55 protein-coding genes (2 of these 55 running past the window's edge) are annotated in these 55,707 nt (G+C 66.1%); 37 read left to right on the top strand and 18 right to left on the bottom strand.

Annotated features, from left to right (window positions below; translation table 11 throughout):
• Positions 1-258: the end of a hypothetical protein gene (locus WDM86_16115; protein ID MEI9991556.1), read on the top strand. Its footprint begins 288 nt before the window's first position; 258 of the gene's 546 nt are visible here — the last part of the coding sequence; the start codon falls outside the window, past its left edge; the stop codon is at positions 256-258.
• 66 nt (positions 259-324) lie between these two features.
• On the opposite strand, the gene WDM86_16110 is transcribed toward WDM86_16115, so the two are convergent.
• The 4 genes from WDM86_16110 to lptF all read right to left on the bottom strand — a co-directional run bounded on the left by WDM86_16110 (position 325) and on the right by lptF (position 6,219).
• A complete protein-coding gene (locus WDM86_16110; protein MEI9991555.1) occupies positions 325-1,746 on the bottom strand; it encodes a peptidylprolyl isomerase in 1,422 nt (473 codons plus the stop codon).
• A gap of 83 nt (positions 1,747-1,829) precedes the next feature.
• Positions 1,830-4,007: an LPS assembly protein LptD gene (gene lptD / locus WDM86_16105; protein ID MEI9991554.1), complete on the bottom strand. Its 2,178-nt coding sequence runs from the start codon at positions 4,005-4,007 to the stop codon at positions 1,830-1,832.
• Entirely contained in the window at positions 4,004-5,095 is a 1,092-nt protein-coding gene (lptG, locus tag WDM86_16100) for an LPS export ABC transporter permease LptG (GenBank protein ID MEI9991553.1), read from the bottom strand. The genes lptD and lptG overlap by 4 nt, the downstream gene beginning before the upstream one ends.
• The gene (lptF, locus tag WDM86_16095; GenBank protein ID MEI9991552.1) at positions 5,092-6,219 is read right to left on the bottom strand and encodes an LPS export ABC transporter permease LptF; all 1,128 of its coding nucleotides are present in this window, start codon (positions 6,217-6,219) and stop codon (positions 5,092-5,094) included. The genes lptG and lptF overlap by 4 nt, the downstream gene beginning before the upstream one ends.
• Positions 6,220-6,395: 176 nt before the next feature.
• On the opposite strand from lptF, the gene WDM86_16090 reads away from it, so the two are divergent.
• Complete coding sequence (locus WDM86_16090; GenBank protein ID MEI9991551.1) at positions 6,396-7,898, top strand: leucyl aminopeptidase; 1,503 nt, start codon at positions 6,396-6,398, stop codon at positions 7,896-7,898.
• Between the two features lie 345 nt (positions 7,899-8,243).
• Here WDM86_16090 and WDM86_16085 read toward each other — a convergent pair whose 3' ends face one another.
• On the bottom strand, positions 8,244-9,431 hold the full coding sequence (locus WDM86_16085) for a transposase (GenBank protein MEI9991550.1): 1,188 nt from the start codon (positions 9,429-9,431) through the stop codon (positions 8,244-8,246).
• A gap of 774 nt (positions 9,432-10,205) precedes the next feature.
• Between WDM86_16085 and WDM86_16080 the strand changes: the two genes are divergently transcribed.
• The 5 genes from WDM86_16080 (at position 10,206) to WDM86_16060 (ending at position 13,231) form a co-directional block, all read left to right on the top strand.
• The gene (locus tag WDM86_16080; protein ID MEI9991549.1) at positions 10,206-10,676 is read left to right on the top strand and encodes a hypothetical protein; all 471 of its coding nucleotides are present in this window, start codon (positions 10,206-10,208) and stop codon (positions 10,674-10,676) included.
• Positions 10,677-10,696: 20 nt separating this feature from the next.
• Complete coding sequence (locus tag WDM86_16075; protein ID MEI9991548.1) at positions 10,697-10,945, top strand: hypothetical protein; 249 nt, start codon at positions 10,697-10,699, stop codon at positions 10,943-10,945.
• Between the two features lie 233 nt (positions 10,946-11,178).
• Entirely contained in the window at positions 11,179-11,469 is a 291-nt protein-coding gene (locus tag WDM86_16070; GenBank protein ID MEI9991547.1) for a hypothetical protein, read from the top strand.
• 74 nt (positions 11,470-11,543) lie between these two features.
• Entirely contained in the window at positions 11,544-12,506 is a 963-nt protein-coding gene (locus tag WDM86_16065) for a GIY-YIG nuclease family protein (protein MEI9991546.1), read from the top strand.
• A gap of 266 nt (positions 12,507-12,772) precedes the next feature.
• A complete protein-coding gene (locus tag WDM86_16060; protein ID MEI9991545.1) occupies positions 12,773-13,231 on the top strand; it encodes a DNA polymerase III subunit chi in 459 nt (152 codons plus the stop codon).
• A gap of 273 nt (positions 13,232-13,504) precedes the next feature.
• On the opposite strand, the gene lpxD (WDM86_16055) is transcribed toward WDM86_16060, so the two are convergent.
• Complete coding sequence (lpxD, locus tag WDM86_16055) at positions 13,505-14,530, bottom strand: UDP-3-O-(3-hydroxymyristoyl)glucosamine N-acyltransferase (GenBank protein MEI9991544.1); 1,026 nt, start codon at positions 14,528-14,530, stop codon at positions 13,505-13,507.
• Positions 14,531-14,653: 123 nt separating this feature from the next.
• Positions 14,654-15,676 (bottom strand): UDP-3-O-(3-hydroxymyristoyl)glucosamine N-acyltransferase, encoded by a 1,023-nt coding sequence (lpxD, locus tag WDM86_16050; protein MEI9991543.1) that lies wholly within the window; start codon positions 15,674-15,676, stop codon positions 14,654-14,656.
• Between the two features lie 139 nt (positions 15,677-15,815).
• Between lpxD (WDM86_16050) and WDM86_16045 the strand changes: the two genes are divergently transcribed.
• Positions 15,816-16,577: a tetratricopeptide repeat protein gene (locus WDM86_16045; protein MEI9991542.1), complete on the top strand. Its 762-nt coding sequence runs from the start codon at positions 15,816-15,818 to the stop codon at positions 16,575-16,577.
• Positions 16,578-16,585: 8 nt separating this feature from the next.
• On the opposite strand, the gene WDM86_16040 is transcribed toward WDM86_16045, so the two are convergent.
• A complete protein-coding gene (locus WDM86_16040) occupies positions 16,586-18,538 on the bottom strand; it encodes an ABC-F family ATP-binding cassette domain-containing protein (protein ID MEI9991541.1) in 1,953 nt (650 codons plus the stop codon).
• 13 nt (positions 18,539-18,551) lie between these two features.
• Between WDM86_16040 and ndk the strand changes: the two genes are divergently transcribed.
• From ndk to WDM86_16025, 3 genes are read left to right on the top strand one after another with little or no spacing between them, the layout of a single operon-like run.
• On the top strand, positions 18,552-18,974 hold the full coding sequence (gene ndk, locus WDM86_16035; protein ID MEI9991540.1) for a nucleoside-diphosphate kinase: 423 nt from the start codon (positions 18,552-18,554) through the stop codon (positions 18,972-18,974).
• A 57-nt stretch (positions 18,975-19,031) separates the two neighbouring features.
• Positions 19,032-19,199, top strand: coding sequence for a hypothetical protein (locus WDM86_16030; GenBank protein MEI9991539.1), 168 nt, complete (start codon positions 19,032-19,034; stop codon positions 19,197-19,199).
• Between the two features lie 60 nt (positions 19,200-19,259).
• Positions 19,260-20,099, top strand: a complete 840-nt coding sequence (locus WDM86_16025) for an SDR family oxidoreductase (GenBank protein ID MEI9991538.1) — start codon at positions 19,260-19,262, stop codon at positions 20,097-20,099.
• Between the two features lie 153 nt (positions 20,100-20,252).
• On the opposite strand, the gene purN is transcribed toward WDM86_16025, so the two are convergent.
• Together purN and purM are read right to left on the bottom strand one after the other, a co-directional pair.
• A complete protein-coding gene (gene purN / locus WDM86_16020; protein MEI9991537.1) occupies positions 20,253-20,864 on the bottom strand; it encodes a phosphoribosylglycinamide formyltransferase in 612 nt (203 codons plus the stop codon).
• Positions 20,861-21,928: a phosphoribosylformylglycinamidine cyclo-ligase gene (gene purM, locus WDM86_16015; GenBank protein ID MEI9991536.1), complete on the bottom strand. Its 1,068-nt coding sequence runs from the start codon at positions 21,926-21,928 to the stop codon at positions 20,861-20,863. Before purM ends, purN begins: the two co-directional genes overlap by 4 nt.
• A gap of 156 nt (positions 21,929-22,084) precedes the next feature.
• Between purM and WDM86_16010 the strand changes: the two genes are divergently transcribed.
• The 15 genes from WDM86_16010 to WDM86_15940 all read left to right on the top strand — a co-directional run bounded on the left by WDM86_16010 (position 22,085) and on the right by WDM86_15940 (position 35,650).
• Complete coding sequence (locus WDM86_16010) at positions 22,085-23,215, top strand: hypothetical protein (protein MEI9991535.1); 1,131 nt, start codon at positions 22,085-22,087, stop codon at positions 23,213-23,215.
• Positions 23,212-23,772 (top strand): CDP-alcohol phosphatidyltransferase family protein, encoded by a 561-nt coding sequence (locus WDM86_16005; protein MEI9991534.1) that lies wholly within the window; start codon positions 23,212-23,214, stop codon positions 23,770-23,772. The genes WDM86_16010 and WDM86_16005 overlap by 4 nt, the downstream gene beginning before the upstream one ends.
• 300 nt (positions 23,773-24,072) lie before the next feature.
• Positions 24,073-25,023, top strand: coding sequence for an IS110 family transposase (locus WDM86_16000; GenBank protein ID MEI9991533.1), 951 nt, complete (start codon positions 24,073-24,075; stop codon positions 25,021-25,023).
• A 51-nt stretch (positions 25,024-25,074) separates the two neighbouring features.
• A complete protein-coding gene (locus WDM86_15995) occupies positions 25,075-25,731 on the top strand; it encodes a hypothetical protein (GenBank protein MEI9991532.1) in 657 nt (218 codons plus the stop codon).
• 49 nt (positions 25,732-25,780) lie between these two features.
• On the top strand, positions 25,781-27,964 hold the full coding sequence (locus tag WDM86_15990; GenBank protein ID MEI9991531.1) for an RNA degradosome polyphosphate kinase: 2,184 nt from the start codon (positions 25,781-25,783) through the stop codon (positions 27,962-27,964).
• Positions 27,964-29,493, top strand: coding sequence for a Ppx/GppA family phosphatase (locus WDM86_15985; protein ID MEI9991530.1), 1,530 nt, complete (start codon positions 27,964-27,966; stop codon positions 29,491-29,493). The genes WDM86_15990 and WDM86_15985 overlap by 1 nt, the downstream gene beginning before the upstream one ends.
• Before the next feature lie 232 nt (positions 29,494-29,725).
• Complete coding sequence (locus tag WDM86_15980; GenBank protein MEI9991529.1) at positions 29,726-29,950, top strand: twin-arginine translocase TatA/TatE family subunit; 225 nt, start codon at positions 29,726-29,728, stop codon at positions 29,948-29,950.
• A 3-nt stretch (positions 29,951-29,953) separates the two neighbouring features.
• Positions 29,954-30,406, top strand: coding sequence for a Sec-independent protein translocase protein TatB (gene tatB, locus WDM86_15975; protein ID MEI9991528.1), 453 nt, complete (start codon positions 29,954-29,956; stop codon positions 30,404-30,406).
• Positions 30,403-31,212, top strand: a complete 810-nt coding sequence (gene tatC / locus WDM86_15970; protein MEI9991527.1) for a twin-arginine translocase subunit TatC — start codon at positions 30,403-30,405, stop codon at positions 31,210-31,212. Before tatB ends, tatC begins: the two co-directional genes overlap by 4 nt.
• Positions 31,213-31,267: 55 nt before the next feature.
• Complete coding sequence (locus WDM86_15965) at positions 31,268-31,576, top strand: hypothetical protein (GenBank protein ID MEI9991526.1); 309 nt, start codon at positions 31,268-31,270, stop codon at positions 31,574-31,576.
• Between the two features lie 60 nt (positions 31,577-31,636).
• A complete protein-coding gene (gene serS, locus WDM86_15960) occupies positions 31,637-33,100 on the top strand; it encodes a serine--tRNA ligase (GenBank protein MEI9991525.1) in 1,464 nt (487 codons plus the stop codon).
• Positions 33,097-33,441, top strand: coding sequence for a gamma-glutamylcyclotransferase family protein (locus tag WDM86_15955; protein MEI9991524.1), 345 nt, complete (start codon positions 33,097-33,099; stop codon positions 33,439-33,441). The genes serS and WDM86_15955 overlap by 4 nt, the downstream gene beginning before the upstream one ends.
• 15 nt (positions 33,442-33,456) lie before the next feature.
• The gene (surE, locus tag WDM86_15950; protein MEI9991523.1) at positions 33,457-34,233 is read left to right on the top strand and encodes a 5'/3'-nucleotidase SurE; all 777 of its coding nucleotides are present in this window, start codon (positions 33,457-33,459) and stop codon (positions 34,231-34,233) included.
• A 16-nt stretch (positions 34,234-34,249) separates the two neighbouring features.
• Positions 34,250-34,909, top strand: a complete 660-nt coding sequence (locus WDM86_15945; GenBank protein MEI9991522.1) for a protein-L-isoaspartate(D-aspartate) O-methyltransferase — start codon at positions 34,250-34,252, stop codon at positions 34,907-34,909.
• A gap of 15 nt (positions 34,910-34,924) precedes the next feature.
• Positions 34,925-35,650, top strand: a complete 726-nt coding sequence (locus WDM86_15940; GenBank protein MEI9991521.1) for a peptidoglycan DD-metalloendopeptidase family protein — start codon at positions 34,925-34,927, stop codon at positions 35,648-35,650.
• On the opposite strand, the gene WDM86_15935 is transcribed toward WDM86_15940, so the two are convergent.
• The gene (locus WDM86_15935) at positions 35,647-36,528 is read right to left on the bottom strand and encodes an ATP-binding protein (protein MEI9991520.1); all 882 of its coding nucleotides are present in this window, start codon (positions 36,526-36,528) and stop codon (positions 35,647-35,649) included. The two genes, WDM86_15940 and WDM86_15935, sit on opposite strands and share 4 nt — an antisense overlap.
• Positions 36,529-36,631: 103 nt before the next feature.
• Between WDM86_15935 and yajC the strand changes: the two genes are divergently transcribed.
• The 4 genes from yajC to WDM86_15915 all read left to right on the top strand — a co-directional run bounded on the left by yajC (position 36,632) and on the right by WDM86_15915 (position 40,167).
• Positions 36,632-36,940 (top strand): preprotein translocase subunit YajC, encoded by a 309-nt coding sequence (gene yajC / locus WDM86_15930; protein ID MEI9991519.1) that lies wholly within the window; start codon positions 36,632-36,634, stop codon positions 36,938-36,940.
• 6 nt (positions 36,941-36,946) lie between these two features.
• Positions 36,947-38,581 (top strand): protein translocase subunit SecD, encoded by a 1,635-nt coding sequence (gene secD / locus WDM86_15925; protein ID MEI9991518.1) that lies wholly within the window; start codon positions 36,947-36,949, stop codon positions 38,579-38,581.
• Between the two features lie 65 nt (positions 38,582-38,646).
• Positions 38,647-39,276, top strand: a complete 630-nt coding sequence (locus WDM86_15920) for a urate hydroxylase PuuD (protein MEI9991517.1) — start codon at positions 38,647-38,649, stop codon at positions 39,274-39,276.
• 69 nt (positions 39,277-39,345) lie between these two features.
• On the top strand, positions 39,346-40,167 hold the full coding sequence (locus tag WDM86_15915) for a phytoene/squalene synthase family protein (GenBank protein ID MEI9991516.1): 822 nt from the start codon (positions 39,346-39,348) through the stop codon (positions 40,165-40,167).
• Here the strand turns inward: WDM86_15915 and trmFO are convergent, their stop codons facing one another.
• Positions 40,168-41,505, bottom strand: coding sequence for a methylenetetrahydrofolate--tRNA-(uracil(54)-C(5))-methyltransferase (FADH(2)-oxidizing) TrmFO (trmFO, locus tag WDM86_15910; GenBank protein ID MEI9991515.1), 1,338 nt, complete (start codon positions 41,503-41,505; stop codon positions 40,168-40,170). It abuts the gene before it with no gap.
• A 107-nt stretch (positions 41,506-41,612) separates the two neighbouring features.
• On the opposite strand from trmFO, the gene WDM86_15905 reads away from it, so the two are divergent.
• Complete coding sequence (locus WDM86_15905; GenBank protein MEI9991514.1) at positions 41,613-41,903, top strand: hypothetical protein; 291 nt, start codon at positions 41,613-41,615, stop codon at positions 41,901-41,903.
• On the top strand, positions 41,900-42,331 hold the full coding sequence (locus tag WDM86_15900; GenBank protein ID MEI9991513.1) for a TA system VapC family ribonuclease toxin: 432 nt from the start codon (positions 41,900-41,902) through the stop codon (positions 42,329-42,331). The genes WDM86_15905 and WDM86_15900 overlap by 4 nt, the downstream gene beginning before the upstream one ends.
• On the opposite strand, the gene WDM86_15895 is transcribed toward WDM86_15900, so the two are convergent.
• Complete coding sequence (locus tag WDM86_15895; GenBank protein MEI9991512.1) at positions 42,328-43,761, bottom strand: amidase family protein; 1,434 nt, start codon at positions 43,759-43,761, stop codon at positions 42,328-42,330. The genes WDM86_15900 and WDM86_15895 overlap by 4 nt on opposite strands.
• Before the next feature lie 2 nt (positions 43,762-43,763).
• Positions 43,764-45,194, bottom strand: coding sequence for an amidase family protein (locus WDM86_15890; protein MEI9991511.1), 1,431 nt, complete (start codon positions 45,192-45,194; stop codon positions 43,764-43,766).
• Positions 45,195-45,340: 146 nt separating this feature from the next.
• On the opposite strand from WDM86_15890, the gene WDM86_15885 reads away from it, so the two are divergent.
• From WDM86_15885 to WDM86_15870, 4 genes are all read left to right on the top strand, one after another.
• Entirely contained in the window at positions 45,341-46,264 is a 924-nt protein-coding gene (locus WDM86_15885; protein ID MEI9991510.1) for a hypothetical protein, read from the top strand.
• Positions 46,261-47,139, top strand: a complete 879-nt coding sequence (locus WDM86_15880) for a hypothetical protein (GenBank protein ID MEI9991509.1) — start codon at positions 46,261-46,263, stop codon at positions 47,137-47,139. Before WDM86_15885 ends, WDM86_15880 begins: the two co-directional genes overlap by 4 nt.
• Before the next feature lie 458 nt (positions 47,140-47,597).
• Positions 47,598-49,007 (top strand): hypothetical protein, encoded by a 1,410-nt coding sequence (locus WDM86_15875; GenBank protein MEI9991508.1) that lies wholly within the window; start codon positions 47,598-47,600, stop codon positions 49,005-49,007.
• Between the two features lie 148 nt (positions 49,008-49,155).
• Complete coding sequence (locus WDM86_15870) at positions 49,156-50,010, top strand: sulfotransferase domain-containing protein (protein ID MEI9991507.1); 855 nt, start codon at positions 49,156-49,158, stop codon at positions 50,008-50,010.
• A 6-nt stretch (positions 50,011-50,016) separates the two neighbouring features.
• Here WDM86_15870 and WDM86_15865 read toward each other — a convergent pair whose 3' ends face one another.
• The 4 genes from WDM86_15865 to WDM86_15850 form a co-directional block, all read right to left on the bottom strand.
• The gene (locus WDM86_15865) at positions 50,017-50,223 is read right to left on the bottom strand and encodes a hypothetical protein (GenBank protein MEI9991506.1); all 207 of its coding nucleotides are present in this window, start codon (positions 50,221-50,223) and stop codon (positions 50,017-50,019) included.
• Entirely contained in the window at positions 50,220-50,537 is a 318-nt protein-coding gene (locus WDM86_15860; protein MEI9991505.1) for a DUF4258 domain-containing protein, read from the bottom strand. Before WDM86_15860 ends, WDM86_15865 begins: the two co-directional genes overlap by 4 nt.
• 31 nt (positions 50,538-50,568) lie before the next feature.
• Complete coding sequence (gene uvrA, locus WDM86_15855) at positions 50,569-53,460, bottom strand: excinuclease ABC subunit UvrA (GenBank protein MEI9991504.1); 2,892 nt, start codon at positions 53,458-53,460, stop codon at positions 50,569-50,571.
• Positions 53,461-53,703: 243 nt separating this feature from the next.
• A complete protein-coding gene (locus tag WDM86_15850) occupies positions 53,704-55,125 on the bottom strand; it encodes an FAD-binding oxidoreductase (protein ID MEI9991503.1) in 1,422 nt (473 codons plus the stop codon).
• Positions 55,126-55,284: 159 nt separating this feature from the next.
• Here WDM86_15850 and ssb point away from each other — a divergent pair, with 159 nt between their 5' ends.
• A protein-coding gene (gene ssb, locus WDM86_15845) for a single-stranded DNA-binding protein (GenBank protein MEI9991502.1) crosses the window boundary here: on the top strand, positions 55,285-55,707 show its 5' portion. The gene runs 27 nt beyond the window's last position; only the first 423 of its 450 coding nucleotides appear in the window; the start codon lies at positions 55,285-55,287; its stop codon lies beyond the right edge, outside the window.

The following is a 55,707-nucleotide window of genomic DNA, read 5'->3' as shown; positions in this document are numbered from 1 at the left end:
CCGGCCGCGGCCAACACCGCCTTGTTGATCGGCGCCGTGACGATGGCGGCGGCGTCGCCGGCCATCGCCAGCGCCACCGCCGTCTCGATGGCTTCGACGATAGCGGCCGCGTTCGCCGCATCCGGCTGGCCGGGAATGCGATGGGCGCGCGCCTTGGTGGCGAGCGCCTCGCCGCCAAAGCCGCAGGCGGAGAACACCTCGGGATCGCCGATCAGCTTGAGCGGATGGCTGCCGACCTTGCCGTTCAGCGCCTTGTAAGCGGCGACCGCGATTTCCGGCCCGATGCCGGCGGGTTCGCCCATCGTGATCAGGATCGGCGCGGCGTTACTTGGTCTCGACATTGGCGTTGCGGCGCAGATCGCGGATATAGCGCCGCGACAGCATCGTGATCTGTTCGTCGAACAGGTTTTCCTCGACCTGCTGGCGGTTCGGCAGGTTGAATTTGTGCTGCTCGGGCGCGCGCTTGTCGCAGCGGACCATCATCTCGATGCCGGCCGGCGAGCTGAAGGGCGGCGTCGCCTCGCCCGGCCCGGCCTTGGCGATCGCCGCCTGGATGTCGGCGCTGAGATCGGTGATCTTCAGGCCCATCTTCTGGATGTCCTGATAGACGAGGCCGCGCACCTGCTCGGCCATCTTCGGCAGCATGTCGCAGCCATTGACGTGGTCGTGGATCTGCACCGCCAGCTTCAGGGCGTTTTCCTGATATGGCTTGGGCGAGTTGGGCGGCAGCGGCAGGAGCACGCGCGCCACGGTGAGCGGGCCGACCGGCTTCAGCGTCGCCGGATCGGGCAGCACGACATTGGCGCCCAGCGCCCGGTCGCGCAGGCCCATGATGTAGTAGCCGCCGACCGAGCGGATCGGCTCGCTGACCTGGCCGACTTCCATCTTCTGCAATTGCGCGTCGAGCTCGGCGGGAAGCTGGCCCTGATAGACCCAGCCGAGATCGCCGCCGGCCGCCGCCGTCGGGCTCTGGCTGAACTGGCGCGCCACGGTGCCGAAATTGGCGCCGGAGACGAGCTGGGCGTGGATGTCCTGCGCGTCCTTCAGCACCTTGGCGTCGACGTCGGGATTTTCGACGCCGAGGAAGATGGAGGAGACGAGGTAATGCGTCTTGTTGGCGCCTTCGGTGAGGCGCGCCATCTCCGCGTCGATGTCCTGCGGCGTGATGTTCACGCGGTCCTGGAACTCGTCGGACACCGCCTTCTGCCAGGCGATCTGCACCGCGATCTGGGCGCGCAGCGTCGACATCTGGACGCCGCCCTTGCCGAGCAGCTCGGCGAGCTGGTCCTTGGTCATGTGGTTGTCGCCGACGATGCGCTCGATCGACTTGTCGACGTCGGTCGGCGACACGGTGATGTTCTTGCGCCGCGCCTCCTGAATCTGGAGCTGCTCGGTCTCGAGCTGCGCCAGGATCTGCGGCCGCAGCTTGGCGATGACCTCGGGCGTCGGCTGCTGGCCGGAGGTCGAGACGTAGAGCAGGATGCGCTGGTGCAGGTCGTATTCGGTGATGATCGAATCGTTGACCACGGCGGCGACGCCGTCGCTCGGTCCCATATCGGGCTGGAGCACCGCGCCGGGCGGCGGGTTGGGCGGCGTGGCCGTCGCGGACGGCGGATTGGAGGGCGTTGCCGCGGCCGGCGGCGGGGTTCCGCCGGGCGGTCCGGAGAGGTTTTGCGCCGGCGTCGGGCCCGCGAGGAGCGCGACGAACGCCCCGATCACGACAAGGTAAGCGGATTTCCTGAGCAAAGTTCGGACCTTCGGCAGCAATCTCAATGGTTTACGCGCCCGCCCCCGAACCGGCCGGGAGCATAAGGGAAAAAGTTTTTGTTTCAAGGATGCGAGAACACGTCTTGTGGGAACAAGCTAAACGGCTCGATGGCCTGGTCGCCGGTCTTGAGGTTGAAGCGCAGGACGATCGAGGTCGAAGGCGGCAGGTCGCGGTCGGTGGTGAACTTGCGCCGATAAGCGACGGAGATGCCCAGGCACTCGTCCTCATAGCCGAGGCCGAGTTCGGTATCCAGCATCTGGCCGTTCAAGAGGTCGCGGCGCAGCGCGCCGAAGGCCTGCCAATTGGCGTAGAAATTGACGTCGGCCTGGGCGTTGATTTCCTCGCGCTGGTCGAGCCCCAGGGTGGCGACTTCCGCCGGAAGCTGGACATAGCTGACCTGGACCGAGGTGCGGCCGAAGATGCCGGTGAGATAGACCTCGTGCCGGCGCAGCGTGCCGTTGGTGCGGTCGATGTCGATGCGGTCGGTGAGATCGATATAGGGCAGGAACTTCACGCTGACGCGGCCCACGATGTCCGAGGTGGTTCCCGCCTGGCCGGAATCGGGGCCGAAGATCGGATCGGGTTTCAGCCGATAGGTCTCGCCCAGCACCGCGTCGACCGAGCCGGAGGCGAACACCGCGCGGGCATGCAGGCCGACATTCAGGCGCGGCCCGCTCTCCACCAGGTCGTAGCCGGGAACCTGGTCGAAGCTGAGGATGTTGTTCTCGTCCAGCTCGATGTCGGCGGAATCCTCGTTCGGGATGCCGGCGGGATTGCCGCCATAGGGCTGCGCGATGGCCTGCACGATCGGCTCGACGATCAGCGAGCGGTCCTTGGCGATGCTGGTGATGAACGGCCAGCGCCAGTCGAGCGCCGCGTAAGGCACGCCGCGGCTGATGAACTTGTCGCCGCTGCCGGGCGTCACCGCGTCGCTGACGTGATAGACGTCGCCGCGCGCGTCGAGCTGGAAGGTCAGGAGCTGGCCGCCGGGCAGCACGGTGGGCCAGCGCATGCGGGCCTCCAGCGTGGCGCGCTGGTCGTCCTCGCCGACATTGCGCGTCAGCGCGATGGTGTTGAAGTCGAGGCGGAACTGGCTGCCCAAAAGCTTGGTCAGCGGGATGTAGTTGAACTCGACCAGCGGCAGCGCCAGGGGAATGATGCCGGCCTTGTCGGACGCCCGCAGGCCCTGGAAGAAATAGCCGGTGACGGCGAAGCGCGTGCGCCCGCCCGTCCCTTCGACGAACGCGTCGTTCACCAGCCGGTCGAGCAGCGAGAAATCGTAGCGCTTCAGATAGGTGTCGTTGTTGGTGAGCTGCACATCGTAGCCGGTGCGCCACACCGTATCGACCGGGATGCGGCCGGAGCCGAACAGGCTGGAATAGAACTGGCCCTGATGCCCGCTGATGCCGCCGTCGGGATTGTAGCCGAAGCTGCCCTGCAGCCACATGCCGCCGTTCTGCCAGCGCTCGCGATACTCGCCGGCGAGCACGTCGCCGCCGCGCGTGGAGACGATCGGCGTGATCGTGGCGTCCTGCGACGGCGACATCGAGACGTAGACCGGCAGGCGCATGAAGTAGCCGATATTGGTCGAATTGCCGATATCGGGCGTCAAGACGCCGGTCGAATAGCGCACCGTGGGATCGGATTCGCGCAGATAGGGCGTGTAGAACAGCGGCACGCCGAAGAATTCGATCCTGGCGTCGTGGAAGACGATGCGGTGCTTGAGCTGGTCGTAGCGCACATGCTCGGCGCTGACCTGCCACACCGGGGTGCGCTGGCCGGGCTGGTTGCAGATCTTGCAGGGCGTATAGGCGGCGTCGAACGCCTCGATGAAGCGGCCCTGGCTGCGCGTGGCGCTGGCCGCGACCATGCGGCCGTTCTTGCCGATCATCGCCGCGAAGCTCTTGAGCGCGCCGTCGCGCATCTTGTCGGTGAGCGTGACGTGATCGGCGAAGGCGACGTTGCCCTTCTCGTCGGTCAGGCTGACATGGCCGCTCGCCACCGTCGTGTCGTGCACCTGGTCGTAGGCGACCTCGTCGGCGATGAGGATGCGGCCGCCATTGTCGATCTCGACATGGCCGCGCGCGGTGACGACATGGGTGTCGACGTCGTAGTCCATCTCGTCGGCCTGCAGCAGCGCGTCGCCCTTGATCTTGAGCGGCGCCGGCGCGGCGGACGCCGACGCGGCCGCGAGCGCGGCCAGCGCGGCGATGAGGACGAGGCCGCGCGGCGGGCTCATCCGTCCTCCTGGTTGAAGACGAGGGTCATGCCGATCAGGATCGCGGCGGTGGCCGGCGCGGTGGCCGCCAGCGCCACGGGCAGGATGCCGGTCTGGCCCAGCGCGCGCGCGAATTCGCTGAAGAAGTAGATGCCGAAGCCGGAGAGGGCGCTGATCAGCACGACGCGCAGCATACCGCCGCTGCGGCCCAGCCGGACCGAGAAGCTCGCCGCCATGAACACCATCGCGGCGAACAGCGCCGGCATCGCCAGCAGGGTGTAGAAATACAGCTCGTAGCGCACCGCCGAGAAGCCCGCATTCTGCGCCGCGCGGATGAAGCTCGGAAGCTGCCAGAAGGACAGCGTATAGGGCGGCGCGAAGCTTTCCTGGATCTGGACCGGCGTCAGCGTGGTGGAGACGTCATAGGCCGCGTGATGCACCGGCGAGCCGTCGGCGCCGCTCACCCAGGCGTCGTTCATCTTCCAGGTGCCGCCGGCGAGATCGGCCGACTGGGCGTCGATCCGGCCGGTGAAGCGGTCGGAGGCGCCGTAGAGGAACACCACGACGCTCTCCAGATGGACGCCCTGGTTGGTGACGCGCAGCGCGTGGATGATCGATTGCTGGCTGGCGTCGCCCTGGCGCAGATAGAGCCCGTTGGGCGAGACCGAAAGCTGCGACGCCTCGCCCTTGATGTATTTCGCTTCCAGCGCGGCGAACTGCGCCAGCATCCGCGCCGAGATCGGCGTGACGATCAGGACGACGACGAAGCCCAGCCCCGCCGCCACCGCCAGCGGCGGCAGAAGGAAGTCCCAGGCCGACATGCCGGCGGCGCGCACCGCGACCAGCTCCTGATTGCGCGACAGCCGCGCGAAGGAGAACACCCCGCCCAGCAGCACCGCGAACGGCATCATCTTCTGGCCGAGATCGGGAAGCTGCAGCAGCGCCATGCCGATCACCACCAGCGTGCTCACATTGCGGTTGGCGGTGCGGTTGGTGAGGTCGACGACGTCGATCGAGAAGGCCAGCATCAGCAGGGTGCCGTAGACGATGCCGATGCCGGCCAGGAACTGCATCGCCAGATAGCGGTAGAGCGTCCAGGACCAGCTCATGACAAGGCTTCCGCCAGCACGGGCCGCCGCAGCCAGGCGAGGGGATCGATGCCGGCGAGATTGCCGAGCGCCAGCGCCCCGCCGATCAGCGGGATCGCATAGAACAGCACGTTCAGCGCCGGATTGCCGATCGCCAGTCCCTGCACGCCATAGCCGGCGATGCGCACCGTCGCCACGGCGACGATGGCGAAGGTGATGCGCAGGGCGTTGGCGCCGCGCGCGCGGCTGCCGCGCAGGATCGCGGCCAGCGCGATCAGCGCGAAGGCGATGCAGTAGAGCGGTTCGGCCAGCCGGTTATGGCCCTCCGCGATATAGGCGTTGCGGATCTTGGGCGCCAGATGCGGGTCGGGGTTGAACAGCTCGGACAGATAGCGCTCGCTGGTGGCGCGGTCGGTGGCGCGCGCCGGGCCGGAGAACTGGTCGAGGTCGAAGACATAGCGCTGGAATTTCAGGACCTGAAGCTGCGCGCCGCCGCCGCCCGCCACCTCGATGGTGCCGTCGTCCATGATCAGGCGCGCGCCGCCCGGCGTCTGGGCGAGCTGGCCGCTCTCGGCGAGATAGGTCACCGGCCGCGCCTTGTCGCGGTTGTCGTGCACGAAGACGCCGCGGATCGTGCCGTCGGAATTGAGCTCGCGGATGAAGACGGTGAGGCCGGCCGCCGGCGTGTTGAACTCGCCCTCGTTGAGCAGCGCCGCCCCGATATCGGCGCGGATGTCGACCACCTTGTCCTTCATCGCCCGCTGGCCCGCCGGCATGAGGTAGAGGCCGCAGGCATAGGTCAGTGCCATGACGATCGCCGCCGAGATGAACACCGGCACCGCGATCTGGAACCGGCTGAAGCCGGAGGCCGACATCACCACCAGCTCGCTGTCGGTGTTGAGCTTGGAGAGCGCGAACAGGGTGCCGGCGAAGAACGCGATGGGCAGGATGATGACCAGAAGGCCCGGCAGCACCAGGATGGTGAGGTAGACGAAGGTCGGCGCCGACTGGCCGCGGTTGATCACAAGGTCGAGAAGCCGCAGCGACTGGCTCAGCCAGATCACCGCCGTCAGCAGGAACGTAAAGAGGGCTGTCGGCCCGATGAGCTGGCCGAGCAGGTAGAGCGAAAGTCTGGGCAGTCTCACGCCTGGCTAGCCTCGCGGCGCAGGGCCTCGAACCCTTTCGCCCCTTCCCTGATTCGACCTAAACTAGCATTCCCGCGCGGCGGCTCCGCAACCCTCATGGGCGTCCGGCGCTTGGTCTCGCATCCAGGCTCAATACCTCTTAAAGACACCTCAGCACCAGACCGGGAGAACCCTTTATGCAATTGTCCTTTATCGTGCCGGGCGATGTCCGTTCCGGCGCCTGGGTGGTCGGCGCGGCTGACGGCGCGGTCCTGACGCCTGCCGCGCAGAAGGCCGACAAGGCGGCCGGCGGCGCGCTCAGCCGCGGGTTGAAGGTCAGCAAATTCACCGGCAAGAGCGGCCAGGTCCTCGAAGTGCTGGCGCCGGCCGGCGTCGCGGCGTCGCGCATCGTCCTGGCGGGGCTGGGCAAGGCTTCGGAGTTCAACGGAACCGTGGCCGAGAATCTGAGCGCCGCCGTCAACGGGCGGTTGAACGGCGCGGGTGAAACCGCGGTAACCTACGACATCGACCTGCCGAAGGGCTCCAAGCTGAAAGCCGGCGAGCTGGCGGCGCATCTGGCGCTCGGCGCGCGGCTGAAGAGCTACAGCTTCAACCATTACCGCACCAGGAATCTGGACGAATACGAACAGCGGCTGGCGAGCGTCGCCATCGCGACGCCGGTCGTCGCCGACGCCAAGAAGAGCTGGGCGGCGCTCGATGCGGTCGCCGGCGGCATGTTCTTCGCGCGCGACCTCGTCAACGAGCCGCCCAACGTGCTGTCGCCGGCCGAATTCGCGCGCCGCGTGAAGGCGAACCTCTCCAAGCTCGGCGTGAGCGTCGAGATCCTCGGCGAGGCGCAGATGAAGAAGCTCGGCATGGGCTCGCTGCTCGGCGTCGGCCAGGGCAGCGAGCGCGAAAGCCAGCTCGTGGTCATGCAGTGGAACGGTGGCCGCAAGAAGAAGGACACGCCGGTCGCCTTCGTCGGCAAGGGCGTGTGTTTCGATTCCGGCGGATTGTCGCTCAAGACCGGCGCCGGGATGATGGGCATGAAGGGCGACATGGGCGGCGCCGCCGCCGTGGTCGGCACGATGCAGGCGCTGGCGGCGCGCAAGGCGCGGGTCAACGCGGTCGGCGTGATCGGCCTGGTCGAGAACATGCCGGACGGCAAGGCGCAGCGTCCCGACGACGTGGTGAAATCGATGTCGGGCCAGACCATCGAGGTGCTCAACACCGACGCCGAGGGCCGCCTCGTCCTGGCCGACGCGCTGACCTACACCCAGCGCACCTTTAAGCCGAAATTCGTGATCGATCTCGCCACGCTGACCGGCGCGATCATCATGGCGCTGGGGCCGGAGCATGCCGGCCTGTTCTCCAACGACGACCGGCTGGCGCACCGCATCGGCGAGGCCGGCAAGGCGGTGGGCGAGCCGGTGTGGCGCCTGCCGATGGGGCCGGCCTACGACAAGCTCTTGCGCTCCAAGATCGCCGACATGAAGAACATCGGCGGGCCGAACGCCGGCTCGATCACCGCGGCGCAGTTCCTCAAACGCTTCGTCGAGGACGACCGGCCCTGGGCGCATCTCGATATCGCCGGCGTCGCCTGGCAGGACGGCGAGCAGCGGGCGCTGGCGCCGAGCTGGGGCACCGGCTGGGGCGTGCGCATCCTGAACGAACTGGTCGAGGCGCATTACGAGGATTGAGGCGTGAAACGGGCACGGCCATCACCTCCCCCTTTGTGGGAAGGTCGAAATTTGCGAAGCAAATTCCGGGTGGGGGGCGGTGCCCGACGTTCAGCACCGCCCCCCACCCGAAAAATCGCTTCGCTCCGCTCGCGATTTTTCGACCTCCCCACAAGGGGGCTTTGCACAATAACGCCAAATAGCGCCAACCGGCTCGGATTACTTGTGCAGCGTGGGCGACTTTTTGTGCAGGAGCTTCACAGCCGGTAAGGGGTCCGTAGCACTGCGGTCGTAAGGAACCCGAGCCAATAAAAAAGGCCCCGGTGAGCCGGGGCCTTGATGCGGTTGTTTCGGGTTGTGCCGAAGCTATGCGACCGGGGACTGGCTGAGGCCACCCTCGTACACCCGCAAGGTAGGTCTCCGCACCTTAGGGACCAAAAGCTCATCCAAGTCGAGTCCCCGCTCGAACATTGCCATGATCAAGACGCAGATGTTGTGGCAGACAATCTTGCAAAGCACCTCGTTGAGCATGGCCGCCTCGGACTTGCTGCGAACAACGTCACCCGTCTTCGCCTTGATCATAGAGAACACGGACTCGACGTTGCTACGCTGATGATAGTGGGCATAGAACTCGTCGGCGTGCATCTGAAACATGTGGAACATGCGCTGCCAAAGTTCGGTGCCCCGGCTCATCGTTCCAGATCGACTGCGCCCCTTTCCGGTATGGTTGGATTTGAAGTCGATATACGGAACCGCGCCATGCTCGGCGATCACTTGATAGTTGTTGATCGAGCCGTAGGCCTTGTCGGCATAGACCTCGCTGATTTGAAAATTCTTGGCGGTCATTTTCACCAGACTCGGCAACTGCGGCGGATCGCTCGCGTCCTTATCTTTGATGACCACTGCGGTGACGATGTGAGTGCTGACTCCGCACATGAGATGAACCTTGGTCCACGTATGCTGCTTCTGGCGTTTCGTCGGGTCCTTGATGTCGATCCAACGATCAAACCGCGAGTTTCCAAACCCGGACGAGTCGGCTGCGAAGGTACGCTCGAAATCGCGAAGCGGAACGCTGGTTTGATCGACGAGGTCCAGCAAGACCTGCGTCATCTCGACGTCCTTCATCGCGCCAATAATGGAGTTGAAGTGAGGAGCGCAGGAGATGAACCCCGAACGGTGCGCCAATCTCAAGTCCGGGATAAAGCGGCGTGTGGAGACGCCTTCGTACACTTTGTAACAGATAGCAAATGCCATATCCCGCGTTGGAATACCCGGGCGACCACGGCCTTTCGGCTCGTCATCCTCAATCGACTGACAGAAGCCCGAAAGCAACCGCATAAGCAGCGGCTTCTCCTCGGTTTGTGCGAGATTATAGTTGCGCCAATCCTGTGAATACGTCTGCTTCGTCCTCTCCACGGCGGTGGGGACGGGATCGATGAGGTTCGACGCCGGAAATTCGACCGTGTAAATCGCCCCGTGAATGTGCTTGCACGGTTTGCCGTTCGCCTTGAAGTCAGCGCAGCCGCAGGTCTGTTTATCGTCGTCGATAGTCACTTTGTATCTCACGCCTGCTCGGGTCTGCGAAAGCACAAGCCAGACGTCGCCCCTCTTGGAGACGTGCCCCAAGAGCGCGATTTCTCTGCCTCTTGCTTTCCGAAAGTCCACGAAGGTGATTGCTCAAAGTTACCTTCTAGGTATATACCTAAAAGGTATAGTTGAGTCAACACCCTCCGGTATATTACTATTGAGTGGCGTCCAGCGGCTGATTGGTTGACATGCCCAAAGTGCAGATATGGGGTTACCGATGCGAACGGTGCGAGCACGAGTGGGTGCCGCGCGAGAAGGGCCAAGAGCCGAAGGTGTGTCCACATTGCAAAAGTCCCTACTGGGATAAGCCGAGGCAAATTCCTTCGACGCGCAAATGGAGCGCGAAGAAGAACCAGTCCTAGATATCCGAAATCTGGAGGCGTGGGCGCTGGGTGAGTGGGTCCCTGCGTGCTCGGCGTCCGTACTTTCGTGCCTCGATACAAGCGGGGCATCCGGGACAATATGCTCTAACAAGTGGTCGTCAAGAAACGCGGTTGAGCTACGCCGAGAATGGCGAAGCCGCGTTTCTTGACAAACTTTTGAATCGTGGAGAGGTCGAGTACGGTTGTAGATGTCGCGGCAAGATGCCAACGAGTGTTGGGATAGGAGTGGTCGCTAAATGCGCTGCAAAATCTTAACTGGACTTGCCTTTGGCGCAATGTCCACCACCCGAAAGCCTGGATTCCGGGCACTACAGATCACGGCGAGTTTTATCCCGCCTGACAATCGCGGAGGGGACTCATGAGCTATCGGTTATTGGTTTTTTCGCTGCTGCTGGCGATCATGCCGGGGCAGAGCTTCGCACAGCCCGCACCCGTCGAAACCGTGGAGGGCGATCACCAATGGGAAGTTGACATTACCAATGGCGCTTGCTCGAGACTCCGCGACAGGCTCACCGATCCGCCGGCGCTTGTGGCGGCATGTCATGCAACCAACGCCAGCCAGCCGCCATGCATGGTCTATAAAGGTTACGCACAAATCTGGTTCGACATGCACCAGACCCGTGATCCGATCTTGTCCTACCAGCCGCAGATGATTAGCAACCTCGGCGCAGGAAACGACGAAGTGCTGGCGGACAGGTCGCCGGAATTTCGCGGCCGCCTACAGCGGCTTTTGGCGGCCACTCTAAGCGCCGACCTCGGACAGTGGAAAACGCCCGACAAATGGGCTTCCTTTGCCTATTCGCGCTGTATGGCAGGACAGTTTCTCTAGCGCGAGAATATAGTGCCGACATGAAAAAACCCGCCGAGCGCCACACCGATAATTTCACCGTTGATTTTGGCGGCAAGTCCTACGCCTGCGAGCGCATTATCATCGGCGCGGATCGTCTCACGCAGAGGATTCATGTTATCGGCGTCGGGAGCAAAGACGACAGCGCGACCTATGGGCTGCGAGGCCATCCTGTCGAAACCATGTCCTCGATAGCCCGCATCATCGCGGGCGAGATACTTGGCGCGGCCGATCCTCGCTTGTTGCGGTAAGCCTTATGTTTTGGGGGTTCTACGATCATGTAACGCGGACAACTGCTATTTGCCATCGGCCTCATGGCGATGTCAGCCGCCCTGAAACTAGAGCGTCTAGCCCATGTATCATCGTCCTCACCCAATGAGCGCTTGTTCTTGGAGTGAATGGGATACCGTCTCTGGCCTTGGGGTCCCTTGGGCTTGGGGGTAATATGATACGCGTACAGGCCCCAATGAAAGGCGCGGACAAAATGAGTGGCAGCAAGGACGTAATGGCAATGGTCGGCAGGCTTCGAGCGCAGGCACGGGATGTTATGCGGCGTGCTGGAGTACTGGGCTGGTGTGAAGATCATGACGCCTACTTCGACACGTGGGGCGAGATTGAGCAGGCATATCGGCTCGGAAACACTCTGGTTTCACAAGGCAAGATTGATTTGCATGGCTTCAGCCGCCGCGACTTCACGGATGCGATGAAGCACGAGTTAGAGGCCAATGCGACTTTGGGTGGATGCGTTTATTGTGAGCATGCTCGCGCGGCCTGACGCGCCGTCACAATTCAAACTGTAACAGTGCCCGCTTGAATGCCACCGGGGCGTGGCAGCAGAAGTGAGATGGAATGGACAGCGATCCGTTTACAATCCGCATCTTCGTCGTCGATGGCGACCCCGAAGGGGTCCGCCTTGTTGATCGAATGAACTGGACTGGCGTCAGCATTGTTTTTCCTCGCGAGCGATGGCCGTCCGCCCGCAATCGCGCCGAATTGGGTCGCACCGGCGTATATATTCTTGTTGGCTACAAGGAGGGTGACGAGGACCTGCCGACGCTCTACATCGGCGAGGGAGACGCGGTTCGCGACCGCATCGACAGCCACGCACAGACTAAGGACTTCTGGGAACACGGCTATGCCTTCACCACTTCGAACAACGGCCTCAACAAGGCCCATGTCCGATGGTTAGAGCGAGAACTGATACAGCAAGCCAAGAAGGCCGGACGTAGCAAACTCGACAACGGCACTGCGCCACCGGAGCCACCGCTCAGTGAGGCTGAACGTGCTGATAGTCGAGCCTTTCTTCGAGAGATATTGCAAGTGCTGCCTATTATGGGACTCCGCGCTTTCGAGGAGCCCAAGCCAGTCGCGACTCCGCGAGCGCCTGCGAGCGCCCAACCGACAACAGGCTCGACGGCGACCAAACCCGTCTCCGATTCACCCGACGATATCGTGGTGGTGGTGCCCGCCCAAGAAGAAGGATTCAAGACGGTGTTTCTCGGCCAGCAAAGGTGGCGCGCTATCCGTATTTCGGGCGGCATGCTTCAGAAAATCCGCTATGTGGCAGCTTATCAAACGAAACCTGTCTCAGCAGTCACTCATTATGCGCCGGTCGCGACCATCGAGCCGTACGGTGAAGAGGGCAAGTATCAGCTAGTCTTTTCCGGACCGGCAGTCGAAATCGGGCCTATTCCGTTCGCCGATGCGCCGGGTGGCCTGATGCAAGGCCCGCGTTACACGACGCTTGGTCGGCTGAGAACTGCAAAGAAACTTATGGACCTGTTTGGCGGTGCAACTACGCAAGGACCATAAGCGAGCGATGACGCGTCAGCGATGCTGACTGATCATGATGAAAATGAGCCCAGCTTGGCTGGTGATGATGCGCTCTTGAAATTGTGCTTGGCGCGTGGCGATTGTTCGTCTCAGGCAAAAAGGGCTGTTGGTATGACGCGCTGGCCGCCGGGCCGGAACCCTGAAATTCAAGGCGCCCTTAGTTTTTGTGCAGAGACAGGAATTTTTGTGCAAATACTGAAAAGCAGGTGTTATTTGTGCAAAGCCCCACAAGGGGGAGGTGATAGGTGACCGAAACCCTCTTCTATCACCTCGAACGCCGCAGCCTCGACGACGTGCTGCCGGGGCTGATCGAGAAAACTCTGGAGCGCGGCTGGCGGGCGGTGATCCGCACGGAATCGTCCGAGCGGGCCGATGCCATCGACAACCTGCTGTGGACCTACAACGACCAGACCTTCCTGCCGCACGCGCAGTCCGGCGACGGCAATCCCAAGCGCCAGCCCGTGTTGATCACGGTCGAGGACGAGAACCCCAATGGCGCCAACGTGCTGTTCTGCGTCGGCGGCGCGATGCCGGGGTCGTGGGACGCGGTCAACGATCTGACCCGCGTGGTGCTGATGTTCGACGGCCACGACGAGGCCGCGCTCGGCAAGGCCCGCGCCGCCTGGAAGGACGCCAAGGCGGCGGGACACGACGTGACCTATTGGAAAGAGTCCCCAAGCGGGAAATTCGAAAAGCAGGGTTAGTGGTGCCGCGCCGGCATGTCGGGCTCCGGCGAGAGCAGCTTCCGGGAGAGCCGTTCCAGATCCTCCGCCCCCCGGATCAGCTTGTCCGCGAAGCCGGGCATCGTTGCGCGCGTTGCGTCGAGCCGCAGGGCCGCCGCGAGACGGCAGCACTTGTTCGACGTCGATTCATTCGTCGCTATATGTTCCATGCAGAGGAAACGGACGGCGCCGGCCGCTGTTCCCCTAAGTTCCGTTAACACTTGGGGTCATATGGGGGCCGCGAGCGGGTGGCGGTCAGTCTTTCGCCTTGCGCCCCGCCATCTTCTTCAGCCACAGGACCTGGCGGTGCCATTGCTTCACCGGCTGGGCCGGATAGCCGCCGACCGTCTCGCCGGCCGGCACGTCCTGGGTCACGCCGGCGCGCGCGGCCAGCCTGGCGCCGGCGCCGACGGTGAGGTGATCGGCGATCCCGGCCTGGCCGCCGATCATCACGCCGGGCCCGATGGTGGTCGAGCCGGCGATGCCCGCCTGCGCCACCACGATGCAGAATTGGCCCATCGTCACATTGTGGCCGACATGGATCAGCCCGTCGAAGCGGCAGCCGCGGCCGATATGGGTGTCGCCGATGGCGCCGCGGTCGACCACGCAATTGGCGCCGAACTCGACATCGTCCTCGATCACCACGCGGCCGAGCTGCGGCACGCGCAAAAGGCCCTTGGCGCTCGGCACGAAGGAGAACCCGGCATTGCCGATGGAATTGCCCGGCCCGAACACCACGCGGTTGCCGATCAGCGCATGGGTGATCGTGCAATTGGGCCCGATGGTGCAATTGTCGCCGATCTCCACGCCCTTGCCGATCACCACATTGGGCCCGATGGCGCAGTTGGCGCCGATCTTCGCGTCGGAGCGGATCTCGCCGCCCTGCGCGATCTGCGTGCCGGCGCCGATGCGCGCGCTCGGATGCACCGGCAGGACCGGCTGCAAGCCCTCGTGCAGCGCCGGCGGCGGATAGAAGAGGTGGCCGACCTGCGCGAAGGCGAGCCTGGGATTGGCCGAGAGCAGCAGCCAGGTGCCGTTGTGCTCATGCGCCGCCAGCTTGCGGTCGGTGATCACCACGCTGGCGCGCGTCCGGGCGAAGGCGGCGGCGTATTTGGCGTCGGAGTAGAGGCTGATCTCGCCGGCCTCGGCGGTGTCGAGATTCGACACGTCGCGGATGGGAAAGTCCGCCTGCGAGCTGTTGTCCATCTCGGCGCCGATCTGGGCGGCGATCTGGCCGAGCGGGAAGGGTCCCGCCCGTTCGAAGAACCTGTCGTCCGTCATGCTCGTCCGCCGCGCTGCCTGTCCTTGCCGGGGGCGACCCCCTTCGCCCGAATGGGAAAAAGACACAACTTTACGGACGCCGCAAGGCGATGCGCGCGGCGCGTGCGCAACGGCGTTAACGCTTCAGGACTTTTTGTGACTCGCGAGCTTCTTCAGCGCCACGGTCTGGCGGTGCCATTCGCGCACCGGCATGGCGGGGTAGCCGCCGACCGTCTCGCCCGCCGCGACGTCGCGCGTCACGCCGGCCTTGGCCGCCAGCCTGGCGCCGGCGCCGATCGTCAGGTGATCGCTGATGCCGACCTGGCCGCCCATCATCACATAGGGACCGACGGTAGTGGAGCCGGCGATGCCGACCTGCCCGGCGATCAGGCAGTGATGGCCGATCTTCACATTGTGGGCGATGTGCACGAGGTTGTCGAACATCGTGCCCTTGCCGATCACGGTGTCGCCGATGGCGCCGCGGTCGATGGCGCAATTGGCGCCGAGCTCGACATCGTCCTCGATGATGACGCGGCCGAGCTGCGGCACGCGGAGCAAACCCTTGCCGCTCGGCACGAAGCTGAAGCCGGCGCTGCCGACCGTGACGTTGGGCGCCAGCGTCACGCGATCGCCGATCAGGGCATAAGAGATCACGCAATTGGCGCCGATCACGCAATCGTCGCCGATCATCGTGCCGGGCCCGATCACCGCGTTGTAGCCGATGGTGCAGCGCTCGCCGATCTTGGCATTGGCGCCGATCACGGCGCCCGAGCAGATCTGCGTGCCAACGCCGACGCAGGCGCTGGCATGGACCGGGGTGAGCGCGTGCACGCCGGCGATCGGCGCGTCGGGCGGATAGAACATGTGGCCGACCTGCGCGAAGGCGAGGCGCGGATTGTCGGTGAGCAGAAGCCAGGTCCCGTTGTGCTCGTGAACGCCGAGCTTGCGGTCGGTGATCACCACGCTGGCGCCGGTATGGGCGAAGGCCTTGGTGTATTCCCCGTCGCTGAAGACGCTGATGTCTCCGGCGGCGGCGCTTTCCAGGGCGGCGACGTCGCGCACCAGGAATTCCGACGACGAATTGTTGTCCATCTCCGCGCCGATATGCGCGGCGATCTCTCCGAGCGGGAAAGGCCCCGCGCGCTCGAAAAACCTGTCGTCTGTCATAAATGTTTCCTCGCCCCTTGCGCAGTCTAGCAGAAAAGCCGCAAAGGACACCCCCGCGCAGGGATATTGGTAACCCGAAGCCCGGTTGCATGTCGGCGCCGCGCTGGCTATGGCGTTGGGGCGCAATCCGGAGCCGCGCTTGCTCAATCCCTTCGCTCTTCTCGCCAGCCCCTACGGCATCGCCTATCTCGTCCTGATCGGCGTGTGCATCGTGCACGCGGTGCGGACCGGCAACGTCTTTCCCTGGGTCTACATCATCATCTTCCTGCCGGCGATCGGCAGCCTGATCTATTTCTTCGCGGTCATCGTGCCCGAGCTGTTCCGCAGCCGCAGCGCGGCGCAGCTCGCCAGCGGGGCGCGGCAGATCGCCGATCCGCACCGCTCGCTGCGCGAGGCCCATCGCGCCGCCGAGATGGTGGGTTCGGTCGACGCCAAGCGCCAGCTCGCCGAGGAATATATCGCGCGCGGCGCCTATGCCGACGCGGTCGGCATCTACCAGGACGCGGCCCAGGGCCAGTTCAAGGACGATCCGGCGCTGCTGTATGGCCTCGCCCGGGCGCAGTTCCTGAACGGCGATCCGGCCGGCGCGCAGGCCTCGCTCGACGCGCTCCAGGCAGCCGATCCGAAATTCGTCTCGGCCGACGCGCATCTGCTCTATGCCCGCGCGCTGGAAGGCCAGGGCAAGACGGAAGACGCGCTCACCGAGTACAAGAAGCTGGTCGGCTATTATTCGGGCGAAGAGGCCCGCGCGCGCTACGCGATGCTGCTGGAGAAGACCGGCGCGCGCGACGCGGCGCTGGAGGTCTACCGCCAGATCCTCAAGCTGCTCGACGGGGCGCCGGCGCGCTACCAGAAGGCGCAGAAGGAATGGGGCGACATCGCCCGGCGCGGGCTGCGCTGACGCGGGCTTTAAGCCTCCGCCAGCGCCGCTTCGTATTCTTCCTGCATCTTCAGCCAGCGGGCCTCGACATCGGCGAGCTTCTTCGCGGCGTCGGCGCGCTTCTTGGAAACCGCCTTGCCCTTGGCCGGATCGCGGGTGAAGAGCAAAGGATCGCTGAGCGCCTTGTCCAGCTTCGCCAGTTCGCCGTTCAGCTCGGCGATCTGGTGCTCGGCCGCGTCCACCTTGTCCTTGAGCGGCTTGAGCTGGCGGCGGCGCTCCGCCGCCTCGCGGCGCTGCTCGTCCTTCGACTTGGCCGGCGCGGCCTGCACCGCCACGGCTTCCGGCGCCGGCGTGTCCGCCAGCAGGAAGCGGCGGTAGTCGTCCAGGTCGCCCTCGAACGGATGGACCTCGCCGTTGGCGACGAGGATCAGCCGGTCGGCGGTCGCTTCGAGCAGGCGGCGGTCATGGCTGACCAGCACCACCGCGCCGTCGAAATCGTTCAGGGCGGAGAGCAACTCGCCGCGCGCGTCGATGTCCAGATGGTTGGTCGGCTCGTCGAGGATGAGCAGGTTCGGCTTGTCGAGCGTCGCCAGCGCCAGCATCAGCCGCGCCCGCTCGCCGCCGGAGAGATTGCCGACCAGCGTCAACTGCTTGTTGGCGGAGAAGCCGAAGCCGCCGAGCTGGGTGCGCACCTCCTGCACCGTCAGCCTGGGGCGCAAATTCTGCAGCGTCTGGATCGGGGTGATGCCGCCCTGAAGTTCTTCCAACTGGTGCTGCGCGAAATAGCCGGGGATCATCTTGCGCGAGCGCACGATCTCGCCCGCCATGGGTTCGAGCTTCTCGGCCAGGAGCTTGGCCAGCGTCGATTTGCCGTTGCCGTTCTTGCCGAGCAGCGCGATGCGGTCGTCGGGATCGAAGCGTAGCGAGATCTTGCTCAGGATCGGCTTGCCCGGCTCGTAGCCGACGCTGACGCGATCCATCGTGATCAGCGGCGGCGCCGCCTCGACCGCCTTGGGCAGGCGGATCGGCGCGACATGCTCGTCGAGCGGAATGTCGATGCGCTCCATCTTGGCGATCATCTTCATGCGGCTCTGCGCCTGGCGCGCCTTGGTCGCCTTGGCGCGGAAGCGGTCGACGAAGCTTTGCAGGTGGGCGCGTCGCGTCTCCTGCTTCTTCTGCGCCGCGACGTCGAGGGCGCGCTGCAGCGCGCGGGTGTCGACGAAGGTGTCGTAATTGCCGGTGTAGAGCTTCAGCTTGCCGTGATCGAGATGCAGGATGAACTCGGCGGCGGTGTTGAGCAGGTCGCGGTCGTGGCTGACGATCAGCACCGTGCCGCGATAGCGCAACAGGAAGTTCTCCAGCCACATCACGCCTTCGAGGTCGAGATAATTGGTCGGCTCGTCGAGCAGGAGCAGGTCGGGCGCCGAGAACAGGATCGCGGCGAGCGCCACGCGCATGCGCCAGCCGCCGGAGAACTCCGCGCACGGACGAAGCTGGTCGGCGGCCGAGAAGCCGAGGCCGGCCAGGATCTCCGCCGCCCGCGCCGGCGCGGTATAGGCGTCGATGGCGTCGAGCCGGTGATAGATGTCGCCGAGCTTGTGCGCGTCGGCCTCGTGCTCGGCCTCGTGCAGCAGGCGGGTGCGCTCGGGGTCGGCGGCGAGCACGGTGTCGATCAGGCTGACCTGGGTGCCCGGCGCCTCCTGGGCCACCGCGCCGATGCGCCAGGCGCTCGGCCAGCTCACCGCCCCGTCGTCGGGATGGAGCTGGCCGAGGATCACCTTCAGCAGCGTCGATTTGCCCGCGCCGTTGCGTCCGACGAGGCCGACGCGCCGCCCGGCGGGGAGGCTGGCGGTCGCCCCGTCCAGGATTTCGCGGCCCGCGATGCGGACGATGAGGTTGTCGATGCTCAGCATGGCGGCGGGCGTATAGCACGGCTTGCGCCCCAGCCAATCCCACGGCATAAGGCCCGCGATTTCACGCATCCCGGAGACGTCCATGGCCGTCGAGCGCACCCTTTCCATCATCAAGCCGGACGCGACGCGCCGGAACCTCACCGGCGCCATCGTCGACCGCTTCGAGAAGGCCGGCCTTCGCGTCATCGCGTCGCGCCGCATCCAGCTTTCCCAGGCCCAGGCGGAAGCCTTCTACGGCGTCCACCGCGAGCGGCCGTTCTTCGCCAGCCTCGTCAAGTTCATGACCTCGGGCCCGGTCGTGGTGCAGGTTCTGGAAGGCCCGAACGCCATCGCCAAGAACCGCGAAGTGATGGGCGCGACCAATCCGGCCAACGCCGCCGCCGGCACGATCCGCAAGGACTTCGCCGAATCGATCGAGGCCAATTCGGTCCACGGCTCCGACGCGCCCGAGACCGCGGCGCAGGAAATCGCCTTCTTCTTCTCGGGGCTCGATATCGTCCCCTGACAGGCAGCCAATGTCGGCGTGCCGCGTTCCTTTACGTCCAAACTCGTGAGGGCTGTCATGTCCATTGATTCCGCTGCCGATCTCGCCAAAGACCTCGAAGACGAGGCCTATGAAGTCATCGACGAAAGCAAGGACGCCGTGATCCGGTTCGTCCGGGAGCGGCCGATGACCGCGCTGATCTCGACCTTCCTGATCGGCATCGTGGTCGGCAAACTTATTCTCTAAGCCGCGCGACAAGCCGCCGGTCAGGCGCTAGCCTGTCTTCCGCTCAGGGAGACAGCGCACATGCAGGGCAAAACGGTCGTCGTCACCGGCGGCACCTCGGGCATCGGCGAGGTCGCCGCGATCCGCCTGGCGGAGCAGGGCGCCCGCATCGTCCTGGTGGCGCGCGACCGGGCCCGCGCCGACGCGACGCTCGCCAAGCTGAAGGCCGCCAATCGCGCCGCCGCGCACACGGTGCATCTGGCGGATTTGTCCTCCATCGCCGAGATGAAGCGCGTCGCGACCGAGATCGCCGCCGCCGAGCCCAGGATCGACGTGCTGATCAACAATGCCGGCGCGGTGTTCTTCTCGCACCAGGTGAGCGTCGACGGTTTGGAGATGACCTTCGCCACCAACCACATGGCCTATTTCGTGGTGACGAACATCCTGCTTCCCAACATGAAGGCCGGGGCGCGCATCGTCTCGACCGCCTCCGACGCGCACAAGCCCGGCAAGCTCGATTTCGACGACCTGCAGCTCGAGAAGAAGTACAATCTCGGCCGCGCCTATGCGAATTCCAAGCTCTGCAACATCCTGTTCACGCGCGAGCTGGCGAAGCGTCTCGCCGGCACCGGCATCACCGCGAACTGCCTTCATCCGGGCTTCGTCGGCAGCAATTTCGGAAAGAACAACGTCAAGAGCGGCTTCATGCGCCTCGTGCACCGCGCCGTGATGGCGTTCGGCATCTCGCCGGAGAAGGGCGCGCAGACCATTATCTACCTCGCGAGCTCGCCGCAGGTCGAAGGCAAAACCGGCGGCTATTACTACAAGTGCAAGCCCGCCACGCCGACCGCCGCCGCGCAAAACGACGCCGACGCGAAGCGGCTATGGGATGTATCGGCGAAGCTCGCGGGTGTCGGCTAACGTCAATCGATAATAGAAAATTGTCATGGCCCGCGAATGCGGGCCATCCAGTTGAAGCGCGGAAACTGCTGCAGGCAATGGGCGGCGTCACCTGGATGGCCCGCTGTTGCGGGCCATGACACCGATTTTTTGAATTTCAATTGGGCTAAGACCTTAGAGGAACACCGCGCGGCCGTCGCGCAGCACAACCTTGCCCTCCGCCACCAGCTTCAGCGCCTCGGGATAGAGCTTGTGTTCCTGTTCCAGCACGCGCGCCGCCAACGTGTCGGGCGTGTCGCCTTGCAGCACCGGCACCGCCGCCTGGGCGATGATCGGTCCGGCGTCGAGCTCCGGCACCAGGAAATGCACCGTGCAGCCGGAGATCCTCACGCCGGCGGCGAGCGCCTGTTCGTGCACCTTCACGCCTTTGAACGCCGGCAGCAGCGAGGGATGGATATTGAGGATCGCGCCTTCCCATTTGCGCACGAAGCCCTCGGAATGGATGCGCATGAAGCCGGCCTCGCAGACCAGATCGATCCGCGCTTCCGCCAGCGCCGCGTCGATGGCCGCGTCGAAGTCCTCGCGCGAAGCGAACCGCTTGTGCGAGACGACCTTGGTCGCGATGCCGGCCGCGCGCGCGGTTTCGAGCCCGCCGGCCGTCTCGACATTGGAGAACACCAGCGCGATCTCGGCCGGATAATCCGACGCCTTCGCCGCCGCGATCAGCGCGGCCATGTTCGAGCCCCGGCCGGAGATCAGGATGGCGACGCGCTTCTTTGCGCTCACAGCTTCAGCGACCCGCGATACACCACCTTCGCCTCGCCCTCGCCTTGCACCAGGGCGCCGACGCGCCAGGCCTTCTCGCCGGCCTCCTGGAAGGCGTCGATGACATGGCCGGAGGATTCCTCCGCCACGACCGCCATGAAGCCCAGCCCGCAATTGAAGGTGCGCAGCATCTCGGCGTCCGCGATCCCGGCGGCGCGCGCCAGCCAGCCGAACACCGGCGGCGCCGTCCAGGCGGCAAGATCGATCTGCGCGTCGAGCCCGTCGGGCAAGGCGCGGGGCAGGTTCTCGGTGATGCCGCCGCCGGTGATATGCGCGAAGCCCTTCACGCCGCCGGCTCGGATCGCGGCCAGCCCGCCCTTGATATAGAGCTGGGTCGGCGCCAGCAGCGCCTCGCCGAGCGACAGCTTCGCGTCGAACGGCGCCGGCGCGTCGTAGGCGAGCCCCGCGTCGGCGACCACGCGCCGCACCAGCGAATAGCCGTTGGAGTGTACGCCGCTGGACGCCACCCCGATCACCACGTCGCCCGGCTTCATCGCGCGCCGATGGGGCAGCACATGGCCGCGCTCCGCCGCGCCGACCGAAAATCCCGCGAGGTCGAAATCGCCCTTGGCGTAGAGCCCCGGCATCTCCGCCGTCTCGCCGCCGATCAGGGCGCAGCCGCAGGCCTTGCAGGCCCGCGCGATGCCCTCGATCACCACCGCCGCGTCGTCGACGTTCAAGGCGCCGCTCGCGTAATAGTCGAGGAAGAATAGCGGCTCGGCGCCCTGCACCACGAGGTCGTTGACGCACATCGCGACCAGATCCTGGCCGATGCCGCCGAGCCGGTGCGTGTCGATGGCGATCTTGAGCTTGGTGCCGACCCCGTCGGTCGAGGCGACCAGGACCGGGTCCTTGAAGCCGGCGGCCTTGAGGTCGAACAGCCCGCCGAAGCCGCCGAGATCGGCGTCGGCGCCGGGCCGCCGCGTCGCCTTGGCGGCCGGCGCGATTCGCGCGACCAGCGCCTCGCCCGCGTCGATATCGACGCCGGCATCCTTGTAGGTCAGTCCGTTGCGGATTTTCGTCATCGGAATCGCGCTTCGCGCCTCTTCGCCCCGTTTACGCATGGCCCCTCGCGTCAGGCAAGCAACGGCGCCCGCGTCTTGCCGCTTTTCGGCGTCCGTGAGGCGCTTTCGCGGGCAGGCTGCGCCCTTTATACTCACGACGCTTATACAAGGTTCCAAATGTCACAGGCTTTTAACCGGCTCGCACCCGTCCTGGCGCTGGCCCTTGCTTTGCTGTTGCCCGGCGCCGCCCAGGCGGTGGACCTGACCTATACGGTCAGCGGCATCCATGTGGACGCGACGGCGGCCTCCGCCAGCGCCGCCCAGGCCATCGCCATCGACCAGGGCCGGCCCAAGGCCTGGGACATCCTGTTCAAGCGAATCGCCAAGCAGCCCGACTGGCCCAAGGAGCCCAAGCTCGACGCCGCGGCGCTGCGCCGGCTGGCGCGCGGCTTCACGGTGGCCAACGAGAAGCGCTCGACCACCCGCTATGTCGCCGACGTCACCTACAATTTCAGCCCCGAGGCCGTCGCCAAGGTGATGGCGATAATCTCGCCCGCCTATCGCATGGCGAGCAATGCGCGGCGCATCCTGCTCATCCCGATGGCGCCCAATTTCGACCGCGCCTCGCCCTGGACCAGCGCCTTCTCGAGCCCGCGCTTCGGCGCCAGCTCGGTGCCCTTCGCGGTGCCGACCGGGGATGCGCCCGACGTGGTGGCGCTGGGCCGGCTGCAGTTCGACGCCACCAACTGGGCCGATGTCGAGATCGTCGCGGCGCGCATCCACGCCACCGAGGCGGTGCTGGCGCTCGCCATCCCGCTGACCCAGGGCGGCACCTCGATCACCGACAAGATGACCGGCAAGGTCCAGATCTGGCTTCGGCGCATCGGCGTGGCGGAGACGCCGAGCAAGACCTCGCTCGACGTGCCGCTGATCAAGAATCCGGCGCAGACCTATCCGCTCGCCGCCGACGCCGCGGTGCATGCCATCGAGGTGATGTTCCAGCAGAAGCCGCCGATCGATTTCGGCCCGCGCGGCACGCTGAGCGCCGATGTGCACATCGATTCGCTGCAGCAATGGGCGGCGATCCAGAATTCCTTCGGCCTGGTCGCCAATGTCGTCGCGGTGCAGGTCGTGGCGATGGACATCGGGCTGGTGCGGATCAACCTGACCTATCAGGGCTCGACCGACCAGCTTCACGACGCGCTGGTGCCGGTCGGCGTGGCGCTGACCCGGGACGGCGATGCCGGCCAGTGGTCGATGGGCTACGCGCCGCCGCCCAAGCCCAGCACGACGGCGTCCGCGCCGTGACCCGGCTGCTGCGCCAGATCCCGAACCTGCTGACGGCGTTCCGCACCGTGCTGGCGCCGCTGACCGCCTATCTCATCCTGCTTGACCGCAATCTGGCGGCGCTGTTCGTGTTCGCCTTCGCCGGCGCGAGCGACGCGCTGGACGGGTTCCTGGCGCGCCGCTACGGGCTGGTGTCGCGCTTCGGCGAATATCTCGATCCGGCCGCCGACAAGCTCCTGATGCTGGCCTCTTTCGTGACGCTGACGCTGGTGCACCAGGTGCCGCTGTGGGTGACGGGCATCGTGATCGGGCGCGACGTGGCGGTGGTGCTGGGCGTGGTGCTGGCGCGGCTGCTGGCGCTGCCGCTGAAGGTCGAGCCGCTCGCCATCGGCAAGGCGAACACGGTGGTGCAGGTCGGCTATGTGGCGCTGATGCTTTTGCTGCTGACGCTGCGGGTGGACATGCCGGCGCTGGCGATGACCGGGGCGGTGGCGGCGTCGGGTTTCGCGGTGGCGTCGTTGTTCGCCTATGGCCAGCTTTTGTTGCGCGCCTTCGCGCTGCGCCGCCGGCCGGCATAAAATATAACTGTCATGGCCCGCGAATGCGGGCCACCCAGTTGAAATCTCGTCGGTGCCGGCAAATTTGGCTGCGCTCGAATTTGTCGAGCTTGTGCAAGGTGTCACCTGGGTGGCCTGTATGTGTGTTCTTGCGGGCTTGTTAAGCTTGCCGGTGCTGCCGTAGCGCGCTGGGTGGCGGAACGATCCTTCGGATCGGTTCGAGACGCGGGTTTGCGCACGGCGGCATCGTAGGAGTTTGTCCGGACAGTCAGAAGGGCCGTCGCCGTGGCGGCGAGCCCGCATACAGGCGAGGACCATCTCATGACAGCACTTTGTGTTGCCGGGATCGACGTGTCGAAAGCCCGGCTGGATGTTTTTGTATTGCCGCAGCGCATCTCGTTGGCCTTCGACAATGCCGGGCGCGGGATCGCGGCGCTGCGCCGGCAATTGCAGCGTCGCGGCGTGCAGCGGGTCGTGCTGGAGGCCACCGGCGGGCTCGAGTATCCGGCCGCCCGGGCGTTGAGCGACGCCGGCCTTCAGGTCGCCCGCGTCCAGCCCGGCCGGGTGCGCGGCTATCGCAACTTCCTGGGCCGGCGGGCCAAGACCGATGCCCTCGACGCCGAACTCATCGCGCGCTTTGCTCTGGCCATGCCGGAGGATGACATCCGTCCCATTCCCAGCCAAAAGGCCGAAGCGATCCGCAGCCTGTCGGCCCGGCGCCGCCAACTGGTCGAGCTCCTGGTCCAGGAGAAGACCCGGCTGAAGATGACGCGCGACCGCTTCGTCCTTCAAAGCCTGCGAACCGTCATCGCCGGCCTCAACGCCGAACGCTGCCGCATCGAGGCCGCGCTCGCCCAGGCGATCGCGCAGGACGACGCCATCCGTCACAGGAACGAGCTGCTGCGCACGATTCCGGGGATCGGACCCGTCGTGGCATCCGTCCTCATCACCGACCTGCCCGAGCTGGGAAGCCTCAACCGCCATCAGGCCGCCAGCCTGGCCGGTCTTGCCCCCCATCCCCAGCGCAGCGGAACATCCCTGCGGAGCGATCATATCGGCGGCGGCCGCTCTTGCGTGCGAACCGCAGCCTATATGGCGGCGGTCTCCGCCATCCGCTGCAATCCCACCTTCAAGGCCTTCTATCGGCGGCTCGTCGACGCCGGAAAGCCCAGAAAAGTCGCCATCGTCGCCGTCGCGCGAAAGCTCATCGCTCTGGCAAACAGCATCGTCAAAGCCGATACCCCCTGGCATCCCGCCAAAATGCTTGACTGACAACACAGTCACCCGCATTCGCGGGCCATGACAATTGAGTGGGTTCAAAATTTGCCGTCCCAGCTTCCCCTTCCGCTTCCGGCGAAACCCGCCCTCGGCCGCGCCGATTTCATCGTCGCGCCGGCGAATGCGGAGGCGGTCGCCTTCATCGATTCTTTCCCGCGCTGGACGGCACCCGCCGGCGCGCTCTACGGGCCGTCCGGTTCGGGCAAGTCCCATCTGGTCGGCGCCTGGGCCAAGGCGGCGGGCGCCCTCGTCGTGCCGGCCGCCACGCTGAGCGAGGGATTCGTCGCCACGCTCGAACAGGGCCGCGCCGTCGCGGTCGAGGACGTCGATTCCGGCGTCAACGAGGCTGCACTGTTCGCGCTGTTCCACCATCCCGGTCCGCTGCTTTTGACCGGTCGCGAGCCGCCCGCCGCCTGGCCGGCGGCGCTGCCGGACCTCAAATCCCGCTTCGCGGCGCTGCTTGCCTTCCCGCTCTGGGCGCCGGACGAGGCGCTGCTGACCCAACTAACCCGCAAACTGTTCACGGACCGGCAACTCGCTGTGCCCGATCCTGTGATCATGAGGATCCTGCGCTCCGTTGAACGCTCCCCCGCCGCCGTGCGCGACTTCGTCGCCCGGGCGGACGCCCGCGCGCTCGCGGAAAAACGCCCGGTTTCCGTGGCCCTGGTGGGCGAGGTGCTCGCCGAGGACGGTCTGTCATGACAGAGTCTTGCGCCTGCGCTAAACTGCCGAGCCACAGGATAAGCGTTTGATGTCGAACCCGATTCTCAGCGAACCTCCCGCCCCGGCGCTGGAGCATCTGCCGCCCGCGATCGATCCCGTGTCGCCCGAGCGCTTCGTCAACCGCGAGCTGTCCTGGCTGGCGTTCAACCGCCGCGTGCTGGAAGAGGCGCGCAACCGGCGCCATCCGCTGCTCGAGCGCATGCGGTTCCTGTCGATCTCGGCCTCCAACCTCGACGAGTTCTTCATGGTCCGCGTCGCTGGCCTCAAGGGCATGGTGAAGGAAGGCGTCGCCACCCACTCGGCCGACGGGCTGACGCCGGCGCAGCAGCTCGCCCAAGTCGACGCGATGGCCAAGCAGCTCATCGAGGACCAGCAGGCGGTGTGGATGCCGATGTGCACCGAGCTGCGCGAGGCCGGCATCGCCGTCATCGAGGCCGACGAGATCACCGACGCCGACCGCGGCTGGCTGGACGCCCATTTCCGCGAGCAGATATTCCCCGTGCTGACGCCGCTCGCCATCGATCCGGCGCATCCCTTTCCCTTCATCCCCAATCTCGGCTTCACGCTGGCGGCGCGGCTGACGCGCACGCGCGACGGCAAGACGGTCACCGCGCTGGTGCCGATCCCGCCGCAGCTTCAGCGCTTCATCCGCCTGCCCGATTTCGGCAAGGCCGTGCGCTTCCTGCCGCTCGAAAAAGTCGTGACGCTCTATCTGCAGAAGCTGTTTCCCGGCCATGAGGTGCTCGGCGCCGGCGTGTTCCGCGTGCTGCGCGACAGCGACGTGGAAGTCGAGGAAGAAGCCGAAGACCTGATGCTGCTGTTCGAGACGCTGCTGAAGCAGCGCCGCCGCGGCAGCGTCATCCACATGAAATGCGGCAAGTCGATGCCGGACGATCTGCGCGAATTCCTCATCGACCAGCTCGATCTCGACACGCCCGACCTCGTGATCATCGACCGCATGCTGGGGCTTTCCGACCTGCAGAAGCTGATCCTGGACGAGCGCCGCGATTTACAGTTCAAGCCCTATGTCGCGCGTTTCCCCGAGCGCATCCGCGATCATGGCGGCGACTGCTTCGCCGCCATCCGCGAGAAGGACATCATCGTCCACCATCCGTTCGAAAGCTTCGACGCGGTGGTGCAGTTCGTGCGCCAGGCCGCCGCCGATCCCAACGTGGTGGCGATCAAGCAGACGCTCTACCGCACCTCCTCCGACTCACCCATCGTCGCGGCGCTGGTCGAGGCCGCCGAAGCCGGCAAGTCGGTCACCGCGCTGGTCGAGCTGAAAGCCCGCTTCGACGAGGCGGCCAACATCAAATGGGCCCGCGATCTGGAACGCGCCGGCGTGCAGGTGGTCTACGGCTTCATCGAGCTCAAGACCCACGCCAAGGTGAGCCTGGTGGTGCGGCGCGAGAGCGGGGCGCTCCACACCTATGTGCATTTCGGCACCGGCAACTATCATCCCAACACGGCACGCATCTACACCGACCTGTCGCTGTTCAGCGCCGATCCGGCGCTGGGGCGCGACGCGGCGCAGCTCTTCAACTACATCACCGGCTATGCCGAGCCGTCCTCGCTGGAGAAGATCGCGGTCTCGCCGGTCAACCTGCGCGGAAAGCTGATCGACGCGATCCAGCAGGAGATGCTGCACGCCAAGGCCGGCCGCCCCGCCGCGATCTGGCTGAAGCTCAACGCCCTGGTCGATCCGCACATGATCGACGCGCTCTACAGCGCCAGCCAGGCCGGCGTGAAGGTCGATCTGGTGATCCGCGGCATCTGCTGCCTGCGCCCGGGCGTGCCGGGCCTGTCGGACAATATCCGGGTGAAAAGCATCGTCGGCCGCTTCCTGGAGCATGGCCGCATCGTCTGCTTCGGCGCCGGCCACGGCCTGCCCTCGGCCCAGGCCAAGGTCTACATCTCCTCGGCCGACTGGATGCCGCGCAACCTGGACCGCCGGGTCGAGGCGCTGGTGCCGATCGAAAACCCCACGGTCCATCAACAGGTTCTGGACCAGATCATGGTCGCCCTGATGAAGGACCAGGCCCAGACCTGGCACATGGCGGCGGATGGAACCTATGTCCGCGACGCGGAGGCCTCGTCGCCGGACGCATTTTCGGCGCATACTTACTTCATGACGAATCCGTCCCTCTCCGGCCGCGGCCGGGCGCTGAAGATGCAGGCTCGTCCGGTCGCCATCGTCGCGCGGCGGGATTGATGACCGGCACCCAGGCCCCGTCCGCGGAGGTTCGCGCCCCGCTCGGCGCGCGTGCGCGCCCGCGTCCGCGCGGGCCCGTCGCCGTGGTCGATATCGGTTCGAACTCGGTGCGCCTCGTCGTCTACGAATCGGAGACCCGCGCGGCATCGACGCTGCACAACGAAAAATCGATCTGCGCCATCGGCCGCGATATGGTCACCACCGGCCGCCTGCATGCCGAAGGCTGCGCCATGGCGCTGGAGGCGCTGGCCCGCTTCAAGATGCTGGCCGACGGATTGAACGTCACGGTGCGTGAGGCGGTCGCCACCGCCGCGGCGCGCGATGCCTCCAACGGCGCCGATTTCGTGCGCCGCGCCGAAGCGGCCTGGGGCGCGCCGGTGCGCGTGCTCTCGGGCGAGGAGGAAGCCCGCCTCGCCGCCGAAGGCGTCGTCGCCGGCATTCCGCAGGCCGACGGGCTGGTCGCCGATCTGGGCGGCGGCAGCCTCGACATGGTGAGCGTGCGCCAGGGCCGCACCGGCGACGCCTTCACGCTGCCGGTCGGGCCGCTGCGCCTGATGGACGCGGCGCGCGGCGACGCCGACAAGGCGCGCAAGCTGGTCGACGAGGGGCTGGAGAGGCTGCATCTGATCGGGCTGAAGGACCGCGCGCTCTACGCCGTCGGCGGCATCTGGCGCAGCTTCGCCCGCGTCGACATGGAGGAGAACGCCTATCCGCTCCATGTCCTGCAGGAATACGAGATCCCGCGCCGCCGGGCGCTGCGCCTGTGCGAAGTGCTCGCCAATCTGTCGCGCAAATCGGTCGAGCGGATGAAGGTCGTCTCCAAGCGCCGCGCCGAATCGCTGCCCTATGGCGCCATCGTGCTGGAGCGGCTGCTGCTCGCCTGCGATCTGAAATCGGTGGTCGTGTCGGCCTATGGCCTGCGCGAGGGCCTGCTCTATGCCCGGTTGTCGCCGGAGGAGCGCGCGCTCGATCCCTTGCTCGAATTCGCCGACGGCGCCAACGGCAGGCTGGCGCGCGAGGCCGGCCATGCCGCCGAGATGTTCGCCTGGATGGCGCCGCTGTTCGTCGACGAGACCGCCGAATTGCGCCGCGTGCGCCACGCCGTGTGCCTGTTCTCCGACATCGCCTGGCGGCGCCATCCCGACGACCGCGCCCTGGGCGGCTTCAACCAGGTGCTGACCGCGCCCTTCGCCGGCGCCAGCCACCGCACCCGCGCGATGATCGCGTCCGGCGTGTTCCACCGCTATTCCGGCGACGAGGATTTCCCGCGCGACATCGCCAATGCCGAGTTGCTCGACCGCGACGACGAGGCGCGCGCTTTGGTCATCGGCCTGGCCTGCCGCCTCGGTTTCGCGTTGTCGGCCTCGTCGGCGGGGGTGCTGCCGCTTTATCGCCTTCGGATGACGCCGGCCAAGATCGTGCTCGACCTGCCGCGCCGCCACGAGGCGATCGCCGGCGAGCCGGTGCAAAAGCGCCTCGGCGCGCTGGCGGCGGCGCTGGGCCGCAAGGGCGAGATTTTGATCGGGTAAATGGCGGCGCGCCGCGCGCGCCAGCGGGTCTCACGCGGAGCCGCGGAGAACGCGGAGGTGCAGAACTCCGCGGCTCCGCGCCTCCGCGTGAAACTGACCGGCCGGAATAGTCTCAATGACCACGAGGGTATACTCTGCTGTAGCTTGCACCCGGGCCCCCGAAAGGTCTTAAAGGGGCGCAGTGACCGGGCCCGGTGGCCCGACCCGTTCAACGGGGGAGAAGGAGAGTTTCATGGGTGGCCTCAGCATTTGGCATCTCTTGCTGTTCGCGGCGGTGGCCCTGCTGCTGTTCGGCGGGCGCGGCAAGATCTCCGACCTGATGGGCGACGTCGCCAAGGGCATCAAGAGCTTCCGCCAGGGCCTGAACGATCCGGAGGACGCCAAGACGATCCCCGGCACGCCCACCCCGCCGCCCGCCGCAACGCCGAACAAGGACCAGACGACCGTCGGCCACTAAGCCATGCTCGACCTGAGCTGGAGCCATATCCTCATCCTGCTGATCGTGGCGCTCGTCGTGGTGGGGCCGAAGGATTTGCCGCGCCTGATGCGCATCGTCGGCCAATGGATGGGCAAGGCCCGCAAGATGGCCGACGAGTTCCGCAAGAGCTTCGACGACATGGCCCGGCAATCCGAGCTCGACGAGCTGCGCAAGGAGATCGAGAATCTGCGCCATGAGCGGCCGCTGGCCGATGTCGAGCGCGACCTGAACCGCTCGATCCTGCCCGACGACATGCGTGACCCGGCGCCCAAGCCTTCGATCGAGGCCGAGCCGGTCGAGATCGAAAGCGCGCCCGCGCCGCGAAGCGGCGAATCGGAAATCCCTTCCATGCCCGACCCGCATGCCGAGGAGGTTGTCGTCGCCGAGCCCGCCGCCCCGATCGCCGCCGACGGTCTGCACCCGCCCGCGCCATGAACAAGCCGACCGACGACGACGAAGCGGCCATCGAGGCGACCAAGGCGCCGTTGATGGATCATTTGGTCGAGCTGCGGCGGCGGCTGATCTATTCGATCCTCGCCTTCTTCGTCTGCTTCTGCCTCTGCTTCTTCCTCGCCAAGCCGATCTACGGTTTCCTGACCCAGCCGCTGTCGGCGGCGCTGCCCCTGGGGCAAGGCCACCATCTGATCGCCACCGGCCTCGCCGAGACCTTCTTCACCTATGCCAAGCTCGGCGCCTTCGGCGGGCTCTGCCTCGCCTTTCCGATCATCGCGGCGCAGCTCTGGCTGTTCGTCGCCCCCGGCCTCTACAAGCACGAGCGCAACGCCTTCCTGCCGTTCCTGCTGGCGACGCCGTTCATGTTCGCGCTGGGCTTTTGCTTCGTTTTCTACATCATGCTGCCGAATGCCATCCGCTTCTTCGTCAGCTTCGACACCCAGGGCTCGGCGCAGACGCTGGGCATCCAGCTCCAGGCGCGGGTGAGCGAATATCTCGATTTCGTGATGACGCTGATCATCGCCTTCGGCCTGTGCTTCCAGCTTCCGGTGCTGCTGGCGCTGCTCGGCCGCGTCGGGATGATCACATCGAAGCAGCTCCGCGCGATGCGCCGCTACGCCATCGTCGGCATGACGGCGGTGGCCGCGATCCTCACGCCGCCCGACGTGTTCTCGATGGTGAGCCTGTTGGTGCCGCTGGTGGCGCTGTACGAGGTTTCGGTGCTGATCGTCTGGCTGATCGAGCGCGACCGGAACAAGAAAGACGCGGCGGCGGCCGCCGGCACCTAGGGTCCAAATCGCCGCGGCGTTCGTTATAGTACGGTAGCCACCGGTGACCCGCGCCATGCGCTTGCCGATCCTTGTCTTTGCCGCCTTGCTGGCGTTCGCGCCCATGGCCCGGGCGGCGCCGACCTGCCAGGACCGGATCGGCGACACGATCCGCTGCGGCACGCCCGGCGCGATGCCGGTCGGCTGGACGCCTTCGCCGCAGGTGCTTCTGGCGAAACGCAATTCCCGGCCCGACGGCACCGGGGAAGCGCTGAAGGCGGCGGTGGTGATTGCGTTATTCCTTGCCCTGATCGCGCTCCTCCCCGAATTCGACGGCACCAAAGCCACCGACTGGGACCGCCAGGAAGGCGACGAGGAGGGGTAGGGCGTGCCGCTTTGACCCTCTCGCCGCCCCATGCCATTACGCGCTCCCCAGGAGCGGTCCATGCACGACATCAAATTCATCCGGGACAATACCGACGCCTTCGTCTCAGGCCTGGCGCGGCGGCCGGCTTATGCCGAGAGCGCGGTCTCCGAAACGCGGAAGATCCTCGCCGCCGACGAGGATCTGCGCACGCTCCTGACCGACCTGCAGCAGAAACAGGCCCGCCGCAACGAGGCGTCGAAGCTGATCGGCCAGGCCAAGTCCAAAAAGGACGAGGCGGGCGCTGCCGCGCTGATGGCCGAGGTCGCCGCCATCAAGGACGCGATCCAGGCCGGCGAGGCGAAACAGCGCGAGCTTGAAGAGAACCTCAAGAATCTCCTCGCCGTCATCCCGAACCTCCCCGCCGCGGACGTGCCGGACGGCGAGGACGAGCACGCCAACGTCCCGGTCCCGGAGCGCGACTTCAAGGCGGCGCGCATCCCGGCCTCCGGCATCAACCAGCCTAAGGAGCATTTCGAGATCGGCGAGACGCTCGGCCTGATGGATTTCGAGCGCGCCGCGAAGGTCTCCGGCGCCCGGTTCGTCTATCTGAAGGGCGCGCTGGCCCGCCTCAACCGCGCCCTGGCGAGCTTCATGCTCGACAGCCACACGACGAAGTTCGGCTACGAAGAAATCGTACCGCCAATGTTGGTGCGAGACGAAGCAGCGTTTGGTACGGGCCAGCTTCCAAAATTTGAGGAAGAGCTCTTTTCGACTACCAAGTCGATGAGCCAGATTGCGAAAATTTTCGAGGCAAACAAAAGAGCGTTGGCGAGACCCGAAGTTCGAAATCTTCTTCTGTTACGCAATGACGAAGTTGCATTCGACGAAGCTTTTCGAAGTGCTTCAATGGAAGAGCTCCAAAAAAACTTTGAACGCCTCTGGCTCATCCCCACCGCCGAAGTCCCGCTGACCAACTACGTCAACGGCGAAATCCTCGCCGAGGCCGAGCTGCCGATCCGTTTCACGGCCTATACGCCCTGCTTCCGCTCCGAGGCCGGCGCCGCCGGCAAGGACACGCGCGGGATGATCCGCATGCACCAGTTCGACAAGGTCGAGCTCGTCTCCATCACCGCGCCGGAACAGTCCAACGCCGAACACGAGCGCATGACCGATGCGGCGCAGGCGATCCTGAAAAGCCTCGATCTGCGCCATCGCGTCGTGACGCTGTGCGCCGGCGACATGGGCTTCGGGGCGCGCAAGACCTACGACATCGAGGTCTGGCTGCCGGGGCAGAACCGCTATCGCGAGATTTCCTCCTGCTCGAACTGCGGCGACTTCCAGGCGCGGCGGATGAACACCCGCTATCGCGGCGCCGACGGCAAGGGCAAAGGCCCGGTGCACACGCTGAACGGTTCAGGGTTGGCCATCGGAAGAACGCTGATCGCGATCCTGGAGAACTACCAGGACGCCGACGGCGCCATCGCCATCCCCGACGCGCTGAAGCCCTATATGGGCGGCCTCGAAAAGATCGAGAAGCGATGAGCGCGGTGGAGAAGCTGTTTTCCTACGGCACGCTGCGCGAGGAGACCGTGCAGCGCGCCGTCTTCGGCCGCCCCGTGCCGGGCACGCCGGACGCGATCCTCGGCTACCGGCTGGCGCCGTTCACGATCCGCGACGCGGGCGCCATCGCGATCAGCGGCCATTCCGACCACACCATCCTGGATGCGACCGGCGATCCGGCCGACCGGATCGAGGGCCTCGTCCTGGCGCTGACGCCGGAAGATCTCGCCCGCGCCGACGCCTATGAGGATGCCGGCTACAAGCGTGTCAAAGCCGAGCTGCGCTCGGGCGCCGACAGCGCCTGGGTGTATGTCCGGGCCTAAGGAAAGTTGTCATCCATGCGTATCCTGGTCACCAATGACGACGGCATCCATGCGCCGGGCCTCGTCGCGGCCGAGAACATCGCCCGCGCCCTTTCCGAAGACGTCTGGGTGGTCGCGCCCGAGACCGAGCAGTCCGGCGCCTCGCATTCGCTGACGCTCACCATGCCGCTGCGCCTGCGCGAGATCGAGAAGCGGCGCTTCGCCGTCACCGGCACGCCGACCGATTGCGTCCTGATGGCCTGTGCCCATGTGATGAAGGACAAGGCGCCCGACCTCATCCTTTCCGGCGTCAATCGCGGCTCCAACATGGCCGACGACGTCACCTATTCGGGCACCATCGCGGGGGCGATGGAGGGCTGCGCGCTCGGCATTCCCTCGATCGCGATGAGCCAGTCCTACGGCCTGGTCGAAGGCACCGAGGTGCGCTGGGATTGCGGCGAGGTCCAGGGCCCGCCCCTCATCCGCAAGCTGGTCGAGCTCGGCTGGCCGGACGATGTGCTGATGAATATCAACTTCCCCGACACGGCGCCCGCCGACGTGCAGGGCATCGACATCTGCGCCCAGGGCAAGCGCGATTTGCAGACCGCGGCGCTGGACCGGCGCATCGACGCGCGGGGCAATCCCTATTTCTGGATCGGCTTCAAGCGGGTGCGCTCCAACCCGCCGGAGGGCACCGATCTGCACGCGATCTACAACCGGCGCATCGCGGTGACGCCGCTGCATCTGAACCTCACCGAGTTCGCGGTGCTGGAGAAAATGAAACAGAAGCTGGGCAAGCTCCCGCTGGCATAGCAGCCGAGGCGATGCCATGACCGATCCGCGCCAGATCCAGCTCATCATGGAGCTTCGCCGCCAGGGCATCTCGGACCTGCGTGTGCTCGACGCGATCGAGCGCACGCCGCGCGATCTGTTCGTCGACAAGCCGCTCGAATACGCGGCCTACAACAACACCGCGCTGCCCATCGCCTGCGGCCAGACGATCAGCCAGCCCTATGTCGTCGCCTATATGACCCAGCAGCTCGACGTGAAGCCCGACATGCGCGTGCTGGAGATCGGCACCGGCTCCGGCTACCAGGCCGCGGTGCTCAGCCCGCTGTGCCGCCGCGTCTACACGGTCGAGCGGCACAAGCTTCTGCTCGAACAGGCGCAGGCGCGGTTCAAGGCGCTGAAGCTGCACAACATCGCCACCAGGCTGGGCGACGGCTACCAGGGCTGGGCCCAGCAGGCGCCGTTCGACCGTATCTTGTTGTCCTGCGCGGTCCAGGCCGTGCCGCCAATCCTTATCGAACAGTTAAAAATCGGCGGCATCCTCGTGGCGCCCGTAGGTAATGCCCCGCAATCGGAAAACCCGGATTGCTTGGAAAGCTTTTCTCAACGATTAACGAAGATGATCCGAAACGAGACAGGTGTGACGGAAGAAGTCCTGATCCCCGTTGTCTTCGTCCCGATGCTCTCGGGACTGCCCTAAGAAGCGAGACGTGAGATGAATCGGAAATCTTCGTTGCAGCGCCTGGCCGCGGCCGCCGCTTTCGCCCTGCTGTCCTCCATCGCGCTGTCCGGCTGCGTCGCCGACACGCCGAAAACGGCGCTCGACTGGTATCCGCAGGGCGAACACGTGCCGCATCCGACGCCGCGTCCGAACATCGCCGAGAATGCGCCGCGCGCGCCGCATCGCGCGCCGCGCCCGCGCCCGGTCCAGACCGCCTCGCTCGATTGCCCGGTGCCGCGCGCCAAGCCGACGACGACGCCGGCCTGGTACGCCAGCACGACGCCGCCGGCGCCGATCCAACCGGCGAACTACACGCCCATACAGGGCGGGCTCGCCTTCTCCTGGCCGCTCAGCGGCCCGGTCGTCGCCGAATACGGCACGACGGTCAGCGGCGAGCGCAATGACGGGATCAATATCGCGGTGCCGTCCGGCACGCCGATCCATGCCGCCGCCGCCGGCCAGATCAGCTATGCCGGCAACGAATTGCGCGGCTATGGCAACCTGGTTCTCATCAAGCACGACGACGGCTATGTCACGGCCTACGCCCATGCCGACCGCATCGTGGTCAATCGCGGCGACTATGTGCAGAAGGGCCAGATCATCGGCTATGCCGGCCAGACCGGCGACGTGACGAGCCCGCAGCTCCACTTCGAGATCCGCAAGGGCGTCGCGCCGGTGAACCCGCACACGCTGCTGGCGAGCGCGCGGACGGCGAGCTAAAGCGTCTTCCCGAGCGCGCCGCTCAGGTCCTGGATGAACTGCCAGGCGACGCGGCCCGAGCGGCCGCCGCGCCCCGCCGCCCAGGCGAGCGCCTTGGCGTAAAGCTCGTTCTTCTCCACGCTCAGCCCGAAATGCGCGGTGTAGGCGTCGATCATCGCGAGATATTCGTCCTGGCCGCAATTGTGGAAGCCGAGCCACAGGCCGAAGCGGTCCGACAGCGAGACCTTCTCCTCGACCGCCTCGGACGGATTGATCGCGGTGGAGCGCTCGTTGTCCATCATCTCGCGCGGCATCAGATGGCGCCGGTTCGACGTCGCGTAGAACAGCACGTTCTCCGGCCGGCCCTCGAGGCCGCCTTCCAGCGCCGCCTTCAGCGATTTGTAGCTGGTGTCGTCGTGATCGAACGATAGGTCGTCGCAATAGAGCAGGAAGCGCCGCGCGTCGCCGCGCAGGATGCGCAGCAATTGCGGCAGGCTGGCGATCTCCTCGCGATGGATCTCGACCAGCACCAGGCGCGCCTTGCCCTTGACGCCGCGATTGACCTCGGCATGCGCGGCCTTCACCAGCGAGCTCTTGCCCATGCCGCGCGCGCCCCAGAGCAGCGCGTTGTTCGCCGGCAGGCCGCGGGCGAAGCGGCGCGTGTTCTCCAAGAGCGTGTCGCGCGACGCCTCGATGCCCTTGAGCAGCGACAGCGGCACGGCCGATATCTTCGGCACCGCGATCAGCCCGCCATGCGCCGGCTCCCACACGAAGGCGTCGCCGTCGGCCGGCGCCCTGGCGGGAAGCGCCGCCGGAGACAGGCGCTCGAGCGCCCCGGCGATCCGCTTCAGGAGCGCCGTTTCGGCCTTGTCGGCGCCGGTTTTCGGAGGCTTCGCCATCGGCTAAATCCTTGTTTTCCCATGGTTGCAAAGGAGGGAAGCGTAGCTATATTCCCGCCCGATAAGCCGCGCCTTCGCGTCGCATTAGCCATCCGGACACAAGATGCAAGACCTTCTGGCCAATCCGCTCGTCATGCTCATCCCGATGGGGCTGATTTTCTATTTTCTGGTCATGCGTCCGCAACAGCAGCAGGCCAAGCAGCACCGCCAGGCGATCGACAATCTGCGCCGCGGCGACACGGTGGTGACGGCGGCCGGCATCGTCGGGCGCGTCGCCAAGGCGCCGGTGAAGGAAGACCCCGAGATCACCGTCGAGATCGCGGACAACGTGCAGGTCAAGGTGGTCAAGACGACCCTGTCCGAGGTGCGGGCCAAGACCCAGCCGGTCGACACCAAGTCGGACAAGAGTTGAGCGGCCATGCTGCAGGTCTCCAACTGGGTCCGCATCGTCGTCCTGGCGATCCTTCTGGGCGGCGCGCTGATCGCGCTGCCCAATGCGCTGCCGGCGTCGGTGCTCGCGAAATTTCCCGCCTGGCTTCCGACGCGGACGGTATCGCTCGGCCTCGACCTGCAGGGCGGATCGCATCTGCTCCTGGAGGTGGAATTCGACCAGGTCAGCAAGGACAAGCTGGAGTCGCTGACGAGCGATATCCGCCGCGCTTTGCGCAAGGCGCATCCGGCGATCGGCTATAAATTCCTGGAGCCGGGCGCCGATTCGATCGCGGTGCAGATCACCGATCCGGCGCGGCGCGACGAAGCGCGCACGCTGGTCCAGGCGCTCAACCCCGCGGTCGGCGGCGGCGTGCTGGCGGTCGGCGCCAAGGCCTATGACTTCAACGACAACGGTCAGGGGCTGTTCCGGCTCAAGATGACCGACGCCTACAAGGAGCAGACGCGGCAGGACATTCTCGGCCAGTCGATCGAGGTCGTGCGCAAACGCATCGACCAGATGGGCACGCGCGAGCCCACCATCGAGCGGCAGGGCGACGACCGCATCGTCGTCGAGGTGCCGGGCCTCAGCGATCCGCAGCGGCTGATCGACATGCTGGGCACGACCGCGAAGATGAGCTTCCAGCTCGTCGACGAGGCGGCGGAAGGCAGCGGCGCCGCCCAGCGCGGCGTGGCGCCGATCGGCGACGACATCCTGCCGATGGCCAAGGGCAAGAACGGCCTGCCGCTGGGCCCGCCCATCGTGGTCGAGAAGCGCATCGTGGTCGCCGGCGACCGCCTGGTCGATGCACGGCAGGGCTTCGATCCGCGCGGCGGCGAGCCGGTGGTCGAATTCCGCTTCGACAGCGTCGGCGCCAAGCAGTTCGGCGACGTGACCAAGGCCTATCCGGGCGGCACGCAGCGCTTCGCCGTGGTGCTCGACAAGCAGATCATCACCGCGCCGTCGATCAACGAACCGATCCTGACCGGTTCGGGCCAGATCTCGGGCTCGTTCACGGTGGAGAGCGCCAACGATCTCGCCACCCTGCTGCGGGCCGGCGCGCTGCCGGCGCCCCTGAAGGTGATCGAGCGGCGCACCGTGGGTCCGGGCCTCGGCGCCGACCAGATCAAGGCGGGCCGCTATTCGGCGCTCGCCGGGCTCGCTTTGGTGGCCCTGTTCATGATCGCGCGCTACGGCCTGTTCGGCCTGTTCGCCGACATCGCCCTGACGCTGAACATCGTCCTGCTCCTGGCGGCGCTGACGCTGTTCGGCGCCACGCTGACGCTGCCCGGCATCGCCGGCATCGTGCTGACCATGGGCATGGCGGTCGATGCCAATGTGCTGATCTTCGAGCGCATAAAGGAAGAACAGCGCAACGGGCGCAGCATGCTGGCCTCGATCGACCAGGGCTTCCGCCGCGCCATGGCGACCATCATCGACGCCAATTCGACCCATCTGATCGCCGCCCTGATCCTGTTCCAGCTCGGTTCGGGACCGGTCCGCGGCTTCGCCGTGACGCTCGGCGTCGGCATTCTCACCTCGTTCTTCACCGCGGTGATGGTGACGCGGCTGGTTGTGGTGATGTGGCTCAACATCCGCCGCCCCAAGCGATTGGCCATATAGAGAAAAGGGCTGAAAAGCCCGAGAATTGGGGTAAAGTTCCGGCGGACTCATACGGGAGGGTGGCCATGGCGGCTTTTTTGGGGAATCTGCGCAATGTGGTGATCGCGGGCTTCGTGCTGGCGCTCATCGTGCTTCTCATACACTTGCAGCGGGACGGCTGGCATATAGACGCCGAGACCTTCGCGACATTTCTGCTGCGCTGGGCGCACATCATCTGTGGCGTGATGTGGATCGGCCTTTTGTGGTACTTCAACTTCGTCGCCACGCCGACCACGCCGTCCATTCCCGCCGAATTGCGGCCGGCGCTCGGCAAGTACATCACGCCGGCGGCGCTGTTCTGGTTCCGCTGGGGCGCCATGGGCACGATTGTGTTCGGCATCCTGCTGGCAGGCATCAACCGCTATATCGTCCAGGCATACACGCTGGATATCGTGGACGCGGGCGGCGCCTTCGCAACCACCAGCTACCTCATGATCGGCATCGGCATGTGGCTGGGCACGATCATGTGGTTCAACGTCTGGTTCGTGATCTGGCCGAACCAGCAAAAGGCGCTGAATATTGCCAACAAATATCCCGACCTGTCGGCGGATGCGAAGGCGGCATCGGCAAAGACCGCCGGCCAGTTCAGCCGCATCAACACGCTGCTCTCCATCCCGATGCTGTTCTGCATGGCGGCAGCGACGCACTGGCCCTAGGCGAAAGCTGGAAGGGGCCAACGAAACGGGCCGTCGGAGCGATCCGGCGGTTCTTTCGTTGGAGAGAGGATGAGCGGCGAAACGATAGCGGAGCTGGTGCGGCGCGCCGATCCGGACCGTTACCTCTCGGCCCTGTTCGCGCCGGCGCAAAAGCGGCCGCTGCTGCTCGCGCTCTATGCCTTCAACGTCGAGACCGCCCGTGTCGCCGACACGGTGCGCGAGCCGATGATGGGCGAGATCCGCCTGGAATGGTGGCGCGAGGCGCTCGAAGGCGCGCGGGCGGGCATGCCGCGCAACCACGAGGTGGCGCGGGCGCTGGCCGGATTGTTCGCCGCGGCCGAGCTGCCGGCGGAATGGTTCGAGGCGATGGTCGCGGCGCGGGCGTTCGATTCGTCATCCGACGTCTTCGCCGACCGCGCGGCCGTGGAGGCCTATTGCGATGCGACGAGCGGCAATCTGATGCGGCTGGCGGCGCGCATCCTCGGCCGGGAGAACGACGCGCTGGCGCGCGAGGCCGGTGTCGCCTATGCGCTGGCGGGCATCCTGCGCTCCATCCCGCACCACACGGCGCGGCACAAGACCTTCCTGCCGCAAAGCCTGATGCAGGCGGTGGGTCTCACCAGGGACGCGCTGTTCGTCAGCCACGAGCGCGACAAGGTGAAGGCCATCGTGGCGCAGATGGCGATCTGGGCGCGGGAGCATCTCGCCAAGGCGCGCGCGCTGCGCGCCGGGCGCGAGGAATTGCCGGCCTATCTTCCCGCCTCGCTGACGCCGCTGTTTCTCCGGCGCGTCGCCGGGCGCGGCTTCGATCCCCTGCACCACGCGCCGCAGGTGCCGATCCATCGCCGCCAGATCCGCCTGCTCGCGGCGGCGATGCGCGGGCGGATCTGACTATTCCGCCGCTGCCTTCGACGGATTCAGCCAAGCCTCGAGATCGGCCAGCGCGCGATGCGACTGTGCCCGCTTGCGGTCCTTGCCCTTGGTCTTGGGCGGCGGTTCGGGGAACAGGCCGAAATTCACGTTCATCGGCTGGAAGGTCTTGGCGTCCGCGCCGCCGGTGATGTGGCCGAGCAGGGCACCGAGCGCGGTGGTCGGCGGCGGCGCGATGGCCTCGCCGCCGACGAGTTCGGTGGCGGCAAAGCGGCCGGCCAGCAGGCCGATGGCGGCGCTCTCGACATAGCCTTCGACGCCGGTCACTTGTCCCGCGAAGCGCAGTGACGGCCGCGGCTTCAGCCGCAATTGGCGGTCGAGCAGGCGCGGCGAGTTGATAAAGGTGTTGCGGTGCAGGCCGCCGAGCCGCGCAAAGGTCGCGTTCTGCAGGCCCGGGATCATGCGGAAGATGCGCGCCTGCTCGCCATGCTTCAGCTTGGTCTGGAAGCCCACCATGTTCCACAGCGTGCCGAGCGCGTTGTCCTGGCGAAGCTGCACGACGGCATAGGGCCGCTCGGTCCTGCGCGGATCGCTGAGGCCAACCGGCTTCATCGGCCCGAAGCGCAGCGTCTCGGGCCCGCGCGACGCCATGACCTCGATCGGCAGACAGCCCTCGAAATAGGGCGTCGAGGTCTCCCATTCCTTGAAGTCGGTCTTGTCGCCGGCGAGCAGCGCGGCGATGAAGGCTTCGTATTGCGCGCGGTCCATCGGGCAATTGACGTAGTCGGCGCCGTCGCCCTTGTCGTAGCGCGACTGCATCCAGCAGACGTCGAAATCGATGGAGTCGCGGTTCACGATCGGCGCGATGGCGTCGAAGAACGACAGCGACTCCTCGCCGGTCAGCGCGCGCACCGCTTCCGCCAGCGGCGGCGAGGTGAGGGGGCCGGTCGCGAGGATGGTCGAGCGCCAGCTTTCCGGCGGCAGGCCGGCGACTTCCTCGCGGACGATTTCGATATCGGGATGGCGCGAGAGTTCGCGCGTGATCGTTTCGGAGAACGGCACGCGGTCGACCGCCAGCGCGCCGCCGGCCGGCAGCCGGTGCGCATCGGCGGTCCGCATGATCAGCGATCCGGCGCGCCGCATCTCCTCGTGCAGGAGACCGACGGCATTGTTCTCCCAATCGTCGGAGCGGAAGGAGTTGGAGCAGACCAGCTCCGCCAGCCCGTCGCCGACATGCGCCTCGGTGCCGCGCACCGGGCGCATTTCGTGGAGGACAACCTTCACGCCGGCCTGCGCCGCCTGCCAGGCGGCTTCGCTTCCGGCCAATCCGCCGCCGACAATGTGCAGTTTTTCGCTCATGGCGCTGTCGTTAGCACCTCGCTAAGCCCCTGAAAATCCTGGATCGCCGCGTGCTCTCGATCGGGCCTCTTGACATCAAGGCATCAAATATTTGATGCTTTGATGCCATGCGGAAGAAAACCGGCCCCAAGCGTCGAAATACGCTGACCATCGACGACGACAACGCCGTGCGGCTCGAGCGTCTGCGCAAGGAGCGCGACCTCAGCTTCAAGCAGATCGTCAACGACGTGCTCCGCCGCGGCCTGAACGAAGCGGAGAAGCCGTTCCGGCCGAAAGAGCGGTTCGAGACGCAGGTCTTTCGCAATACGCAGCCGGCGTTCAAGACCGAAGCCGAATTCAAGGAGTTGGTCGACCAGCTAGACGTCGAGGATGCCCTGCGAAAGCTCGGTCGCTTGTGATTCTGATCGACACCAACCTTCTGCTCTACGCGATCATCGAGGACTATCCTCAGCATAAACGCACGCGGCATTGGCTCGACGAGCAATTCGCCGGAAGCGGGCGGGTCGGACTTCCTTGGCACAGCCTGCTCGGATGCATTCGACTAGCGTCCAATCGGAAGATCTACGCGCGGGGCCCGTCTGCCGACGAAGTGTGGCAGGTCGTGCGGAAATGGCTCGCGCTCGACAATGTCTGGGTCCCGCTTCCGACCGAGCGGCATGCCGAACTGATCGACGGATTCTTCTCCACGTCGAATGTGAGAAGCGACGACGTCATGGACATCCATCTCGCCGCGCTCGCCATCGAGCATGGCTTGACGCTATGCAGCGCGGACAATGGCTTCGCGCGCTATCGCAACCTGCGCTGGCTCAATCCCCTCGAATCTTAGTTCCAGATCGGCGGCTTGCGGTCGATCCAGGGGTGCGCCTGTTCGATCTGGGCGGCGAGGCGGAACAGCGTCGCCTCGTCGCCATGGCGGCCCGAGAACATCATCGCCAGGGGCAGTCCATCGCCCGACAGGCCCATCGGGACCGACATCGCCGGCTGGCCGGTCAGATTGGCGATCGGCGTCAGGCCGAAGGTCTGGCCCTGGCGGCGGTTGAACTCGCGGGCGCGCACATTCATCGGATCGAGGAAGCCGAGCGGCGGCGGCGGGGTGATCTGGATCGGCTGCAGCAGCACGTCGAATTCGCGATAGAGCGCCAGGATCTGGCGGCCGATCACGCGGATGGTCTGAAGCCCCCAGGCGACATCGCGCGGCGTCATCTCCTTGGCGGCGCGATAGCCGACCAGCGCCAGCCATTCGAGCGTCGAAATATCGATCGGGCGCTGCATCTTCTCCGCCCATTCCTCATAGCCGACCACGGCCACCGCGCCGGAGACGAAGCCCTGCGCCTTGTAGAGCTTGCGCAGATTGGCATCGAGCGCCGTCTTCTCGATCATGGTGTGGCCGAGCTCGCCGCACAGCTTCACGGTCTTCTCGAAGGTCGCCTGCACGTCGGGATGCAGCGGCGTGTCCTGGATCGTCTGGGCGCAATAGGCGATGCGCAGGCGGCCCGGCGCGGTCTGAATCTCGTCCGTATAGGGCCGCGCCTTCGGCACCGGTGCATAGGGCGCGTCGTCCTCGGGATAGCCGGTCCAGTCCAGCATCGCGGCGCTGTCGCGCACGGTGCGGGTCACGACGTGATCGACGATCAGGCCGTGGGCGCGGCCGCGATCGTCGGGACCGCCCGGATTGCGCGACTGCGTCGGCTTCAGGCCGAACAATCCGCATTGCGCCGCCGGGATGCGGATCGAGCCGAGCCCGTCCGAGGCATGCGCCATCGGCACGATGCCGGCAGCGACCGCCGCCGCCGCGCCGCCGGACGAACCGCCGGTGCTGTGCTCCGGATTCCACGGATTGTGGCAATTGCCGAGGAAGCGTCCCTCGGTCGTGCCGGGAATGCCGAATTCCGGCGTGTTGGTCTTGCCGGCGAGCACCATGCCGGCGGCGCGGTAGCGCTTCGTCAGCTCGGAATCGTGCCGCGAGACATAGCCGGCGAGCAGCGCGCTGCCATTGGTCATCGGCCAGCCGGCGACTTCCATATTAATGTCCTTGATCAGGAACGGCACGCCCTTGAACGGCCCGTCGGGCAGTTTCGCCGCCGCCACCGCGCGCGCCTCGTCATAGGCCTTGTGGACCACGGCATTGAGAGCGGGATTGTGCTTCTCGATGCGCGCGACGGCTTCCTCGAGAAGCTCGGCCGGCGTGACCTCGCCCCGGCGCACGAGATGGGCCAGGCCCAGGCCGTCGAAATCGGCATATTCGGAAAACGCCATCGTCAGATCCCCAGTTTGGAATAGCGGCCGGCCCAGGGTGCCGCTTTCTCCAGTTCGGCGGCAAGCTTGAGCAGGGTCATCTCGCCGCCGGCCCGGGCGGTGAACTGCACGCCGAGCGGCAGGCCCGCCTTGCTCCAGTTGAACGGCAGGTTGATGCCCGGCGCGCCGGTCGCGTTCTGCATCGAGGTGAACGGCACATAGCCGAAATTCGGCGCGAAGCCCTTCTGCACGTCGGTCTCGTCGATATCGATCGTGCCGAGCGTCATCGGCGGACGGCCGAGCGTGGCGGTCAGCCAGACGTCGTAGGTCTCGTGCCATTTCGCGATCGTGCGTCCGGCGCGCATCATCGCCTGGCGGGCCTCGGTAAGCTGCACCGCGCTCACCTTCAGGCCCATCTCGTAGAGGCCGAGCGTCAGCCCTTCGACGACATCGAGCGACGGCGCGATGCCCGTCTGCCGTTCCAGCATCTTCAGGCCATAGGCCACGTTGGCGCACCAGATCGCGGAGAAGGCGCCGATCAGTTCGCCGGCGTTTAGCGGCGGGTCGGTCTCTTCGACGAAGTGGCCGAGGCTTTCGCACAGCTTGGCGGTCTTCTTCACCGCCGCCGTCACCTCCGGATCGTGCGGCGTGCCGTTCATCATCCTGGTGCTGACGGCGATCTTCAGACGCTTGGGCTTGCGCCGGATGCCTTCGAGATAGGACCCCTCCGGCGGCGGCGCGAAATAGGGATCGCCGTAGTCGATGCCGCAGATCGCATCGAGAGCGGCGGCGGTGTCGCGGACGCTCTTGGTGACGACGCCGTCGATGGAAAGGCCGCTGGTCGCGTCGCCGGCGTCCGGTCCCTGGCTGACGCGGCCGCGCGTCGCCTTGAGGCCGACCAGGCCGCAGGCGGACGCCGGAATGCGGATGGAGCCGCCGCCGTCGGTGGCGTGCGCGATCGGCACGATGCCCGCGGCGACCGCGGCTGCCGAGCCGCCCGACGAACCGCCGGTCGAATGCGCCAGGTTCCACGGATTGTGGGCCGGGCCGTAAAGCTTGGACTCGGTCGTCGGCAGGATGCCGAATTCGGGGACATTGGTCTTTCCCATCGGGATAAGGCCGGCCGCCTTGAAGCGCGTCACAATCGTGGATTCGACCGCAGCCGGCGCGGGCGGCACATAGCGCGAGCCGGACCGCGTCGGCCAGCCGACGACGGTGGCGCGCATGTCCTTGAGCAGCATCGGCACGCCGCTAAAGGCGCCCCTGGCGAGCTTGCCCCGGGCGGCCGCGCGGGCGCCGTCATAATCGGCGAAGACGATGGCGTTGAGCGCCGGGTTCAGGTGCTCGGCCCGCGCGATGGCGGCGTCCAGCACTTCGGACGGTTTGATCTTCTTCGCCTTGACGAGCGCGGCAAGACCCAGGGCGTCGTGGGACGCATACTCGGTGAAACGCATATTCGGTCCTTGCTGTCGCCGAGCGAACTTATCCGAGGCGTCTCGAATATGTCACGGCCTGCTTCGCGGCATTGCAACATGCCTTTACGTCAATTGCCGCGACGGGGGGCGGGCTTTAGTATGGCTGCGCAGCGGTGGGGCAAGCCATGAAGATTCCATTCGAGCGCACGATCGCCGGCGCCTATCGCTTCGCCTTCACCAATATCCTGTCCGTCATCGGCATCGGCTGGTTTCCCTATCTTCTCGTGGCCGCGCTCGGCGTCGGCTTGGCGATCCTTCTGTATCCGACCGCCCATGGGCTGTGGCTCGAGGACCGCAAGACCATCGACACGGCGAAGCTGGTGACCAACATCGTGCCGCTCGTGGGCGCCGTCGTGCTGGTCCTGCTGGCGCTTCTCGTCGCGCAGGCGATGGTGACCGTCGGATTGATGCGCAAGGCGCTCGGCCAGCATCCCGGCCCGGTGTTCGTTTTCTTCTCGCTCGGCCGTCAGGTCTGGCAGCTGATCGGGTCTTACGTCCTGATGGTGCTGCTCGTCTGGGGCGGCATCGTTCTGGTGACGCTGGGGATCGGCGCGGTCGGCGTGGTGCTGGGCCAGGTCGCCGCCAAGGCGATGCCCGTCGTGGTGGGCGTGCTGGCGTTCATCGCGGTCCTTGGATATTTCTACACGGTCCTGAGGCTGTCCTTCTTCATTCCGGCCGTCGTCGTCGCGGAGGACCACATCGGCTTGCGGCGATCCTGGCATCTGGGCCGCGGCAATTTCTGGCGTATCCTCGGCATCACGCTCATCGTGAGCCTGCCGGTCCAGTTGGCGGCATCGACGATCTCCTCGACCATGTTGCAGATCACGATGGGGCCGGGACTGGGCTTGCAACCTGGGCCGATGACGGACGCGCAGGGCCAGAAGTTCGTCGCCGACCTGTTCGACGTTGCGCGCCGCGTCGGACCCTATTACGCCATATTGCAGATTCTATATCTTGCCCTGCTGTCGGGACTTACGACCGGGGCGGTAGCGAACGCCTACAAGGCGGTGGCCGGCGAAGGCTCGGCGGACACGAAAGCGGTGGCATGAACAAGATTCCGGTCGGCGAGACCATCCGTTTTGCCTATGCGTTCACCTTCGGCGAAATCGGTACCGTGATCGGGCTGACCTGGATCCCCCTGGTGATCAACGCCGTCGGCGCGTTCCTGGTCGAGCGCGTGCTGGGCGACGCCGACCCGGCCGCCGGCGCGGCGCTGCCGCCCGGTTTCGGCTATTTCGCGCTCTACGGCATCGTCGCGGTGCTGCTCGTCGCCATGGTCGCGGTGGCGATCACGCGGCAGGCGCTGGGCCTGCGCCAGGGACCGGCCATCGCCCATGTCTCGCTCGGCACCGCGGAGCTGCACGTGTTCGGCGGGATCGCCGGGCTCTATCTGCTGTTCTTCATCTTCGCGATGGGATTGGCGCTGGCGATCGTCGTTGTCGGCGGCGCGGCGGCGTTGCTGGCGCCGTCCAAGGCGGCCGGCGAGATCATCGGCGCGGCCGGCGGGTCGCTCGCGGCGCTGGCCGGGCTGGGCGCGATCTTCTATGCCGTGGTGCGGCTCAGCTTCCTGTTCGTGCCGGCCTCGATCGGCGGCGGCGGATTCGGATTGTCGCGCAGCTGGGAACTGACGAAGGGAAATTTCTGGCGCATCGTGGCGGTCGGCGCGGCGACCGCGCTGCCGGCGATGCTCGTCGTCTTCGCGATCAATCTGGCGATACTGGGTCCGGACTACATCGCCAGCATCATCGCGATGTTCCGCGACCAGGCGCATCTGGCGAAATACGCCGCCGAGCAGTCGCGGATGACCTCGGCCAGGATGCCTTTGCTGCTGGGCGTGGGCCTGGTCCTGTCGCCGATCAGCTATGGGCTTCTGTTCGCGCCGGCCGCCTTCGCGTATCGCGCCTTGTCGGGCAAGCCGGTTTAGCCGCCGAGTCCCATCGTGGCGGAGACGATCCGGGTGCTCCGGGTAAGCATCGCCTATGGCGCGATGACGCAGGGCTGGATGATCTTCGCCGCCCACACGCCGGCAATCTCCGGCTGGGCTGCGGCCGAGCCCGGCATCCAGAGGTAGATATCCCGCGCCGTGCCTGCAAACGCGCGGCGCCTGCCCTGGGGCGCCATGGCGAGCGCCGCCGGCCCCGCCAGACCGCCGATTTGGATGGATTTGTATGGTTACTGTGTTGGCGCGCCCGGCGTTGCTCCCGAATGGATATTCTACGTCTCGCCGGCGTTGTTCGCGCTAGCGCTGCCGATGTCGCGAAGCGGACCCACAACCGGCTGTTGCATGATCTTCGTCTCGACGTTTGCGGCTGTCGTATCGACTTCACGGAGCCAATATAGGATGAATCAAACCGGCCTCAGGGCCCGGGTGTGGGGGTTTGGATGAGCAAGGTTCCGGTTGGCGCCAGCATCGCGCACGCTTACGCGTTTCTGTTTGGCCGCTTCTTCCAGATCATCGGCACGGCATGGGTGCCGGCGCTGCTGTATGGGCTGGGCTATTTCGTCTTCCTGAGCGCGGTTCCCGGGCCGGCGTCCGCCTCCGGTCCCGCGGCCCTGGCGGCCATCGCGATCTCGATGGTTGTCAGTCTCGTGTTCTTTCTCGCCATCCGCTCGGTGCTCGGCATTTCGCTGACGCAGGAGGCCCTGGGCGTGCGCAAGGATCTGACGCTGGCGCATTTCGTGATCGGCCCGCGCGAGCTTCGGCTGTTCTTCGGTTATCTGCGCTACTACATCGTCTTCATCGTCCTCTACGCCGTCGTGCTGGCCGTCAGCTTCGGCGCCATGTTCCTGGCAAGGAAATACGGCGCGGGGCTTCTGCCGGCGACGGTAGTGGGCGGCAAGCCGGTTGCCGAGATCGCCGCCTTGGTGTTCGTCGTCATCGTCGCGATCTGGTTCGCGCTGTCGATGATCCGGCTGGTGTTCCTGCTGCCGCCGATCGCCTCGACCGAGCACCGCACGCGGCTGTCGCGCGCCTGGACGCTGACGCGTGGCAGCACGTTGCGCATTCTCTTCGTCCTCATCGGCACCTTCCTGCCGGCGGCGATCGCGTTCGGCGCGGTGTTCTATTTCGTGATCGGCCCGGCGGATTTGTCGGCGCTGGTCCAGGCCTTCCACAATGCTCACCCCGGCAACCCGCCGCTGCACGGCTTCCTGGCGGCGCACGCGCCCAAGCTGGCGCTGCTGGCAGGGGTGTTCGCGGCGATCAACGCGGCGCTGCTGGCCGGCGCGTCCGCGACCGCCTATCGCGCCGTCACCGGCCATGAGGATCCCGAGCTGGAAGACGACGCGGCTCTGGTCGCGCCGCTCCTGGCACCTGTGGAGGACCACCACGAAGAGCCGGCCGAGCATGGCGATCACGGCCATGGCGGCCAGGAAGACCACGGTCACGGCGGTCACGAGAACCATGGCCATGGCGATCACGACGACCACGGGCATGGGGGGCACGAAGACCACGGACATGGCGGCCATGAAGACCATGGTCACGGCGGCCATGAGGAGACGGCCGCCGCCGACGACGACGACAACCAGGGCCATGGCGAGCACGAAGAACACGGCCATGGCGGACATGACGACCACGGCCATGGCGGTCACGAAGACCATGGGCATGGCGCTCACGACGATCACGGACACGGCCATGGCGACGCTCATGCCGGCGGCCATGACGATCCCGGCCATGGCGGCGGCCACGACACCCATGGCGACGACGGACACGGCCATGACGACCACGGCCATGGTCACGGCGATCACGGGCACGGCCATCATGCGCAGAGCGGGCACGACCGCGCCGCGTAGACCGTCGATTACAAGCCGGACATCCGCTCAGGCAAGTTGTCTTCGGCGCGGCCGCCGGGACAGTCCGCGACAGATTGCGCGCGCGTAACTGGCGCCGGCACGGCGTCCGCGCCGATACCGGTTGGCGTGGGATTCGCGGACGCGCCGCATGTCGTTCGAGCTCGATGCCGATGCGATGTCGGCGCTGTTCACGCTGCCGGCCAGCGACGGCGCCTTCGACCCCGATCACACCGCCTATCTGCGCGCGCTGGGCCGCCGCCGCCCGTCCATCCTGCTCGCCTTTCCGCCCAAATGCGGCGGCACCTTCCTGCGCACCGCGGCGATCCACGCGGTGAACGGACAGTTGACGCGCGTGGTGCACGCCCAAGGCGGGCGCGACGCCACGCCCTATCTGCCGGTGTTCATCCGCTATCTCGCCGGCGGGTTTCCGCCCGACCCGCTCGTGACGCATGTGCATATGCAGGCGCTGCAGGCCAACCGCCATTTCATCGAGGCGCTCGACCTCAAGCCCGCGATCATGCTGCGCAGCGTGCCCGACATGCTGGTGTCCTATCTCGACATGCTCGACGCCGAGCCGGCGAGCTCGAATCTTTGGCTCAACATCGCCATCCCGCCGGGCTTCGCCGCGATGGACGAAGGGGCGAAGGCCGATTTCCTCATCGACACCGTCATGCCCTGGTATGCGAGCTATTACGCGACCTGGCTGGCCTATGCCGCCGAGGCGCCGGAGCGGGTGCTGGTCCTGCGCTATGGCGATCTGCGCCGCGATCCGGTCGGCGTGCTCCAGGCCCTGCTGGACCATTCCGGCCTCTCGCGCGGCGAGGAGATGTGCGAACTGGCGGTCGCCGCCACTTGGCACACCCGCTTCGAGAACCGGTTCAACAAGGGCGAGGAGGGCCGCGGCGCCGCGCGATTTTCGGCCGGCCAGTTGGACCGCATCGCGCGCCTGCTCGACTACTATCCCGAGACGCGGCGCTGGCGCCACGAGTTTTCGCCGGTGTAGCGGCGCTTAGACAGGCATCAATTCGAAGACGCGGCCGTATTTTTTTGCCGTCGCAATGTCGCCGGCTTGAAGCGCGGCTCGGACGGCTTCCAGCTTGTGTACGTCTTCCACCGAAAGGTATGGCGACCAGCCGCCTTCTTCTTCGACCAGTTCGATCGGTACTTGTGCCGCATATTTGCCAACGTGAACCAATTCGGTCGTGCTTCGCGTCATGGCTTTTTGCGCCTCATAAAATCCGCCGACCAACGCTCAGTTTCCGGGCGATAAGCCGTTACAAGCACGGCAGGCCGGGATGTCCCTTTGGCGATACCCCACAGGACGTGTACGGCGTCGCCATTGAGATCTGTTTGCAGCACCAAGACACAGGGTCCCTTTCCATAGTCGGGATAGGCCTCAATCTCGATCGCGAGGCGAACACTCGCGACGATTTCATCGAATTTAATACCATCCGCCGCCAGTTCGCGAAAGCCGTGCAGAGAAACGACTACATCGCCTCGCGCCACAAGCGCTTTGATGTCGTTCAGCACTTCGCTCAAAACAAGCTGCTCCGAAATCCAGCTATTCCGCCGCCTTCAACTTTTTCGCCGTCGCCTTTTCCGGCGCGCGGCTCTTCAGCAGCGGCTTCAGGTATTGGCCGGTGTAGCTCCGCGCGACCTTCACGACGTCCTCCGGCGTGCCGGACGCGACCAGCTCGCCGCCGCCGTCGCCGCCCTCGGGGCCGAGGTCGATGATCCAGTCGGCGGTCTTGATGACCTCCAGATTGTGCTCGATCACCACCACCGTGTTGCCGTTGTCGACCAGCTCGTGCAGCACTTCGAGCAGCTTCTTCACGTCGTGGAAGTGCAGGCCGGTGGTCGGCTCGTCGAGGATGTAGAGCGTGCGCCCCGTCGCGCGGCGCGACAATTCCTTCGACAGCTTGACGCGCTGCGCCTCGCCGCCCGACAGCGTCGTCGCCTGCTGGCCGACGGAGATGTAGCCCAGGCCGACGCGGGTCAGCGTGTCCATCTTCTCGCGGATCGACGGCACCGCCTTGAACAGGTCGGCCGCCGCCTCCACCGTCATGTCGAGCACGTCGGCGATCGACTTGTCGCGAAATTTCACTTCCAGGGTCTCGCGATTGTAGCGCTTGCCCTTGCAGACGTCGCACTGCACGTAGACGTCGGGCAGGAAGTGCATCTCGATCTTGATGACGCCGTCGCCCTGGCACGCTTCGCAGCGTCCGCCCTTGACGTTGAAGGAGAACCGCCCCGGCTGATAGCCGCGCGCCTTGGCTTCCGGCAGTTCGGTGAACCAGTCGCGGATCGGCGTGAAGGCGCCGGTATAGGTCGCCGGGTTGGAGCGCGGCGTGCGGCCGATCGGGCTCTGGTCGATGTCGATGACCTTGTCGAGATATTCCAGCCCCTCGATGCGGTCGTGCGGCGCGGGATGCTCGCGGCCCTGGTTGAGCTTGCGCGAGGCGGCCTTGAACAGCGTCTCGATAGTGAGCGTGGACTTGCCGCCGCCCGACACGCCGGTGACGCAGGTCAGCGTGCCGAGCGGGATCGACGCGGTGACGTTCTTGAGATTGTTGCCCTTGGCGCCGACGATTTTCAGCCAGCGGTCGTGCATCGCCTTGCGCCGCCGCGCCGGCACGGGAATCTGCTCCAGGCCCGTCAGGTACTTGCCGGTCAGGCTGTTGGGATTGCGCATGATCTCGTCCGGCGTGCCCTCGGCGACGATCTCGCCGCCATGGATGCCGGCGCCCGGACCCATGTCGATCACATGATCGGCGGTGCGGATCGCCTCCTCGTCATGCTCGACCACGATCACGGTGTTGCCCATGTCGCGCAGGCCCTTGAGCGATTCGAGCAGCTTCTCGTTGTCGCGCTGGTGCAGGCCGATCGACGGCTCGTCGAGCACATAGAGCACGCCGGTCAGGCCCGAGCCGATCTGCGATGCCAGCCGGATGCGCTGGCTCTCGCCGCCCGACAGCGTGCCGGAGGCGCGCGCCAGCGTCAGATAGTCGAGGCCGACATTGTTGAGGAATTTCAGCCGCGCCCGGATCTCCTTCAGGATGCGCGCCGCGATCTCGTTCTGCTGCTTGTTCAACTTCTTGTCGATGTCGCGGAACCAGGCGTCGGCGTTGCGGATCGACTGCTCGCAGACCTGGCTGATGTGCAGGCCGCCGATCTTGACCGCCAGCGCCTCCGGCTTCAGCCGATAGCCCTTGCAGACATCGCACGGAGACGTGTCCTGGAAACGCTCGAGCTCCTCGCGCACCCAGGCGGAATCGGTTTCCTTGAAGCGGCGGTCCATGTTCGGGATGACGCCCTCGAAGCTCTTCTTGGTCTCGTAGCGGCGCAACCCGTCGTCATAGATGAACTTGATCTCGTCCTCGCCCGAGCCGTGCAGGATGATCTCCTTCGCCTTCTTCGGCAGGTCGTCCCAGGCCTCGTTGAGCGAGAATTTGTAGTGCCGCGCCAGCGCTTCGAGCGTCTGGAGGTAGTAGGGCGACGAGCCCTTCGACCACGGCGCGATGGCGCCCTTGCGCAGCGTCAGCGAACCGTCCGGCACCACGAGCGCCGGATCGAAATAGAGCTGGGTGCCGAGCCCGTCGCAGGCCGGGCAGGCGCCGTGCGGATTGTTGAACGAGAACAGGCGCGGCTCGATCTCCGGAATCGTGAATCCGCTGACCGGGCAGGCGAATTTCGACGACATGAGAAGCTGCCTGGGCGAGCCGTCCTTGTCCTTCTCGTCGGCGAATTCGGCGATGACCAAGCCGTCGGCGATGCCGAGCGCGGTCTCGATCGAATCCGGCAACCGGTTGCCGAGGTCCTTCTTCACCGCGATGCGGTCGACCACCACTTCGATGTCGTGCTTCAGCTTCTTGTCGAGCGCCGGCACGGCGCCGATCTCGTAATACTTCCCGTCGACCTTGACGCGCTGGAAGCCCTTCTTCTGCAGCTCGGCGAATTCCTTGCGGTACTCGCCCTTGCGGCCGCGCACCATCGGCGCCAGCAGATAGAGCCGCGTGCCCTCGGGCAGCGCCAGGATGCGGTCGGCCATCTGGCTGACGGTCTGGCTCTCGATCGGAAGGCCGGTGGCCGGCGAATAGGGCACGCCGACGCGCGCGAACAGCAGGCGCAGATAATCGTAGATCTCGGTGACGGTGCCGACCGTCGAGCGCGGGTTGCGCGAGGTCGTCTTCTGTTCGATGGAGATCGCCGGCGACAGGCCCTCGATATGATCGACATCGGGCTTCTGCATCAGTTCGAGAAACTGGCGCGCATAGGCCGACAGCGACTCGACATAGCGGCGCTGGCCCTCGGCATAGATCGTGTCGAAGGCGAGCGAGGATTTGCCCGAGCCGGAAAGCCCCGTCATCACCGTCAGCGAGTCGCGCGGGATCTCGACATCGACGTTCTTGAGGTTGTGCTCGCGGGCCCCGCGGATGGAAATGTTCTTTAGCATCGCTCTTTCACTTCGTCGAAACGCGCACTTTGGCTGCCGGGCTTCGCACCCGCAACCGCGTGCCTGTCATGGTCCCTGGATTTCCGCGGCGGCCGGGCCGCGAGGCGGATTATCTGGGGACGGAACCCGCAAAGCGCAAGCCTTGCGGGAATCGTATGGAACATAACAAGAACATCCGTTCAGCGCCATGGTACCCCGCGCCACGTCAGGAATTTGGCAGCAGCGTTTCGCCCGCCGCCGCGCTCAGGCCACGCTCTGGGCGTGGTGGAACACGTTGTCCGGGTCGGCCTTCGCCTTGACCGCCTTCAGGCGCGGCAGGTTCTGGCGCCAATAGGCCTGCTGCCAATCGGCGAGGTCGAGGTCGCAATAGTTCACATAGGCGCCGCCGGACCAGGGACGCATCGCGGCATGGAGCCCGCGAAGGTCCGCCAGGCGGCGCGCCCCGGCGCCCGGATTCTGCCAGCTCGTATAGTACTGGATGCAGAATTGCGTCCCGGCGCGATAGGCGAAGGCGGTGGCGTCGGCGCCGACCCGCGCGAGGGCGCCGCCATAGGCGTCGCAGATCGCGATCACCTCGTTCGCGGGCAGCGCGGCGATGCCGCCAATCAGGGTCTCGATGCCGGCGTCGTCGAGCGGGGTCGTCACGTAGTCCGACTTTCCCTTCGAGTATTTGGACTCGTAGCCCCAGCCGCCGGAGAAGTGGTCGACGGCGGCGAGGAAGCTCATCGAAGAGATGGCCAGGCCGTTCGCCGGCTCGGCCGCATCCGTCAGGGCGCGCAATTCGCGCCGCAGCGCCGGGGCCGAGCCCGTCGATTGCCCGGCGATATGCATGACGATGCGGCCGTCGCCGCGCTTGGAGAGCTTGAAGATGCCGGTAATCCCGTCCGGCGCGCGTGGCGCCCAATCCTGCCAGGCGCGAAACAGCGCCAGGGCCTCGCGAAGCTTCAACGTCCAGGTCGCGGCATAGACCGCGACCGGACCGATCGGCTCTATCGCGAAGTCGAGCCGCGCCACGGCGCCGAACGTGCCGCCGCCGCCGCCGCGGCAGGCCCAGAAGAGATCGGCATTCGTGTTCGCGTCGGCGCGCACCGGTGCGGCATCGGCATCGACCAGGTCGAGGCCGACGAGGCTGTCGCAGGCGAGCCCGCGTTCGCGCGCGAGCAGGCCGAAACCGCCGCCCATCGTGTGGCCCGAAATGCCGACGGTCGGGCAGGAGCCGCCGGGAAAGCCATAGCCGCGCGGACCGACGAAACGGTAGATGTCGCCCAGCGTGGCGCCGGCGCCGGCCGAGAGCACTTCGGTGCGCGCATCGAAGGAGATGGCCTTCATCAGCCGCGTGTCGATCACGACGCTCGCGCTCTGCGAGAAGCCCTCGAAGCAATGGCCGCCGCTGCGCAGCGCGAAGGGCAGGTTCTTGCCGCGCACCCAATCGAGCGCCTGTGCCACGCCGCGCGCGGTCTTCACCAGGATGCGCAGCGACGGCCTGAGCTCGGTGCGAAGATTGTAGGCGGGCAGGGTGCTCTCATAGAGCGCATCGCCGGGCCGGACGAAAACCGCGTCCTCGGAAGCGATGTTCGGCAACGGTGGCGTTGCGGCAGGCGCGCCCTTCAGGATCGCCGGCGCCGCGACGAGGCCGGCGGTGAATGCGCGTCGGGAAAGTTTCATGGTTCGCCTTCTTGCCCAATCATACTCAACGCGGATCGCGGCGGTCTTGTCACGGAACAAACAGTGAACTAAGATGCCCACAGGCACCAAGTGCCGGACCGATGGTTCTTGAAGCCGTCGAGGCTTAGGTTCGGCGCCAACGAGAAACGGAGACGGGTCATGGCGGGCAGCGTCAACAAGGTCATTCTGGTCGGCAATCTGGGCAAGGATCCGGAAACGCGCCGCATGACGAGCGGCGATCCGATCGTGAATCTCTCGGTGGCGACCTCGGATAGCTGGCGCGACAAGGCGAGCGGCGAGCGCAAGGAAAAGACCGAGTGGCACCGCGTCGTCATCTTCAACAAGAACCTGGCCGAGATCGCCGAAAAATATCTGCGCAAGGGCTCCAAGGTCTATCTCGAAGGCGCGCTCCAGACGCGCAAATGGACCGACAAGGACGGGCATGAGCGCTATTCGACGGAAGTCGTGCTGCAGAACTTCAACGGCACGCTGGTGATGCTCGACGGCAAGGGCGAAGGCGGCGGCGGGGGCGGGCGCGAACGGGTCGGCGCCAGCGAGGCGCCGGCCAGCTTCCAGCGCGAA

The sequence above is a fragment of the Rhizomicrobium sp. genome, from assembly GCA_037200045.1.
GTDB lineage: Bacteria > Pseudomonadota > Alphaproteobacteria > Micropepsales > Micropepsaceae > Rhizomicrobium.
The sequence above is the reverse complement of the archived record's forward strand: the minus strand, read 5'-3'. Positions and strand labels throughout refer to the sequence as shown.

What these genes read in the sequence shown, in the direction of transcription:
- WDM86_16010 (MEI9991535.1), top strand. Translation starts at nt 22,085, where the DNA reads ATGTCACAGGCTTTTAACCGGCTCGCACCCGTCCTGGCGCTGGCCCTT.
- WDM86_15965 (MEI9991526.1), top strand. Translation starts at nt 31,268, where the DNA reads ATGCGCTTGCCGATCCTTGTCTTTGCCGCCTTGCTGGCGTTCGCGCCC.
- lpxD (MEI9991543.1), bottom strand. Translation starts at nt 15,676, where the DNA reads ATGACAGACGACAGGTTTTTCGAGCGCGCGGGGCCTTTCCCGCTCGGA.
- WDM86_15990 (MEI9991531.1), top strand. Translation starts at nt 25,781, where the DNA reads ATGTCGAACCCGATTCTCAGCGAACCTCCCGCCCCGGCGCTGGAGCAT.
- uvrA (MEI9991504.1), bottom strand. Translation starts at nt 53,460, where the DNA reads ATGCTAAAGAACATTTCCATCCGCGGGGCCCGCGAGCACAACCTCAAG.
- trmFO (MEI9991515.1), bottom strand. Translation starts at nt 41,505, where the DNA reads ATGAGCGAAAAACTGCACATTGTCGGCGGCGGATTGGCCGGAAGCGAA.
- WDM86_16000 (MEI9991533.1), top strand. Translation starts at nt 24,073, where the DNA reads ATGACAGCACTTTGTGTTGCCGGGATCGACGTGTCGAAAGCCCGGCTG.
- surE (MEI9991523.1), top strand. Translation starts at nt 33,457, where the DNA reads ATGCGTATCCTGGTCACCAATGACGACGGCATCCATGCGCCGGGCCTC.
- WDM86_15940 (MEI9991521.1), top strand. Translation starts at nt 34,925, where the DNA reads ATGAATCGGAAATCTTCGTTGCAGCGCCTGGCCGCGGCCGCCGCTTTC.
- WDM86_15890 (MEI9991511.1), bottom strand. Translation starts at nt 45,194, where the DNA reads ATGCGTTTCACCGAGTATGCGTCCCACGACGCCCTGGGTCTTGCCGCG.
- purM (MEI9991536.1), bottom strand. Translation starts at nt 21,928, where the DNA reads ATGACGAAAATCCGCAACGGACTGACCTACAAGGATGCCGGCGTCGAT.
- WDM86_15955 (MEI9991524.1), top strand. Translation starts at nt 33,097, where the DNA reads ATGAGCGCGGTGGAGAAGCTGTTTTCCTACGGCACGCTGCGCGAGGAG.
- WDM86_15870 (MEI9991507.1), top strand. Translation starts at nt 49,156, where the DNA reads ATGTCGTTCGAGCTCGATGCCGATGCGATGTCGGCGCTGTTCACGCTG.
- WDM86_15945 (MEI9991522.1), top strand. Translation starts at nt 34,250, where the DNA reads ATGACCGATCCGCGCCAGATCCAGCTCATCATGGAGCTTCGCCGCCAG.
- WDM86_15895 (MEI9991512.1), bottom strand. Translation starts at nt 43,761, where the DNA reads ATGGCGTTTTCCGAATATGCCGATTTCGACGGCCTGGGCCTGGCCCAT.
- ndk (MEI9991540.1), top strand. Translation starts at nt 18,552, where the DNA reads ATGGCCGTCGAGCGCACCCTTTCCATCATCAAGCCGGACGCGACGCGC.
- tatC (MEI9991527.1), top strand. Translation starts at nt 30,403, where the DNA reads ATGAACAAGCCGACCGACGACGACGAAGCGGCCATCGAGGCGACCAAG.
- tatB (MEI9991528.1), top strand. Translation starts at nt 29,954, where the DNA reads ATGCTCGACCTGAGCTGGAGCCATATCCTCATCCTGCTGATCGTGGCG.
- WDM86_15905 (MEI9991514.1), top strand. Translation starts at nt 41,613, where the DNA reads ATGCGGAAGAAAACCGGCCCCAAGCGTCGAAATACGCTGACCATCGAC.
- WDM86_16080 (MEI9991549.1), top strand. Translation starts at nt 10,206, where the DNA reads ATGAGCTATCGGTTATTGGTTTTTTCGCTGCTGCTGGCGATCATGCCG.
- WDM86_16070 (MEI9991547.1), top strand. Translation starts at nt 11,179, where the DNA reads ATGAGTGGCAGCAAGGACGTAATGGCAATGGTCGGCAGGCTTCGAGCG.
- WDM86_16065 (MEI9991546.1), top strand. Translation starts at nt 11,544, where the DNA reads ATGGACAGCGATCCGTTTACAATCCGCATCTTCGTCGTCGATGGCGAC.
- WDM86_15850 (MEI9991503.1), bottom strand. Translation starts at nt 55,125, where the DNA reads ATGAAACTTTCCCGACGCGCATTCACCGCCGGCCTCGTCGCGGCGCCG.
- WDM86_16025 (MEI9991538.1), top strand. Translation starts at nt 19,260, where the DNA reads ATGCAGGGCAAAACGGTCGTCGTCACCGGCGGCACCTCGGGCATCGGC.
- yajC (MEI9991519.1), top strand. Translation starts at nt 36,632, where the DNA reads ATGCAAGACCTTCTGGCCAATCCGCTCGTCATGCTCATCCCGATGGGG.
- WDM86_15985 (MEI9991530.1), top strand. Translation starts at nt 27,964, where the DNA reads ATGACCGGCACCCAGGCCCCGTCCGCGGAGGTTCGCGCCCCGCTCGGC.
- WDM86_15920 (MEI9991517.1), top strand. Translation starts at nt 38,647, where the DNA reads ATGGCGGCTTTTTTGGGGAATCTGCGCAATGTGGTGATCGCGGGCTTC.
- WDM86_15980 (MEI9991529.1), top strand. Translation starts at nt 29,726, where the DNA reads ATGGGTGGCCTCAGCATTTGGCATCTCTTGCTGTTCGCGGCGGTGGCC.
- serS (MEI9991525.1), top strand. Translation starts at nt 31,637, where the DNA reads ATGCACGACATCAAATTCATCCGGGACAATACCGACGCCTTCGTCTCA.
- WDM86_16090 (MEI9991551.1), top strand. Translation starts at nt 6,396, where the DNA reads ATGCAATTGTCCTTTATCGTGCCGGGCGATGTCCGTTCCGGCGCCTGG.
- WDM86_15885 (MEI9991510.1), top strand. Translation starts at nt 45,341, where the DNA reads ATGAAGATTCCATTCGAGCGCACGATCGCCGGCGCCTATCGCTTCGCC.
- WDM86_16040 (MEI9991541.1), bottom strand. Translation starts at nt 18,538, where the DNA reads ATGCGTGAAATCGCGGGCCTTATGCCGTGGGATTGGCTGGGGCGCAAG.
- secD (MEI9991518.1), top strand. Translation starts at nt 36,947, where the DNA reads ATGCTGCAGGTCTCCAACTGGGTCCGCATCGTCGTCCTGGCGATCCTT.
- WDM86_16075 (MEI9991548.1), top strand. Translation starts at nt 10,697, where the DNA reads ATGAAAAAACCCGCCGAGCGCCACACCGATAATTTCACCGTTGATTTT.
- WDM86_16030 (MEI9991539.1), top strand. Translation starts at nt 19,032, where the DNA reads ATGTCCATTGATTCCGCTGCCGATCTCGCCAAAGACCTCGAAGACGAG.
- lptD (MEI9991554.1), bottom strand. Translation starts at nt 4,007, where the DNA reads ATGAGCCCGCCGCGCGGCCTCGTCCTCATCGCCGCGCTGGCCGCGCTC.
- WDM86_15865 (MEI9991506.1), bottom strand. Translation starts at nt 50,223, where the DNA reads ATGACGCGAAGCACGACCGAATTGGTTCACGTTGGCAAATATGCGGCA.
- WDM86_15915 (MEI9991516.1), top strand. Translation starts at nt 39,346, where the DNA reads ATGAGCGGCGAAACGATAGCGGAGCTGGTGCGGCGCGCCGATCCGGAC.
- WDM86_15875 (MEI9991508.1), top strand. Translation starts at nt 47,598, where the DNA reads ATGAGCAAGGTTCCGGTTGGCGCCAGCATCGCGCACGCTTACGCGTTT.
- WDM86_15880 (MEI9991509.1), top strand. Translation starts at nt 46,261, where the DNA reads ATGAACAAGATTCCGGTCGGCGAGACCATCCGTTTTGCCTATGCGTTC.
- lptG (MEI9991553.1), bottom strand. Translation starts at nt 5,095, where the DNA reads ATGAGCTGGTCCTGGACGCTCTACCGCTATCTGGCGATGCAGTTCCTG.
- lpxD (MEI9991544.1), bottom strand. Translation starts at nt 14,530, where the DNA reads ATGACGGACGACAGGTTCTTCGAACGGGCGGGACCCTTCCCGCTCGGC.
- WDM86_15935 (MEI9991520.1), bottom strand. Translation starts at nt 36,528, where the DNA reads ATGGCGAAGCCTCCGAAAACCGGCGCCGACAAGGCCGAAACGGCGCTC.